53 protein-coding genes and 1 pseudogene (2 of these 54 only partly in view) are annotated in these 54,852 nt (G+C 70.6%); 24 read left to right on the forward strand and 30 right to left on the reverse strand.

Annotated elements, in window-relative coordinates:
- The 3 genes from DEW08_RS08605 to upp all read left to right on the forward strand — a co-directional run.
- Positions 1 to 41: the 3' portion of a phosphoribosylanthranilate isomerase gene (locus DEW08_RS08605; RefSeq protein ID WP_109326236.1), read on the forward strand. The gene continues 604 nt to the left of window position 1, outside the view; the window shows 41 of its 645 coding nt (coding positions 605–645); its start codon lies beyond the left edge, outside the window; the stop codon is at positions 39 to 41.
- Positions 42 to 280: 239 nt separating this feature from the next.
- Positions 281 to 1,195, forward strand: a complete 915-nt coding sequence (locus tag DEW08_RS08610) for a diguanylate cyclase (protein ID WP_109326237.1) — start codon at positions 281 to 283, stop codon at positions 1,193 to 1,195.
- A gap of 114 nt (positions 1,196 to 1,309) precedes the next feature.
- The gene (upp, locus tag DEW08_RS08615) at positions 1,310 to 1,960 is read left to right on the forward strand and encodes a uracil phosphoribosyltransferase (RefSeq protein ID WP_109326238.1); all 651 of its coding nucleotides are present in this window, start codon (positions 1,310 to 1,312) and stop codon (positions 1,958 to 1,960) included.
- A gap of 62 nt (positions 1,961 to 2,022) precedes the next feature.
- On the opposite strand, the gene DEW08_RS08620 is transcribed toward upp, so the two are convergent.
- Entirely contained in the window at positions 2,023 to 2,442 is a 420-nt protein-coding gene (locus DEW08_RS08620) for a globin family protein (protein ID WP_109326244.1), read from the reverse strand.
- A 235-nt stretch (positions 2,443 to 2,677) separates the two neighbouring features.
- On the opposite strand from DEW08_RS08620, the gene DEW08_RS08625 reads away from it, so the two are divergent.
- Positions 2,678 to 3,535 (forward strand): pirin family protein, encoded by an 858-nt coding sequence (locus tag DEW08_RS08625; RefSeq protein WP_109326245.1) that lies wholly within the window; start codon positions 2,678 to 2,680, stop codon positions 3,533 to 3,535.
- A 266-nt stretch (positions 3,536 to 3,801) separates the two neighbouring features.
- Positions 3,802 to 4,215, forward strand: a complete 414-nt coding sequence (locus DEW08_RS08630; protein WP_245986506.1) for an invasion associated locus B family protein — start codon at positions 3,802 to 3,804, stop codon at positions 4,213 to 4,215.
- 89 nt (positions 4,216 to 4,304) lie between these two features.
- On the opposite strand, the gene cobT (DEW08_RS08635) is transcribed toward DEW08_RS08630, so the two are convergent.
- From cobT (DEW08_RS08635) to DEW08_RS08650, 4 genes are all read right to left on the reverse strand, one after another.
- The gene (gene cobT / locus DEW08_RS08635) at positions 4,305 to 6,176 is read right to left on the reverse strand and encodes a cobaltochelatase subunit CobT (protein ID WP_109326248.1); all 1,872 of its coding nucleotides are present in this window, start codon (positions 6,174 to 6,176) and stop codon (positions 4,305 to 4,307) included.
- 172 nt (positions 6,177 to 6,348) lie between these two features.
- Positions 6,349 to 6,546 carry a GxxExxY protein gene (locus DEW08_RS32175; RefSeq protein WP_245986508.1) on the reverse strand — a complete coding sequence of 66 codons (198 nt, stop codon included), beginning with the start codon at positions 6,544 to 6,546 and terminating at the stop codon, positions 6,349 to 6,351.
- Between the two features lie 75 nt (positions 6,547 to 6,621).
- Entirely contained in the window at positions 6,622 to 7,626 is a 1,005-nt protein-coding gene (cobS, locus tag DEW08_RS08645) for a cobaltochelatase subunit CobS (protein WP_109326249.1), read from the reverse strand.
- 69 nt (positions 7,627 to 7,695) lie between these two features.
- Complete coding sequence (locus DEW08_RS08650) at positions 7,696 to 8,280, reverse strand: J domain-containing protein (protein ID WP_109326250.1); 585 nt, start codon at positions 8,278 to 8,280, stop codon at positions 7,696 to 7,698.
- Between the two features lie 152 nt (positions 8,281 to 8,432).
- Here DEW08_RS08650 and DEW08_RS08655 point away from each other — a divergent pair, with 152 nt between their 5' ends.
- Positions 8,433 to 8,705: a BolA family protein gene (locus DEW08_RS08655; protein WP_109326251.1), complete on the forward strand. Its 273-nt coding sequence runs from the start codon at positions 8,433 to 8,435 to the stop codon at positions 8,703 to 8,705.
- 207 nt (positions 8,706 to 8,912) lie between these two features.
- The gene (locus DEW08_RS08660; RefSeq protein ID WP_109326252.1) at positions 8,913 to 9,416 is read left to right on the forward strand and encodes a ribbon-helix-helix domain-containing protein; all 504 of its coding nucleotides are present in this window, start codon (positions 8,913 to 8,915) and stop codon (positions 9,414 to 9,416) included.
- A gap of 44 nt (positions 9,417 to 9,460) precedes the next feature.
- On the opposite strand, the gene DEW08_RS08665 is transcribed toward DEW08_RS08660, so the two are convergent.
- The 4 genes from DEW08_RS08665 to DEW08_RS08680 all read right to left on the reverse strand — a co-directional run bounded on the left by DEW08_RS08665 (position 9,461) and on the right by DEW08_RS08680 (position 12,561).
- A complete protein-coding gene (locus tag DEW08_RS08665) occupies positions 9,461 to 10,057 on the reverse strand; it encodes a DUF2889 domain-containing protein (protein WP_109329666.1) in 597 nt (198 codons plus the stop codon).
- A 137-nt stretch (positions 10,058 to 10,194) separates the two neighbouring features.
- A complete protein-coding gene (locus DEW08_RS08670) occupies positions 10,195 to 10,653 on the reverse strand; it encodes a CBS domain-containing protein (RefSeq protein WP_109326253.1) in 459 nt (152 codons plus the stop codon).
- A 133-nt stretch (positions 10,654 to 10,786) separates the two neighbouring features.
- Complete coding sequence (gene aroB, locus DEW08_RS08675; RefSeq protein WP_109326254.1) at positions 10,787 to 11,908, reverse strand: 3-dehydroquinate synthase; 1,122 nt, start codon at positions 11,906 to 11,908, stop codon at positions 10,787 to 10,789.
- A complete protein-coding gene (locus DEW08_RS08680) occupies positions 11,908 to 12,561 on the reverse strand; it encodes a shikimate kinase (RefSeq protein ID WP_245986509.1) in 654 nt (217 codons plus the stop codon). Before DEW08_RS08680 ends, aroB begins: the two co-directional genes overlap by 1 nt.
- Before the next feature lie 257 nt (positions 12,562 to 12,818).
- On the opposite strand from DEW08_RS08680, the gene DEW08_RS31115 reads away from it, so the two are divergent.
- From DEW08_RS31115 to aceB, 4 genes are all read left to right on the forward strand, one after another.
- Complete coding sequence (locus DEW08_RS31115; protein ID WP_168220325.1) at positions 12,819 to 12,959, forward strand: hypothetical protein; 141 nt, start codon at positions 12,819 to 12,821, stop codon at positions 12,957 to 12,959.
- The gene (locus DEW08_RS08685; protein ID WP_109326257.1) at positions 12,940 to 14,841 is read left to right on the forward strand and encodes a hypothetical protein; all 1,902 of its coding nucleotides are present in this window, start codon (positions 12,940 to 12,942) and stop codon (positions 14,839 to 14,841) included. The genes DEW08_RS31115 and DEW08_RS08685 overlap by 20 nt, the downstream gene beginning before the upstream one ends.
- A 4-nt stretch (positions 14,842 to 14,845) precedes the next feature.
- Positions 14,846 to 15,928, forward strand: a complete 1,083-nt coding sequence (locus DEW08_RS08690; RefSeq protein ID WP_109326258.1) for a site-specific tyrosine recombinase XerD — start codon at positions 14,846 to 14,848, stop codon at positions 15,926 to 15,928.
- A gap of 149 nt (positions 15,929 to 16,077) precedes the next feature.
- Entirely contained in the window at positions 16,078 to 17,682 is a 1,605-nt protein-coding gene (aceB, locus tag DEW08_RS08695; RefSeq protein WP_109326259.1) for a malate synthase A, read from the forward strand.
- Between the two features lie 73 nt (positions 17,683 to 17,755).
- Here the strand turns inward: aceB and DEW08_RS08700 are convergent, their stop codons facing one another.
- Positions 17,756 to 18,505, reverse strand: coding sequence for a class I SAM-dependent methyltransferase (locus tag DEW08_RS08700; RefSeq protein WP_109326262.1), 750 nt, complete (start codon positions 18,503 to 18,505; stop codon positions 17,756 to 17,758).
- A 119-nt stretch (positions 18,506 to 18,624) separates the two neighbouring features.
- Between DEW08_RS08700 and DEW08_RS08705 the strand changes: the two genes are divergently transcribed.
- Complete coding sequence (locus DEW08_RS08705) at positions 18,625 to 19,581, forward strand: acetyl-CoA carboxylase carboxyltransferase subunit alpha (protein ID WP_109329668.1); 957 nt, start codon at positions 18,625 to 18,627, stop codon at positions 19,579 to 19,581.
- A gap of 25 nt (positions 19,582 to 19,606) precedes the next feature.
- Positions 19,607 to 20,131 carry an MAPEG family protein gene (locus DEW08_RS08710; protein ID WP_109326263.1) on the forward strand — a complete coding sequence of 175 codons (525 nt, stop codon included), beginning with the start codon at positions 19,607 to 19,609 and terminating at the stop codon, positions 20,129 to 20,131.
- Here the strand turns inward: DEW08_RS08710 and DEW08_RS08715 are convergent.
- Positions 20,085 to 21,074, reverse strand: a complete 990-nt coding sequence (locus DEW08_RS08715; RefSeq protein WP_109326264.1) for a glycosyltransferase family 2 protein — start codon at positions 21,072 to 21,074, stop codon at positions 20,085 to 20,087. The genes DEW08_RS08710 and DEW08_RS08715 overlap by 47 nt on opposite strands.
- Entirely contained in the window at positions 21,074 to 22,489 is a 1,416-nt protein-coding gene (locus DEW08_RS08720; protein WP_245986511.1) for an O-antigen polymerase, read from the reverse strand. Before DEW08_RS08720 ends, DEW08_RS08715 begins: the two co-directional genes overlap by 1 nt.
- Positions 22,490 to 22,794: 305 nt before the next feature.
- Between DEW08_RS08720 and DEW08_RS08725 the strand changes: the two genes are divergently transcribed.
- Both DEW08_RS08725 and DEW08_RS08730 read left to right on the forward strand, forming a co-directional pair.
- Positions 22,795 to 24,741 (forward strand): right-handed parallel beta-helix repeat-containing protein, encoded by a 1,947-nt coding sequence (locus DEW08_RS08725; protein ID WP_109326266.1) that lies wholly within the window; start codon positions 22,795 to 22,797, stop codon positions 24,739 to 24,741.
- Between the two features lie 466 nt (positions 24,742 to 25,207).
- Positions 25,208 to 26,896 carry a methyl-accepting chemotaxis protein gene (locus DEW08_RS08730; RefSeq protein ID WP_245986513.1) on the forward strand — a complete coding sequence of 563 codons (1,689 nt, stop codon included), beginning with the start codon at positions 25,208 to 25,210 and terminating at the stop codon, positions 26,894 to 26,896.
- Between the two features lie 37 nt (positions 26,897 to 26,933).
- Here the strand turns inward: DEW08_RS08730 and DEW08_RS08735 are convergent, their stop codons facing one another.
- The 9 genes from DEW08_RS08735 to DEW08_RS08770 all read right to left on the reverse strand — a co-directional run bounded on the left by DEW08_RS08735 (position 26,934) and on the right by DEW08_RS08770 (position 38,063).
- Positions 26,934 to 28,094 (reverse strand): glycosyltransferase family 4 protein, encoded by a 1,161-nt coding sequence (locus DEW08_RS08735; protein WP_245986515.1) that lies wholly within the window; start codon positions 28,092 to 28,094, stop codon positions 26,934 to 26,936.
- Entirely contained in the window at positions 28,094 to 29,299 is a 1,206-nt protein-coding gene (locus DEW08_RS08740; RefSeq protein ID WP_109326267.1) for a glycosyltransferase family 4 protein, read from the reverse strand. Before DEW08_RS08740 ends, DEW08_RS08735 begins: the two co-directional genes overlap by 1 nt.
- Positions 29,296 to 30,561 (reverse strand): glycosyltransferase family 4 protein, encoded by a 1,266-nt coding sequence (locus tag DEW08_RS08745; RefSeq protein WP_109326268.1) that lies wholly within the window; start codon positions 30,559 to 30,561, stop codon positions 29,296 to 29,298. The genes DEW08_RS08740 and DEW08_RS08745 overlap by 4 nt, the downstream gene beginning before the upstream one ends.
- A gap of 5 nt (positions 30,562 to 30,566) precedes the next feature.
- A complete protein-coding gene (locus tag DEW08_RS08750; protein ID WP_109329674.1) occupies positions 30,567 to 31,541 on the reverse strand; it encodes a GDP-L-fucose synthase family protein in 975 nt (324 codons plus the stop codon).
- A 28-nt stretch (positions 31,542 to 31,569) separates the two neighbouring features.
- Positions 31,570 to 32,568, reverse strand: a complete 999-nt coding sequence (locus DEW08_RS08755; RefSeq protein WP_109326269.1) for an NAD-dependent epimerase/dehydratase family protein — start codon at positions 32,566 to 32,568, stop codon at positions 31,570 to 31,572.
- 47 nt (positions 32,569 to 32,615) lie between these two features.
- Positions 32,616 to 33,383: a UDP binding domain-containing protein gene (locus tag DEW08_RS32180; RefSeq protein WP_245986517.1), complete on the reverse strand. Its 768-nt coding sequence runs from the start codon at positions 33,381 to 33,383 to the stop codon at positions 32,616 to 32,618.
- Positions 33,380 to 33,970, reverse strand: coding sequence for an NAD(P)-binding domain-containing protein (locus DEW08_RS32185; protein WP_245986518.1), 591 nt, complete (start codon positions 33,968 to 33,970; stop codon positions 33,380 to 33,382). The genes DEW08_RS32180 and DEW08_RS32185 overlap by 4 nt, the downstream gene beginning before the upstream one ends.
- Positions 33,971 to 34,210: 240 nt before the next feature.
- Positions 34,211 to 35,653, reverse strand: coding sequence for an oligosaccharide flippase family protein (locus DEW08_RS08765; RefSeq protein ID WP_109326277.1), 1,443 nt, complete (start codon positions 35,651 to 35,653; stop codon positions 34,211 to 34,213).
- A gap of 154 nt (positions 35,654 to 35,807) precedes the next feature.
- A complete protein-coding gene (locus DEW08_RS08770) occupies positions 35,808 to 38,063 on the reverse strand; it encodes a GumC family protein (protein WP_109326279.1) in 2,256 nt (751 codons plus the stop codon).
- A 220-nt stretch (positions 38,064 to 38,283) separates the two neighbouring features.
- On the opposite strand from DEW08_RS08770, the gene DEW08_RS08775 reads away from it, so the two are divergent.
- Together DEW08_RS08775 and DEW08_RS08780 are read left to right on the forward strand one after the other, a co-directional pair.
- Positions 38,284 to 38,955: a Crp/Fnr family transcriptional regulator gene (locus tag DEW08_RS08775; RefSeq protein WP_109326281.1), complete on the forward strand. Its 672-nt coding sequence runs from the start codon at positions 38,284 to 38,286 to the stop codon at positions 38,953 to 38,955.
- A 109-nt stretch (positions 38,956 to 39,064) separates the two neighbouring features.
- The gene (locus DEW08_RS08780) at positions 39,065 to 39,268 is read left to right on the forward strand and encodes a YgaP family membrane protein (protein ID WP_109326282.1); all 204 of its coding nucleotides are present in this window, start codon (positions 39,065 to 39,067) and stop codon (positions 39,266 to 39,268) included.
- Positions 39,269 to 39,365: 97 nt separating this feature from the next.
- On the opposite strand, the gene DEW08_RS08785 is transcribed toward DEW08_RS08780, so the two are convergent.
- The gene (locus tag DEW08_RS08785; protein WP_281262052.1) at positions 39,366 to 39,962 is read right to left on the reverse strand and encodes an ActR/PrrA/RegA family redox response regulator transcription factor; all 597 of its coding nucleotides are present in this window, start codon (positions 39,960 to 39,962) and stop codon (positions 39,366 to 39,368) included.
- Positions 39,950 to 41,305, reverse strand: coding sequence for an ActS/PrrB/RegB family redox-sensitive histidine kinase (locus DEW08_RS08790; RefSeq protein ID WP_109326283.1), 1,356 nt, complete (start codon positions 41,303 to 41,305; stop codon positions 39,950 to 39,952). The genes DEW08_RS08785 and DEW08_RS08790 overlap by 13 nt, the downstream gene beginning before the upstream one ends.
- A gap of 92 nt (positions 41,306 to 41,397) precedes the next feature.
- Here DEW08_RS08790 and DEW08_RS08795 point away from each other — a divergent pair.
- The 5 genes and pseudogenes from DEW08_RS08795 to DEW08_RS08815 all read left to right on the forward strand — a co-directional run bounded on the left by DEW08_RS08795 (position 41,398) and on the right by DEW08_RS08815 (position 45,759).
- Positions 41,398 to 42,170 (forward strand): annotated as a pseudogene (locus DEW08_RS08795) (ABC transporter ATP-binding protein).
- Positions 42,157 to 43,002 (forward strand): ABC transporter permease, encoded by an 846-nt coding sequence (locus tag DEW08_RS08800; protein ID WP_109326284.1) that lies wholly within the window; start codon positions 42,157 to 42,159, stop codon positions 43,000 to 43,002. The pseudogene DEW08_RS08795 and the gene DEW08_RS08800 overlap by 14 nt, the downstream one beginning before the upstream one ends.
- 111 nt (positions 43,003 to 43,113) lie before the next feature.
- Entirely contained in the window at positions 43,114 to 44,241 is a 1,128-nt protein-coding gene (locus DEW08_RS08805; RefSeq protein ID WP_109326305.1) for a UDP-3-O-(3-hydroxymyristoyl)glucosamine N-acyltransferase, read from the forward strand.
- Positions 44,238 to 44,546, forward strand: a complete 309-nt coding sequence (locus DEW08_RS08810; protein WP_109326308.1) for a phosphopantetheine-binding protein — start codon at positions 44,238 to 44,240, stop codon at positions 44,544 to 44,546. Before DEW08_RS08805 ends, DEW08_RS08810 begins: the two co-directional genes overlap by 4 nt.
- A 1-nt stretch (position 44,547) precedes the next feature.
- A complete protein-coding gene (locus DEW08_RS08815) occupies positions 44,548 to 45,759 on the forward strand; it encodes a beta-ketoacyl-[acyl-carrier-protein] synthase family protein (protein WP_109326309.1) in 1,212 nt (403 codons plus the stop codon).
- 2 nt (positions 45,760 to 45,761) lie between these two features.
- Here DEW08_RS08815 and DEW08_RS08820 read toward each other — a convergent pair whose 3' ends face one another.
- Genes DEW08_RS08820 through cobS (DEW08_RS08830) form a run of 3 tightly spaced genes read right to left on the reverse strand, consistent with a single transcriptional unit; the run spans position 45,762 to position 47,721 of the window.
- A complete protein-coding gene (locus DEW08_RS08820; RefSeq protein WP_109326310.1) occupies positions 45,762 to 46,271 on the reverse strand; it encodes a pyridoxamine 5'-phosphate oxidase family protein in 510 nt (169 codons plus the stop codon).
- Between the two features lie 36 nt (positions 46,272 to 46,307).
- Entirely contained in the window at positions 46,308 to 46,940 is a 633-nt protein-coding gene (locus DEW08_RS08825) for a histidine phosphatase family protein (RefSeq protein ID WP_109326311.1), read from the reverse strand.
- Positions 46,941 to 46,980: 40 nt separating this feature from the next.
- Complete coding sequence (gene cobS / locus DEW08_RS08830) at positions 46,981 to 47,721, reverse strand: adenosylcobinamide-GDP ribazoletransferase (RefSeq protein WP_109326315.1); 741 nt, start codon at positions 47,719 to 47,721, stop codon at positions 46,981 to 46,983.
- A 437-nt stretch (positions 47,722 to 48,158) separates the two neighbouring features.
- On the opposite strand from cobS (DEW08_RS08830), the gene DEW08_RS33420 reads away from it, so the two are divergent.
- Both DEW08_RS33420 and cobT (DEW08_RS08845) read left to right on the forward strand, forming a co-directional pair.
- Positions 48,159 to 48,866: a HigA family addiction module antitoxin gene (locus tag DEW08_RS33420; protein WP_342760760.1), complete on the forward strand. Its 708-nt coding sequence runs from the start codon at positions 48,159 to 48,161 to the stop codon at positions 48,864 to 48,866.
- 150 nt (positions 48,867 to 49,016) lie between these two features.
- Positions 49,017 to 50,045, forward strand: coding sequence for a nicotinate-nucleotide--dimethylbenzimidazole phosphoribosyltransferase (cobT, locus tag DEW08_RS08845; protein ID WP_109326317.1), 1,029 nt, complete (start codon positions 49,017 to 49,019; stop codon positions 50,043 to 50,045).
- Positions 50,046 to 50,078: 33 nt separating this feature from the next.
- On the opposite strand, the gene DEW08_RS32190 is transcribed toward cobT (DEW08_RS08845), so the two are convergent.
- The 4 genes from DEW08_RS32190 to dapE all read right to left on the reverse strand — a co-directional run.
- Positions 50,079 to 52,220, reverse strand: a complete 2,142-nt coding sequence (locus DEW08_RS32190) for a PAS domain-containing protein (protein ID WP_342760768.1) — start codon at positions 52,218 to 52,220, stop codon at positions 50,079 to 50,081.
- 89 nt (positions 52,221 to 52,309) lie between these two features.
- Complete coding sequence (locus DEW08_RS32195) at positions 52,310 to 53,362, reverse strand: hypothetical protein (protein WP_245986520.1); 1,053 nt, start codon at positions 53,360 to 53,362, stop codon at positions 52,310 to 52,312.
- A 263-nt stretch (positions 53,363 to 53,625) separates the two neighbouring features.
- Positions 53,626 to 54,195: a hypothetical protein gene (locus DEW08_RS08855; protein ID WP_109326319.1), complete on the reverse strand. Its 570-nt coding sequence runs from the start codon at positions 54,193 to 54,195 to the stop codon at positions 53,626 to 53,628.
- Positions 54,196 to 54,200: 5 nt separating this feature from the next.
- Positions 54,201 to 54,852, reverse strand: partial view of a succinyl-diaminopimelate desuccinylase gene (dapE, locus tag DEW08_RS08860; protein ID WP_109326320.1) — the 3' portion only. The gene runs 527 nt beyond the window's last position; 652 of the gene's 1,179 nt are visible here — the last part of the coding sequence; the start codon falls outside the window, past its right edge — the gene reads right to left on this strand; its stop codon occupies positions 54,201 to 54,203.

The following is a 54,852-nucleotide window of genomic DNA, read 5'->3' on the forward strand; positions in this document are numbered from 1 at the left end:
AACTCGTCCGCCGCTTCCTGCAAGCCGCCGCCGGGCTGTGAGGACCGCCCGTGCCGCCGGGCGGTCCGGTGGCGCGACGCTTTGCCCGATCTGGAACCGGGACTGGACCATCCACATCTCTCGTTAACCGTCCTGGCCTGATGATGGCCGGCATGGCGCCGATCCGTCCGTCCATGCCGAGATCCCCGTCGGAACACCGGAGCTGCCCGGGGTTTTAGGCAAATGGTCGGCCTTTTCTTGGTTGCATGGCGCTGACGCCGTTGTCGCTTAGGGTGACCGCATGAGCGAACCGACCGACAGCCTCTCCCCCGCCGACGCTCTGGGGATCGTGCTGGACGAGCATCTGCGCTGGATCGGCCAATGGCACCGCGCCGCCCTCTACCGCGGCGGGCGCGGCGGCGAGCGGGTGTCCGCTCCGGCCTCCTTCGCCGCCTGGTGCGCCGCGGCCAGCCGCGACGACCTCGTCCATCAGCCGGCGGTGCAGAAGCTGGTGGCGCTGCACGAGCAGATGCACCGGCAGGCCAAGCTCGTCCTGCTGAAGGCGGCCGCCGGCGAGCCGCCGACCGAGGCGGAATACGAGTCGGTGGTCGGCCGCTTCGACGAGTTCGTCGTGCATCTGCGTCGGATGGAGCGCGCCTTCGGGGCGGCGGCCTCCGGCCTCGATTCGCTGACTGGTCTGCGTACCCGGCGCGGCATGCAGGAGGCGCTGGAGCGCGAGCACAACCGCTTCCGGCGCTCCGGCCAGACCTTCTGCCTCGCGCTGTGCGACATCGACCGTTTCAAGTCGATCAACGACACCTACGGCCATGACATCGGCGACCGGGTGCTGGCCGCCACCGCGGCGGTGATCAGCCGGAGCATCCGCAGCTTCGACGAGGCCTTCCGCATGGGCGGCGAGGAGTTCCTGCTCTGCCTGAAGGAGACCGGCGCCGACGAGGGGTTCCAGGTGATCGAGCGGCTGCGCGTCGACCTGATGGAGTCGCCGGTCGCCCTGCCTGACGGACGGATGGTGCCGGTGACCGCCAGCTTCGGGCTGGTGGAGGCGATCGCCGACCAGTCGGTGGACGAGATGATCGTCTGCGCCGACCGCGCGCTCTACCAGGCCAAGAACAGCGGGCGCAACCGCGTCATCCGCTATCGGCCCGACCGCCCTGCCGCACGCGGCGCGCGCAGGAGCGGCGCCGAGGTCGCCTGATCCGGCCGGGCGGTGCCGCCGGAGTTCGGCCCGCGCTGTCGGTGCGGCTTGGCCCCGGACGGCAGGCCGGCTAGGATCGGAAAATTTCCCCGAAAGCCGCTGTGACCGGACTCCATGCATACCCTGTCTGAGTTCCCGAACCTGTTCATCCTCGACCACCCGCTGATCCAGCACAAGCTGACGCTGATGCGGTCCAAGGAGCGCTCCACCGGCGGGTTCCGCACCCTGCTGCACGAGATCTCGCTGCTGATGGGGTACGAGATCACGCGCGACCTGCCGATGACCACGGAGCGCATCGAAACGCCGCTGCAGGCGATGGACGCCCCGGTGATCGCCGGCAAGAAGCTGGCCATCGTGCCGGTGCTGCGTGCCGGCCTGGGCATGGCGCAGGGGCTGCACGACCTCGTGCCTTCGGCGCGCGAGGGGCATATCGGCCTCTACCGCGACCATGAGACCAAGCAGCCGCACGAGTATCTGGTGAAGCTGCCGCCGGCGGAAGGCCGGCTGTTCATCGTGGTCGACCCGATGCTGGCGACCGGCAATTCCGCCGTCCATGCCTGCGACGTGCTGAACCGCCACGGCGTCGCCGACGAGAACATCCGCTTCATGGCGCTGGTCGCCGCCCCGGAAGGGGTGCGGGTCTTCCACGCCGCCCATCCGAACGTCAAGGTCTTCACCGCCTCGCTCGACAGCCACCTGAACGAGGACGCCTACATCGTCCCCGGCCTGGGCGATGCCGGCGACCGCATGTTCGGGACCAAGTAAGGACCGGTGCATCGGGACCGGTGGCGGCGCCCGTCCCCCGGCGGGGAGGGGTGCCGTGCCGGTCAGGCCGGGGCCGTCTCGGCGGCGGCCTGCTTCATCACGTCGGCGACCATGCCGTACATGGCGGTCCAGGCCGCGCGCAGGTCCGGCGTGAAGGCCGGGCCGAAGGCGGTCGCCAGCGTGTCGAGAAGGGCGGTGGCGACGGTGTCGTAATGGGCGTCGGTGACGCCGTAGGCCTTGTGCCGGACGCCGAGCGCGCGGACCGTGTCGAGGATGGCGTCCGGCCGCTTCAGGTTCTGCACGGCGATCCCGATGGTCGCCATCAGCTTCTGCCCCTGCTCGGCGATGTCGCCCTTGAAGAGCGGGCGCAGCGACGGGTCAAGCTCGAAGAGCCGGTTGTAGAACAGCGCCGCCGCCTTGTCCTTGATGGCGGCCACCTGCTTGAAGCTGTCCTGTACCAGGACGATCTGCTCCGGCGTCATGTTGTCCCTTTCCCTGTTCCGGCGGGCCCGGACCGTACCACGACCCTGGGGCGTCCTTGCCGAAGCACTCGGAGAGCTTCAACCGGATTCGGTACCCAGAAAGTTTCCCCTGCGGACTGTTGCTCCCGGTGGAACGGACTGAGGCGGGAGGCTGGCCTTCACCGGACATGCTCGAACGATTACCTGTGGGCCTGTTCGTCGACCATTCCGTTCCTCGTTCATTGGGAGTTCCGCCATGACCAGCCCCACCACCGCCACGATCCGCCCCGTGCTTGCCGCCGTCGAGGGCATGGCGGCCTCCGACGGGGCCGGCGTGCAGATGACCCGCATGCTGGGCACGCCGCGGCTGCGGATGCTCGACCCCTTCCTGATGCTCGACCTGTTCGGGTCGGACGAGCCGCAGGACTATCTGGCCGGCTTCCCCGATCACCCGCACCGCGGCTTCGAGACCGTGACCTACATGCTGGCCGGCCGCATGCGTCATCGTGACAACCACGGCCATGAGGGGGTGATCGAGACCGGCGGCGTGCAGTGGATGACCGCCGGCCGCGGCCTGATCCATTCCGAGATGCCGGAACAGACCGAGGGGCTGATGCGGGGCTTCCAGCTCTGGATCAACCTGCCGGCCAGCCTGAAGATGAGCGAGCCGCGCTACCAGGAGTTCCCGGCCGACCGCATCCCGGTGGAGCGGCGGGCGGACGGCACGACCGTCACGGTGATCGCCGGGGCGACCGCCGCGGGGACCGCCGGGCCGATCCGGTCCGACTCGACCGAGGCGCTCTATTTCGACGTCGCGCTGCCCGCCGGTGCCACCTTCACCGAGCCGGTGCCGGCCGGACACACCGCCTTCCTCGTCCTGTTCGAGGGAGCGGCGACGGTGGGGGAGGGGACCGAGGTGCTGACCGGGCCGCGCGTCGTCGTGCTGGGCGAGGGCGGGCAGGTGCGGGCGACGGCGGGGCCGGAGGGCGCGCGCTTCCTCCTGCTTGCCGGGCGCCCGATCGGCGAGCCGGTGGCCTGGGGCGGCCCCTTCGTCATGAACACGCGCGAGGAGGTGATGCAGGCCTTCCGCGACTATGAGGCCGGCCGCTTCTGACGCCCCGGCCCGGACGGACCGGGGGTTGTTGCTGCAACGCAACAGCCCCCGGTTCGTTTGACAACACATCGCTTGCGCAGGCCCCAACCGGGGGTATCATGCCGCCATCCGGGGTAGGACCCGAAACCAAGGGGCGAGGGGCCGAGGCGATGCGCGTGTTTCGTCTGCTAGGACGTCGTTTTCAGGGGTGCCTTGTCGCGGCGGCAGCCGTCCTCGGCCTCCAGCAGCCGGCCGGCGCGGTCGACTTTTCCAAGATGGGCACCGAGATGGGTCCCGAAGGCGCCTGGACCAGCCAGTGCGACATCGACCGCATGACCGACAGCAAGGTCTGCCGCCTGATGCACTACCGCCTGTTCGACGACGGCAAGGACGTCGGCTTCATCGCGCTCAGCGTCATTCCCACCGGCAACGATTATCACCTGTTCCTGACGACCAGCCAGGGCATGGTGGAGAGCTGCGCCATCCGCGTCGACCGCCAGCCGCGCATCGAGTCGCACATCGCCACGCTGAACATGTGCATGTTCCCGAACTTCATGTCCGGCCGCGTGGTGGACCAGTTCCGCAACGGCGCCTCGATCCTGGTGCGCGTCAACTTCCTGCGCGCCGGCAAGCGCGACATCGATTTCTCGCTGAACGGCTTCTCGCGGAACTTCGAGGAGATGCAGCGCAGCCTGCAGTAAGGCCGGCGCTTCGGTCCGCGGTCGCCGGATGACGGAACAGGCCCGACGGGTGATGCCCCTCGGGCCTTTTCCATGTCTCCGGGCGCCGCTCAGCGCCAGATTCCGCGGCCCCGGCCGCGGCGGTCGTCCTCGTCGAACAGCTCGGCGAGCTTGTTCATCATGGTGCCGCCGAGCTGTTCGGCATCCACGATGGTGACGGCGCGGCGGTAGTAGCGGGTCACGTCGTGGCCGATGCCGATCGCCACCAGCTCGACCGGCGAGCGGGTCTCGATCATCTCGATCACCTGGCGCAGATGGCGCTCCAGATAGTTGCCGGCATTGACCGACAGGGTCGAGTCGTCCACCGGGGCGCCGTCGGAGATCACCATCAGGATGCGGCGCTGCTCCGGCCGGGCGATCAGCCGGTTGTGCGCCCACATCAGCGCCTCGCCGTCGATGTTCTCCTTCAGGATGCCTTCGCGCAGCATCAGGCCCAGGTTCTTGCGCGCCCGCCGCCAGGGCGTGTCGGCCGCCTTGTAGATGATGTGGCGCAGGTCGTTCAGGCGGCCGGGGTTCGCCGGCTTGCCGGCGGAGACCCAGCTCTCGCGGGCCTGGCCGCCCTTCCAGGCGCGCGTGGTGAAGCCCAGCACCTCCACCTTCACCGCGCAGCGCTCCAGCGTGCGGGCGAGGATGTCGGCGCTCATCGCGGCGATGGAGATCGGCCGGCCGCGCATGGAGCCGGAATTGTCGATCAGCAGCGAGACGACGGTGTCGCGGAAGTCGGTCTCCTTCTCCTTCTTGAAGGAGAGCGGCAGGACCGGGTTGACCACCACGCGGGCGAGCCGGGCGGCGTCGAGAATCCCTTCGTCGAGGTCGAAGTTCCACGAGCGCTGTTGCTTGGCCAGCAGGCGGCGCTGCAGCCGGTTGGCGAGCTTGGAGATCACGCCCTGGAGGTGCTGCAGCTGCTGGTCCAGCATGTGGCGCAGCCGGGACAGCTCGTCCGGGTCGCACAGGTCGGCAGCGTCCACCACCTCGTCGAACTGGGTGGTGAAGGGCTTGTAGGCGTTGGGATCGACGTCGTTGCGCCGGGAATTCTCCGGCCGCCAGGGCTGGCCGGGACCGGCGGGCTGCTCCGCCCCCTCGCCCTCGCCCATCTCCTGGTCGCCTTCCTCGCCGCCGCCTTCCTCGGCGCCCTCGCCCTTCTCGGGCGAGTCGTCCATCTCGGAGGAGGACATCGAGTCGGCGTCGCTCTCGGCATCGTCGGAGCCGCGGGTCTGGCCGCTGTCGGGCTGGTTCTCGTCCTGCTCGGACTGGTCCTCGCGGTCGTCCTCCTCCTCCTGCTCCGGCTCCTGCCCGACCTCCATGTCGAGGTCGGCCAGCAGGCGGCGCACCGCGCGGGCGTAGGCGTCCTGGTCGTCGACGAACTGGTCGAGGCCCTTGAGGTCGCGGCCGAGCTTCTCGTCGATCCAGGGGCGCCACAGCTCCACCGCATGGGCGGCGGAGGGCGGCGGCGGCGCGCCGGTCAGCGCCTCGCGCGCGATCAGCCGCAGCACCTCGGGCAGCGGGACCTGCTCGCGCTCCTCCATGCGGTCGAAGCCCTGGCGGTGGTAGCGCTCGTCGAGCGCAGCCGCGAGGTTGGCGGAGACGCCGGCCATGTGGCGGGCGCCCAGCGCCTCGCAGCGCGCCTGCTCCATGGCCTCGTAGGCGGCGCGGGCGGTGTCGCCGAGCGGCATGCGGTGGGCGTGGATGGCGTTGTCGTGGAAGCGCAGCCGCAGCGACACGGCATCCGCGGCGCCGCGCAGCTTGGCGACGTCCTGCGGGTTGAGGTCGCGCGCCGGCAGCGGCACCCGCACCCGCGCGCCGGACAGGCCGGGCGGATCGGAGGAAAAGCCCACCTGCACATCGCTCCGGCCGGAGAGTGCACGCACCGTGGCGGCGGTGGACCGCTTGAAAGCCTCGACGGGGTTTTCGCGTTCGGACATGGGAGCTTCGGCAGGTTGACGATGGAAGGGAGACTACAGTGTCTTCACGGATCACACGGACTGACGCACGGACGGCATGGATTTCTCCTTCGACAGGACGCGCCGGATGTCGTGGCCGGCCCGCCGAAACTGAAAATCAGACCGACCTGCAGGCCGCTTGCGCGCAGGTGGTTCAGCACCTGCTTGACGTGCGGCTGGACGAGGGAACCTCCAACCCGACATCCTGGCCACGTTCACGGAGGTCATGGACCAGAGCCTTCTGATAGACCGGTCCCACGATGCCCTGGCCGAGCGTGTTGTAGACCTCGTAAGCGGTCCCGATGGCGCGCTCCGTCAGAGTTTTGATTTCCGGTCCGAGAAACACCCTCATCCGCAAAATCCGTGGATCCGTCCGGCAAAACCGTGAAGACCAGGAGCCTTCACGGTTTTTCGGACTTGCGTGCGGCTACACCAGGTTCGCCTGCACCCCGGTTTCCGGCAGTTCGACGCCGAAGCAGCGCTGGTAGTACTCGGCGACCGCCGGCCGCTCCACCTCGTCGCACTTGTTCAGGAAGGTGATCCGGAACGCGAAGGCGACGTCGTTGAAGATGCGGGCGTTCTCTGCCCAGGTGATGACCGTGCGCGGGCTCATCACGGTGGAGATGTCGCCGTTGATGAAGCCGCTGCGGGTCAGCTCGGCCAGCCGCACCATCGCGGCCACCGTCTCGCGTCCCTTGGGGGTGTCGTAGTCCTTCACCTTGGCGGCGACGATCTTCACCTCGGCGTCCAGCGGCAGGTAGTTCAGGGTGGCCACGATGTTCCAGCGGTCCATCTGGCCCTGGTTGATCTGCTGCGTGCCGTGGTATAGGCCGGTGGTGTCGCCTAGGCCGACCGTGTTGGCGGTGGCGAACAGGCGGAAGGCCGGGTGCGGGCGGATGACGCGGTTCTGGTCGAGCAGGGTCAGCTTGCCCTCGACCTCCAGCACGCGCTGGATCACGAACATCACGTCGGGGCGGCCGGCGTCGTACTCGTCGAACACCAGGGCGCAGGCATGCTGCAGCGCCCAGGGCAGGATGCCCTCGCGGTACTCGGTCACCTGCAGCCCGTCGCGGAGCACGATCGCGTCCTTGCCCATCAGGTCGATGCGGCTGATGTGGCTGTCCAGGTTGATGCGGATGCAGGGCCAGTTGAGGCGGGCGGCCACCTGCTCGATATGGGTGGACTTGCCGGTGCCGTGATAGCCCTGGACCATGACGCGGCGGTTGAAGGCGAAGCCCGCGAGGATGGCCAGCGTGGTGTCGCGGTCGAAGCGGTAGGCCTCGTCCACGTCCGGCACATAATCGGTGCGCTGGCTGAAGGCGGGCACCGTCATGTCGCTGTCGATGCCGAAAGTCTCGCGCACCGACACCGTCGTATCGGGCACATGGTCGAACAGGGCCGAGCTGGCCTGCGAAGCTCCGGGAGAGGGCATGGGAGGTCTTATCGTTCCAGCGGGTGACTGACGTCCGGCGGGCGCGCGGGCGGCACCTGCCGGGAGGATTTATACACCATAACAGGCTTTCAGCGTGTTGTAGGCCTGATTGATGATTTTCAGCTTTTCTTCGGCGTCCCTGTCGCCGCCGTTCGCGTCGGGATGGTGGATCTTCACCAGTTCGCGGTAGCGCGCCTTGATGCGGGCGAAGTCGACCGGCGGGGCCAGGTCGAGAATCAGCAGAGCCTCCTCCTCGGCGCTGCGGGCGGACTGGCGGCGCTGGGACTTCTCCTGCTCCTTGTCCTTGCCGGCCTCGCGCCCGAACTCGAAGCTGAAGCCCTGGGCGGCACGGTCGCGCAGGAACTTCTCCTGCGTCGCCCAGTAGCCGAGCGGCCAGCTCGGCCGCTGCCAGGTCGTGTCGCGCCGCAGGTCGGCCTCGATCTGTTCGGGCGACATGCCGGCGTAATAGTCCCAGGCGCGGTTGTACTCGCGCACATGGTCCAGGCAGAACCACCAGTACTCGTTCAGGCTGTTGCGGTTCTTGGGCGCGCGGTACTCGCCGCCGCCGGCGCAGCCCGGGTGGTCGCACGCGCGCGTCGCGGTGCGGGGGCTGGGATCCGAAGCGAATGCGTAGCGGGCACGGCTCTTGGTCATCCTCGGATTATGGGAAGCGGCGGCTGCCGTGGCAAGCGCGGGCGCCGTGGTCCTCCGTTGCCCCGGCGGGGGGCGGGAAACGCCCGCCGCGGCTTGACATTTGGCCGTCGAGGCACCCTCCTGGCGCGAGACATAGAAGAGGCGAGACCCCCATGAGCTACGCAACCCGAATCCGCACCAAGCTGGCCGAGGCCCTGGCGCCCGAGCGCCTGGAGGTCGTCGACGAATCGGCCCGCCATGCCGGCCATGCCGGGTCCCGCCCCGAGGGCGAGACGCACTTCCACGTCACCATCGTCTCGGCGGCCTTCGCCGGCCGGTCGCGCGTCGAGCGGCAGCGGATGGTGTACAGCCTGCTCGCCGATGAACTGCGGGAGCGTGTTCATGCGCTCGGCCTGACGACGCTCGCCCCCGGCGAGGGCGGCTGAACAGTTCGGCGGCCGGTCGCGGCCGGAATTACATACATAAGCATGCTACCCACGGTCGATTTTATTGGATCGGAAACGTGGAATAGGCGCGGGCGCAGTTGCATTTCTCGCTTCATTGAGTAAAGTGCGGGTTATGCAACCATTTATCGCGCCGTGGCAGGCTTTTGTTTCGCTCGCCTGCCAGCGGCTTCGTGGAAGGGGCTGCGGATGGCGAAGCGTGGGCCGAAGAAGCGGGTGACACCTCCTCCCACCGGGGTGGAGCCGCTGAGAAGCCAGAACATCATGATCGGCGGGCATCGGACCAGCATGCGGCTGGAGCCGTCCATGTGGGACGCGCTGGAGGACATCGCCCGCCGGGAAGGGATTTCGGTCAACAAGCTCTGCACCCGCATCAAGGAGCGCATCGGCGAGCAGGCCCGCCGCCGGGGCCTGACGGAGGATCAGACCGACGTGACCCTGACCTCGGCGGTGCGGGTGTTCATCGCCGCCTACTACCGCAGGGCTTGCACCGAGGAAGGACATCTGCGCGCCGGCCACGGCGGCAGCGATCCCTTCGTCGGCACGCCGTTCGAGCTGCTGCCGCAGTCGGAGGAGACCGAGGGTCCCGCGGCGGGTCCCGCGGCGGGCGCCGCCGCGGGGGGAGCCTTCCCGGCCACCGGTCCCCAGCACCTTGCCGCGCCGCGCCATCCCACGCAGCGGCTCGACGCCTGATCGCGGTAACCGGCCGCCCGGCGCTCTGACGGAGCGGCGGGCGGCTATTCCGCGGCGGCGCCGGCGGGTTCGTCGCCGGTGTAGTAGTCCGGCCAGTGCTTGCGGACGACGTCGCCGTCGCTGGCGAAGATATGGCACATGTTCAGGAGCACGGGACGCTCCCCGCCCGAGGGCTTGCGCCCTTCGGCCTTCGCCTTCTCCTCCTGGGCCCGGGCCAGGACCGGATAGATGGTCTGGAAGGCGGTGGTGGCCAGCGGCCCCAGAAGCTCCACCAGATGCGTGCAGCCCTTGGTGCCGCCCAGCAGCTCCTTGACCGCCCGCGTCCAGCCCGGACCGATGGGCAGCCCGACCAGCTTCTGGAAATTCGGCGTGATCGAGCCGCAGGTGCGGTAGGGGCTGTTGTCGGTGACCGCCACGATCTCCTTCACGGTCAGCCGGTCGTCCACCGTCAGCCGCAGCCACATCTCGTGCACGGGGTCGCCCGGCTCCAGCGTGCCGCGGTCGGCGACCTGGAAGGGATAGCTCTTGGTGTCGGTGAGGTGTCCCTCGATATCCCACAGACCGTCTGCGCGGCGGAAGCCCTCGCAGACCACCCGGCGGGTGTGGATGGGCTCGCGGTCGGCCGGCGGGGGCAGGGGCATCGGGATCTCGGTCGCACTGGTTGCCAGGATCAGCAACTATCGGCGGGGCATGCCAGAGGGTCAAGCAGCCCCGCCGCAATGCAGCGTTACCTATAGGTCAACCCAGCCGCCCCGGATCGAGGGGCCGGCTGCGCCGGTCACAGCGTGGCGCCGACCGAATAGTGGCTTCCGAAGATGAAGGCCTCGCGGTCGCGCAGCTCCTCCTCCAGATGGGCACGCACCACCGCCGAGAGGTCGCGGATGGAGACGATGCCCACCACCTCGTCCCTGTCGACCACCGGCAGATGGCGGTAATTGTGGCGGTCCATCAGCTCCATGGCGGAGAAGGCGGTGGCGGAGGGTTCCAGCGTGTCGGGCCCGCGGGTCATCACCTCGCCGAGGCGGGTGGCGGCGGGATCGCGTCCGGCGGCGACCACGCGGGCGGTCAGGTCGCGCTCGGTGAAGATGCCGGTCAGCCGGCGCCCCTCGGTCACGAGCACGGCGCCGATGCGCTTTTCCGCCATCAGGATGGCGGCGTCGCGGACGGTCGCGTCCGGCGGGAGGGTGGTCAGGTCCTGCTGCTTGACGACGTCGGGGATCAGCTTGCGGGTCGGCATTGGTCCTCCTTATCCATCGGTGCGGTGGAATGACGAAGGGGGGCGCGGCGCCTGTCGTTTAGTTGCGCAGGGCGCCGCCGCATTGCAATGCCGGGGCGGTGAACAATCCGCGTTATGAAACTTATTTAACCGATCAGCCGGCGAGCGACTCCGCCAGCACCTCGCGCACCGCCGCCGCATCGACGTCGCGCAGGGTGAAGGCCTGGCCGAGGCCGCGGACGAGGACGAAGGTGATGCGGCCGTCCTGCACCTTCTTGTCCTTGGCCATGGCGCGGACCAGCCAGTCGACGTCCCATGCCACGCCGGCCACGTCGGCGATCCGCACCGGCAGCCCGACCGCCTTCAGATGGGCGCGGGCGCGGGCGGCATCCTCCGCCGGGCAGAGGCCGAGCCGGACCGACAGGTCGAAGGCCAGCACCATGCCGATCGCCACCGCCTCGCCATGCAGCAGGGTCTGGCCGAAGCCGGTCGCCGCCTCCAGCGCGTGGCCGAAGGTGTGGCCGAGGTTGAGCAGGGCGCGGTCGCCGCTCTCCCGCTCGTCGACGCCGACGATGTCGGCCTTGGCGCGGCAGCTCACCGTCACGGCGTGGCGCCGGGCGGCGCTGTCGCCGTCCACCACGCGGGCGCCGTTCTCCTCCAGCCAGGAGAAGAAGTCGGGCAGCCGGATCAGGCCGTACTTCGCCACCTCGGCATAGCCGGCCAGAACCTCGCGCCTGGGCAGGGTATCCAGCGTGGCGGTGTCGGCGATCACCAGCTTCGGCTGGTGGAAGGCGCCGATCAGGTTCTTGCCGTGGCGGCTGTTGATGCCCGTCTTGCCGCCGACCGAGCTGTCCACCTGGGAGAGCAGGGTGGTCGGCACCTGGATGAAGTCGATGCCGCGCAGCGCGCTGGCCGCGGCGAAGCCGGTGATGTCGCCGATCACCCCGCCGCCGAGCGCCAGCAGCATGGTCGACCGCTCGATCCCGCGGCCGAGGATGCCGTCCATCAGGTCGGTGAAATGGGCGAAGTCCTTGGTCTTCTCCCCCGCCGGCAGCACGATGGCCGGGCTGGGCGCGATTCCCGCAGCGGACAGCGCACGCTCCAGTGTCGGCAGGTGGAGCGGGGCGACGTTCTCGTCGGTGACGACGATCGGGGCCTTGCCGCGGGTCAGGGCGGCGATGCGCGGTCCGGCCTCCGCCAGCACGCCGTCGCCGACCAGGATGTCGTAGCTGCGCGGGCCGAGGTCGAGGCGGACGATGTCGGGCGTGGCGGTCATCAGGGCTTCTCGGGCGAGGAGGTGGCGGTGTGGGGGGCGGAGCCGTGGGCGCCGTGATGGTGGCGCGACCGGTGGGGCAGGGCGACGCCGAAATGCGCCTCCAGCGCGTCGATCACCAGTTCCACCGTTGTGTCGGGCGGCCGTTCGTCGCTGATCACCGTCAGGTCGGCCTCGGCGTAGACGGGGTAGCGCAGTTCCATCAGCCGGGCGAGGATCTCGCGCGGGTCGCCCTGGTTCAGGATGGGGCGGTGGGTGCGCCGGGCCGTCCGCGCCACCAGCACGTCGAGCTCCGCCTTCAGCCATACCGACACGCCATGATCGCGGATGGCGGCGCGGGTCTCGGGATCCATGAAGGCGCCGCCGCCGGTCGCCAGCACATGCACCGGCTCGTCGCGCAGCAGGCGGGCGATGATGCGGCGTTCCACCGAGCGGAAGACCGTCTCGCCGTCGCGGGCGAAAATCTCGGCGATGGTGCAGCCGGCCGCCGCCTCGATCTCGGTGTCGGCGTCGCGGAAGGGCAGATGCAGCCGCGCGGCGAGCCGCCGGCCGATGGCGCTTTTCCCGGCCCCCATCAGTCCGACCAGGACCACGGAGCGGGGGATGATCGGCCGGGCGGAGGGTCCGGTCTCCGGCGGCGTGGCGGTGGCAGTCATCGATGCAAGCGGTCCTTCAAACCCCAGATCCTTCCCGAAACCTCAAGGCGGCGCCGCAGGCTTTGCCTTGGCCGGCGGGGCACGGGTTGCGTCCCCTGCCGTCCTGCGGCTAAAGTGGCGGCGCCCGCGATGGCGGCTGCCGGGCAACAGTCCGATGCTTTAGCAGAAAAGCGCACCCTTGTCCCAAGCCGCGGGGACGCCGGGTGTGTTAGGTCCCTCGCCCGCCCGATCCCGTACACAGAACACGTCTTGATGCCATGAGCCGGTTCCTCTCCGTCCTCGTCATTCTGCTGTTGCTCGTCATCGGCGGCGGTATGGCGTTCCTTGCCTCCTGGGACATGCCGGCTCCATCCAAGACGGTGGAGAAGGTCCTGCCGGATGAGCGCTTCCCGCGCTGACCGCGACCCCGCCGACCCGGCGCCCCTCCGTCCGGTTCTGGCCGTCCTTGCGCTGCCGCTGCTGGCCGGCGGTCTTGCGGTCGCCGTCCTGACGGACGGGCGGCCTGCCTTCGCGCAGGCGGCCGGCGGCCCGATCCGCCTCGTGCCGGCGCCGGCCACCCCGGCTCCCGACGCGTCCCCGATACCGGAGGTACCCGTCGCCGGGCCGCCGGCGGCACAGGACGCGCGTCCGCTGCCGTCGTCCGGCGTCCCTGGGGAAAGTGCCGCGGACGAGGCCAATCCCATCGTGAAGCGCCCGGCCGCCGTCCGGGCGGAGCCGCTGGGCGCGCCCGACCCCGACGGGGCCGGTCCGCTGACCGGCGCCCAGGGGATGGGGGACCAGCCCTGGCAGGGCGTCGCGCGGTCGGCCGTGCTCGATCTCGTCGCCGACCTGCCGGTTGCCACCCCCTCGCCCGCGGTCAAGACGCTGCAACGCCGCCTGCTGCTGAGCGCCGGTTCGCCCGCTGCGAAGCCGGAGGATCCGGCGCCGCCCCACGGCTTCGGCGCCCTGCGCGTCGCCAAGCTCGCCGCCATGGGCGATCCCCGCGGTGCCGCCGGGCTGGCCGCCCTGCTGCCGCAGGCGCTGGCCGACGAAGCGACGGCGCGTGCGCTGACGGATGCCGAGCTGCTGTCGGATGCCATCGACTGTCCGCGGGCGATCGAGCGGGGGAAGGCCTTCCAGGCGGCCTACTGGGTCAAGCTGGAGCTTCTGTGCCGGGCCCGCGGCGCCGACCGTGCCGCGGCCGGCGACCTGCTGCCGCGCCTGCGCGAGGTGGCGGAGCCGACCGACCCCTTCCTGCCCGTCGCCGAATCGCTGGCCGGCGGGGCGCCGCCCGCCGTGCGGACGCTGGCGGAGGCCGACGCGCTGACGCTGGCGGCCCTGCGGACCCTGCGCGTCGCCCTGCCGGCGGACAGCCTGTCGCTGACGGACCCCGCCCGCCTCGCCGCCGTCGCGGCCAGCGAGGCGACGGAGCCGGCCGTGCGCGCCACGGCGGGGGAACGGGCCGCCGCCTCCCTCTTCCTCGACGCCCGCGCCCTGACCGATATCTACCGGACCGTGCAGCCCAAGGGGGACGAGCTGCTGCGCATGGCCGACGTCGCCGCGCGCGACCGCTCCGCCCGCAGCCGGGCGCTGCTGCATCAGGCGATGCTCGGCACGATGGACGGCGGCCGCCGGGTGGCGCTCGCCCGGCTGGCGGTGGAGCTGGTGGAGCCGCCCCTGCTGTCCGGCCCGGTCGGCAACGCCGCCACCGCCCTGCTCGACACCGTATCGCCGACGCCCGATGCCGCCGCCCTGGCGCCGTCCGCGGCGCGGCTCTACTACGCGCTGGGCCGCGGCGACGTGGCGCGGCGCTGGCACGAGCTTGCCCTGCGCACCGGCCGCAGCGCCGACGTGGCTTGGCTGTGGCCGATGGGGGCCGTGCTGGGGCTGATGCGGCCGGACAGCCTCGCCGGCTGGCTGGACGAGGCGCTGCGCGGCGCCGACGACCCGGCGCGCGGACGGGTCGCAGGCCAGCTCGCCCTGCTGCAGGCGACCGGATTCCCGGTGCCGGAGGAGGCCTGGGTCAAGGCGACCGGCGCGGCGCCGCCGGCGGCACCCGACCGGCCGCCCACCGCCGACCCCGTGCTGTGGCAGCGCCTGACCGAGGCGTCGGCCGCCGGGCGGGTGGGGGAGACGGTGCTGGCCTCGCTCCTGCTGTTGGGAGAGGGCGGGCCGGCCGCCGCGGCGCCGCTGGTGACGGCACGGGTGGTCGCCGCCCTGCGCGGCATCGGGCTGGAGGCGGACGCCCGCGCGATCGCCCGCGAGGCCGCCGCCGTGCTGGCCGTACCTCCGGGAGCATGACGGCATGGGCGATCCGAAGATCGCGGCCGACCTGAAGAAGGCCGTGCCCGGCAAGGCCGAGGCGAAGCGCCGCGGCCGTCCGTGCAAGCCGCGCCCCGCGGCGGGGTCTCCCCATCTCGACGCCTTCCTCGACATGCTGACGGCGGAGCGGGGGGCGGCGCTGAACACGCGGCTCGCCTACGAGCGCGACCTGACCGACCTCGGCCTGTGGCTCGCCCAGCGCGGGCTGCCGCTGGAGCGGGCGGGGACGGAGGATCTGCGCGCCTATCTCGCCTTCCAGGGCAAGGCCGGCTTCCAGGACAAGGCCGACGGGCCGGGCAGGGCGGACGGGCAGGCCGCCCCGTCGCCCCGCACCGTCGCCCGCCGCCTGTCGGCGATGCGCCAGTTCTACCGCTTCCTGGTGTCGGAAGGTCGGCGCGCCGACGATCCGTCCTCGGCCCTCGACAGCCCCAAGCAGGGGCGCCCGCTGCCGAAGATCCTGACCGAGGCGGAGGTCGGCGCGATGATCGCCACCGCCCAGGCGCGCGGCGGGCCGGAAGGACTGCGGCTGGTGGCGCTGCTGGAGGTGCTCTACGCCACCGGCCTGCGCGTGTCGGAGCTGGTCGGGCTGCCGATGACCGCCATCCTGCGGGACGGGCGCGGCCTGATCGTCCGCGGCAAGGGCGGCAAGGAGCGGATGGTCCCGCTGTCCGAGCCGGCGACCGCGGCGCTCTTCGCCTATCTGCCGCACCGCAGCCATTTCCTGGTGCCGGGGCAGGAGGCGGCGCAGACGCCCTTCCTGTTCCCCTCGCGCAGCTCGTCCGACGGGCACCTGACGCGCCAGCGCTTCGCCCAGCTCCTCAAGGCGCTGGCGATCGAGTCGAACATCGACCCGGAGAAGGTCAGCCCGCACGTCCTGCGCCATGCCTTCGCCACCCATCTGCTCGACCATGGGGCAGACCTGCGCTCGGTCCAGAAGATGCTGGGCCATGCCGACATCGCCACCACCCAGATCTACACGCATGTGGTGTCGGAGCGGCTGCGGGCGGTGATGCACGACCATCACCCGCTGGCCCGCCGCGCGCCGGCGCGCTCGAAGGCGGAGTGACGCGCGCCTGCGCCTTTCGGCAGGCCTCCCTGTCCGGCATGCGACGTTAGGCCCTCCCTCCGCCGCGTTGGGGCGGTCCCGGAGGTTGTGCTATACGCTTGGGTCAACGACAGCACCGCGATCACGCGCGGCAGCAGGGGAGCGAGCGTATGGCCACCACAATCTCCGGTCTTGAAATCCTGGGTCCGATCAAGCCCGGCTACGAGGAGATCCTGACGCCGGAGGCGATGGCCTTCCTGGCGGAGCTGGAGGGCCGGTTCGGAGGCGAGCGCGAGCGGCTGCTCGGCGTCCGCGTCCAGCGCCAGGCGCTGCTCGACAGAGGCGAGAAGCCGGACTTCCTGCCGGAGACCGCGGCCATCCGGGCCGCCGACTGGACCATTGCGCCGCTGCCGCTGGACCTGCGCGACCGCCGGGTGGAGATCACCGGGCCGGTCGACCGCAAGATGGTGATCAACGCGCTGAACTCCGGCGCCAAGGTCTTCATGGCGGACTTCGAGGACGCCAACTGCCCCTCCTGGACCAACCAGATGGACGGGCAGATCAACCTGCGCGACGCGGTGCGCGGCACCATCACCTATGAGGAGCCGGCCAGCGGCAAGAAGTACCGGCTGAGCGACACGACCGCCGTTCTGAAGGTCCGCCCGCGCGGCTGGCACCTGGAGGAGAAGCACGTCCTGATGGAGGGGCGGCCGATCTCCGGCGGCCTGTTCGACTTCGGCCTCTACTTCTTCCACAATGCCAAGGCTCTGCTCGACAAGGGCTCGGGTCCCTACTTCTACCTGCCGAAGATGGAGAGCCACTTCGAGGCGCGGCTGTGGAACGAGGTGTTCACGGTGGCCGAGGAGTATGTCGGCCTGCCGCACGGCGTCATCCGGGCGACGGTGCTGATCGAGACGATCCTCGCCGCCTTCGAGATGGACGAGATCCTCTACGAGCTGCGCGACCATTCCGCCGGGCTGAACTGCGGCCGCTGGGACTACATCTTCAGCTTCATCAAGAAGTTCCGCAAGGACCCCGCCGCCGTGATGCCCGACCGGTCGGAGGTCACCATGGCGACGCATTTCCTGTCCTCCTACAGCCAGCTCGCCATCCGCACCTGCCACCGGCGCAACGCCCCGGCCATCGGCGGCATGGCGGCCTTCATCCCGGTCAAGAACGATCCGGCCGCCAACGAGGTCGCCTTCTCCCGCGTGCGGGCCGACAAGGAGCGCGAGGCCTCGAACGGCCATGACGGCACCTGGGTGGCGCATCCCGGCCTGGTGCCGGTGGCGATGGAGGTGTTCGACGCCTACATGCCCGGCCCCAACCAGATCGAGCGCAAGCGCACCGACGTGACGGTGACCGCCACCGACCTGCTGGCCGTGCCGCAGGGGCCGAAGACGGAGAAGGGGCTGCGCAACAACGTCGCGGTCGGCATCGGCTATATCGAGGCGTGGCTGCGCGGGCTCGGCTGCGTGCCGCTGTTCAACCTGATGGAGGATGCCGCCACGGCGGAGATCAGCCGCGCCCAGGTCTGGCAGTGGGTCCATACCGGCTCCGCCCTCGATGACGGCCAGCCGGTGACGATGGAACTGGTCGACCGGGTGATCGCGGAGGAGCTGGAGGGCTGGCGTGCCCGCGTCGGCGAGGCGGCCTACGCCGGCGGTCGCTATGCCGAGGCGGCGGCGCTGTTCCGCGACCTCGTCGGCCGTGAGGACTTCGTGGAGTTCCTGACCCTGCCCGCCTATGACCGGATCGTCGGGGAGGGGGCGTAGGCGCTCCCCGCCGCTGTCGCGCCTTCCCGAGGGGCCCGAACCCGAAGAGGCGGCGGTGAGGCGGGTTCGGCGGTCAGAACACCCGCCCCAGCCTCACCGTCAGCGGCCAGCGCACCGTCCGTTCCGCCTGCGGGTCGCCCCACAGCGGGGCCAGCGCCTCGGCCGCCGGCTCCAGCGGGTTGCGGCCGGTTGCCTGGATCGCCCGCTTCACCCCCGACCAGGTGCCGAGATAGCCGAGGAAGCGCGGCAGCGACCAGCGCGCCTCCATCGCCAGCGGCGGCACCGGCAGCGGGTCGAAGGGGAAGGGCAGGTCGCGGTAGCCGTTCACCACATGCCAGCGGTCGGCCGGCCAGTGGCTGCGCAGCGTGACGTCGTGCAACTCCCGCAGCAGCGAGTCGATGGCCGGGTCGCCGAACTGGTTGAGCCCATAGCTGACCAGCGCCACGGCCCCGCCCGGCCGGGCGGCTCGCCGCACCTCGGCGTAGAAGCGGTCGAGGTCGAACCAGTGGGCCGCCTGGGCGGCGACGATCAGGTCGCAGGAGCGGTCCTCCAGCCCGCCGGCCTCCGCCGGGGCGGCGGCATAGCGAATGTTGGGGTACGGTTCTGCCTCGGCGATCTGCCCGGCGCTGGCGTCGGTGGCGACCACCCGGGCGAAGTGACGCGCCAGCGCGACGGAGAGCTGTCCGTTGCCGCAGCCGACATCCCAGGCGAGGCCGCGGGAGGGGGCCGCCCCGGCCAGGAATGCCGGCAGCGCATCGGGATAATCCGGCCGCCAGGCGCGGTACTCGCCGGCATGTCCGGAAAAATGATCCTTGAAGCTCATGGTGAAGAAGGATACCTCCCGCACGGGCGGCGCGCCAGACCACCGCGATAAGCTGTGGCTTGCCCTGCCCGCCCGTGCTACGAACCCCGGTTCCCGCGTCGATCCCACCCGTGTCCGGCATGCAAACCTTCCTGGAATTCGAAAAGCCGATCGCCGAGCTTGAAGGCAAGATCGAGGAATTGCGCCATCTGACCAACGCCGGCGATCTGAACATCGCCGACGAGGTGTCGAAGCTGCAGACCAAGGTCGACAAGCTCCTCCGGCAGACCTACGCCAAGCTCACCCCCGCACAGAAGGTGCAGGTTGCGCGCCATCCCAACCGGCCGCACTGCCTGGACTACGTGAACGGGCTGATCGAGGACTTCACCCCGCTCGCCGGTGACCGCTTCTTCGCGGAAGACCGGGCGGTCATCGGCGGGCTCGGCCGGTTCCGCGGCCGGTCCGTCGTCGTGATCGGGCAGGAGAAGGGCCACGACACCGAGTCGCGCGTGCGCCACAACTTCGGCATGGCCAAGCCCGAGGGCTACCGCAAGGCCCAGCGCCTGATGGACCTGGCCGACCGGTTCGCCCTGCCGGTGATCTCGCTGGTCGACACCGCCGGCGCCTTCCCCGGCGTCCAGGCGGAGGAGCGCGGCCAGGCCGAGGCCATCGCCAAGAGCATCGAGCGCTGCCTGCGGCTGACCGTGCCGATGGTCGCCTCGGTGATCGGCGAGGGCGGCTCGGGCGGCGCCATCGCCATCGCGACGGCCGATCGCGTCCTGATGCTGGAGCACGCCATCTACTCCGTCATCTCGCCGGAGGGCTGCGCCTCGATCCTGTGGCGCAGCGCCGACATGGCGGGAGAGGCGGCCATCGCGCTCCGCCTGATCAGCCAGGACCTGAAGGAACTCGGCGTCATCGACCGCGTTGTCAGCGAGCCGATCGGCGGTGCGCACCGCGACCCGGAGATGACCGTCAAGGCGCTCGGCGACTGCATCGAGGAGTCGCTGCGCGAGCTGGACGGCCTCGACGGCGCCGCCCTGCGGGCCAAGCGCCGGGAGAAGTTCCTGGAGATGGGCCAGAAGGGGCTCGGCTGACGACCTGACGGAAGGAGAGGGATGCATGGCTGCCCGACGATCGACACTGGTGCGTTGGGCGGCCCTGCTGAATCTCGGGGCGGCCGCGGTGACGCTGGCCGCCTTTTTCATTCTCGCTTCCCTGGTCGCCGCGCCGGCCGGCATCGCCGACCCGGCGGCGCGGCTGGCCTTCTGGGCGCGGCTGGTCCTGTGGCCGGCGCTGGTGCTGGCGGCGATGGTCTTCGGGGTGATCGTCGCCCGCGGCCGGTCGCAGGCCTTCAACCCGATCGACGATGCGGAAACGCGCTTCCACCGCATCAGCCAGCGGGTGCTGAGCAACAGCGTCGAGCAGACGCTGATCTTCCTGCCGGCGCTGGCCGCCCTGGTGGTTCTGCTTCCCCTGCCGGATCTGGGGGCGGCGCGGGTGGCGACCGGGCTGTTCGTGCTCGGCCGCCTGCTGTTCTGGGCGGGCTACCTGGTCCACCCCTTCGCCCGCGCCCCCGGCATGGCGATGACGCTGTGCGTCAATCTTGCCGTACTGCTGTGGGCCCTGCTGCTGTCACTGGGGTAGAGGCGGTGCGCGGCGGGGGCTTGGTCGCCGGAGCGGCGCTGGCGACGAGGTCGAGCCAGCGGCGGTAGATCTCCGGCGGCAGCGGCTTGCGGTACTTGCGGCCGAGCCGGATGATCTCCGGCAGGGCCATCAGGATCTTCAGGTCGGTGGTGCGCGGCCCCTGGCGCAGGTTCTTCCAGCTGTTGCCGGCCCACACCCGCAGCAGCCGGCGCGGCATCATCCCTGCCGGGCAGCGGGCCAGTTCGCGGATCAGGTCGTTGCGGTGGTTGTAGAAGCGCTCCAGCCCCGGCTTGCGGCCCTTCATGCACTTGTCGTGGTAGATCATGATGTGGGGCAGGGCGATGATCCTCATCCCGGCGCCCATCAGCCGCAGGCAGCGGTCCTTCTCCTCGCCCTGGCGATAGAATTCTGGGATGTACAGGCCGATCCTGTCCACCGCGCTGCGCCGCAGGACATGGCCGCCGCCGGCATACCAGGGAACCTCGAAGGGCTCCTTGTTGCGCGGGTAGTAGATCATGCCGTCCGGCGTCTCGATGTTGCAGGTGGCGATGGCGACGTCGGGGTTGGCCTCCAGGAACTCCACGCAGCGGGCCAGCCCGTCGTCCCCCTCGAACCAGCTGTCGTCGTCCACCGACACGATGTAGTCGCCGGTGGTGTTCACGAAGCCCAGGTTGCGTGCCAGGATCAGCCCGGCATTGTGCGGCTGGCGGATGTAGCGGATCTGCGGGAAGCGGTCCGGCCCGAACTCCGTCCGCATCATCTGGTCGGTGCCGTCGGTCGAGCCGTCGTCCACCACCAGGATCTCCATCGGCGCCAGCGTCTGGGTCAGCAGGCGGTTGATGGCGGTGCGCAATTCCGGCGCCCGGTTGTAGGCGGCGATGACCGCACTGACGGTCGGCGTCCGCTTGGGCGTGGGAGAGGCGTTTTCGGGAGTAGGCGACATCACGGGCTCCGAACGATGTTTCGAGGGACCAGCTTCTGCGGGGCGACTCTCCGCGGGGCGCCGGGGCGCAGCGGGTCGTCTTCCAAAATTCCCCAGGCATGAAGAGCTCTGGTCAGCCCGATCCACAGCAGGATGGGCAGAAGCGAGAAGAAGCTGAACTTGACGATGGTGATGTTGCCGTCGCGGAACCACTGCAGCGACAGCGGCAGGAAGGCGCAGTAGAACAGCACGCCGTAGCGGTTCACGAACCCCTTGGTCCAGAACCAGCGGTGCAGCTTGCCCAGGATCAGGCCGACGACCGCCATGGTGACGATCAGCCCGAGCCACCCGCCGCTCATCCAGCCGTCGCCGGGCAGCGAGGTGGTGAGGTTGGCGAAATTGCCGAAGTCGTGGAGCTGCACCCACTTGATCGGCGCGCCGACCGGCTTGCCCGGCCACAGCACGCGGGGGATCGGCTCGGTGAAGAGCTGCAGGTACTGCGTGAAGTAGGTGTAGGTCGCCGACTGGCCCGGCACCACCCACAGGATGAAGGCGAGGAAGTCGAAGTTGGCCAGATCCTGGTTGGCCAGGGCGTCGATCATCCGGCCGCCGTCGTGGCTGGTCATCCGGAAGATGCTGGAGAAGGGCGCGTCGCCGGTGATCACGTCCTTCAGCGCGCCGCGGTTGTTGCCGAGCGTCGTGAAGATCGCCAGGACCGGCAGGCCGACGGCGACGTGCCACAGGCGGAACCAGCGGGTCCGCGTCCGGTACAGCATCAGCAGCACCAGCCCCAGGATGCCCATGATGATCGCCCAGCGCCCCCAGCCGAGATAGGCGCGGAAGCCGACGAAGGCGATGAAGGGGATGAAGGACAGCGGATGGAAGCGGCTGACCCAGATGATGCCCAGCGTCAGCGGCAGGCCCATCGAGTGGGCCTCGGCGATGTAGCCGGTGGTGTTGGTGTAGACCGGCTGACCCGTCATCGGGTCGCGTTCCATCTGGATGTCGCCGGTGCCGCTGAAGGCGTCGGCTCCCTGGCGCTGGATCGCCGAGTAGATGGCCAGCGGGGCGAGAAGCGCCGTGGTGATCAGGAAGGCGACGATGTCCGTGCGGTCGAAGCTGAAGGTCCGGGCTTTCGACAGGTCCGGCCTGACATGTCCCGCCGAGGCGCAGGCCAGCGAGAAGGCGATCAGCGCCACCGAACTGACGATCAGCGTGAAGACGAACTGCTGAGCGTCCGGCCAGTAGCCCATGAACAGCCAGGCATTGTCGAACCCGGCGCCATGGACCAGGATCGGCCGCATCACGAACACCAGGGAATGGAAGACCAGGTACAGCGTCAGCGGGTGGAACATCGAGGCGGTGCCGGTGCTGACGAACGCCACCGTCACCAGGATGACCACCAGGGTCTGCGCGATCAGCGCCATTTCGATCATGGCCGTATTCGTGCCTCGTCGGGTTGCGGCGACCCGGCCCGAACCGGTCGTCCGGCGGGCTCAGGCACTGCGCACCCTACACGCGGCGCGCGAGGGCCGCGGGGGTGCAGACGGCGTGCGCCGTTCGGGTGAGCGGGGCGGTCCCCCAAAGACGGCGGGGGCGTTACCGGAAGCAGTCCCGCCAGGAGCGCGGATGGTTCCGCACCCCGCCATCGGTGTGAAGGGCGCATCCGAAGCACCCCTTCCGCGGTTTTGAACCCGGCCGGGGCAATGCCGGTTTCGCTTCCGTGCTGAACGGAGGCGACATGGTCCGAGCGTATCTTTGCGTCCTGGCGGTGCTGCTGGCTGTCCTGGTCCTCCAGGCCCCGGCGGCGCTGGCGGCGGGGGAGAGCCATGTGTCGCCGCAGGGCGACGACCGCTGGTCGGGCCGCCTGCCGCAGCCGAACGCGGAGCGCAGCGACGGCCCCTTCGCCACGCTGGCCCGCGCGGTGGAGGCGGCGCGGCGCGGCGGGCCGAAGACCATCCTGCTGCGCGGCGGGGTCCATCGCCTGTCCGCCCCGGTCGTCCTGACGGCGGAGGACCAGGACCTGCGCATCGCCGCATATCCCGGCGAAAACCCGGTGCTGTCGGGCGGCGAGCCGGTCGGCGGCTTCACGGCGGAGCCCGGCGGCGTCTTCTCCGCCCCGCTGCCGCGCGAGCCGGGGCTGGACGTCGCGGTGGACGGGAGGCGGATGCGGGCGGCGCAGAGCGGCGCCTATGATCCGGCCGATCCGGTCCGCAGCGGCTGGATCGTCGCCCAGGCGGTGAAGGGGGGCGATGCGCGGCGGCTGCGGGTGGCTCCGGGAACGCTGCAGCCGGGATGGGCGGCCCCGGCCTTGCGGGTGCAGGCGCTGGACCGCGAGCGGCGGGGCGACGATCTCCTCGGCCTGTCGGCGATCCAGGCGAATGGCGTGGTGGTGTTCGACCGCGAGGGCCGGCAGCCCTTCCGCGACGGCTCCACCCTCCGGCTACTCGGCCATCCGGATTTCCTGAAGCATCCCGGCCAGTTCGCCTGGCGGGCGCGTGACAAGAGGCTGCTGCTGCGGCCAGAGGATGTGGAGAGCTTCCGGACCGGCGGCAGCGCGGTGGTGGCGCGGCTCAGCCCGCTGATCCGGGTGGAGGGTGCGCGCTGGATCACCATCGAGGGGCTTGGCTTCTCCGATGTGCCCCATGACGGGACGGCGGTCCTGCTGACCGGCGCCCGCGACGTCACCCTGCGCGGCAACCGCTTCTCGCTGGTCGGTACCGCGGTGACGCTGGAGAGCACCAGCGACAGCGAGATCTCGCGCAACCGGATGGAGCATCTCGGCACCAACGGGGTGGAGCTGCGGCCGGGCAGCAACGACAACCGCATCATCGCCAACAGCCTGGAGAGCATCGGCGAGGTGCGGCTGTCGGGTGCCGGCATAGCCATGGCCGGGGTGGAGCGGACGCTGGTCGCCCACAACGACATCCGGCAGGCGGCGCGCAACGCCATCGCGCTGAAGAACTGGAACAACGCCACCCGCTATCAGGACAACGTCATCGAGTACAACCGCATCCGCGACACGGCGCGGGAGACGGCGGACGCCGGGGCCATCGAGCTCCTCGGGCGCAGCGACCTGGATACCCGCACCCTCATCCGCTTCAACGACATCCGCGATACCGGCGGGCTCGCCACCGATGCCTCCGGCGCCTGGCTGGAACGCTACAAGGGCTACGGCATCTATCTCGACGAGCTGACCAACGGGGTCGCGATGGAGGGCAACCTTCTGCAGAACACCGGCATGGCCGCCGTCTGCATCCGTGGCGGCGACGGCAACCGGGTGACCAACAGCATCGTCGTCCTGACGGGGCCGCGCGACCGTTTCCTGCGTCTGGAGTGGGTGCCCAGGGCGGGGGTCGCGGGCTTCCTGCGCGGCAACGTCGCGGCGCGCAGCATCGTCCACGAGCGGGTGCCGGTCGACCAGATCGTCACCAGCCTGACCGGCGGCGAGCTTGCGCTGGAGCAGATCCTCATCGACCAGCGCAACAGCCGGGCGGCTCCGGCGCCATCGCCCGGCGAGGGCAGGCGGCGCGGCGGGCGGACCGTCCAGGGTGCGACGGCCGCGCCCAACCCGTACTTCATCGATCCTGCCCGCGACGATTTCCGGCTGCGCCCGGACTCCGCCGCCAGGCGCATCGGCTTCGTCGACCTGCCCTGGGACCGCATCGGCCCGGAGGGCGTGCGCTGAGCGGATGCGGTCTGCGACATTGGATGCGGCAAGAACAGACAAATTGCTGCGAGTCGTGACGCATCGCAGTGCGACAAACTGCCCGACCTCGGGCATTGACTAAAATTAATTACGTGACGAAACTAAGCTTTAACGGATAAGCATAGATGTTCGCGGCAGAGAGTTTCCGCAGAGGACTATGCCATATGTCCAGTATTATTACTGGATCGATGCATAAAATTTCGCGCACGTAGCAATTTTGTTTCAGACTTATAATTTGCGAAGTCAGGCGACCCCGATCCATGGATCGGGGCCGACCGGCGGCCTCATGCCTTGGGCAGGGCCAAGCCGGGTGGCACCAGGAATCGAAGAGCAAACGCAAGCAGAGAACACGGGAGTCGTGGGGGATGAGGGGGCGCCGCGCCGGGACTGGGCCGGGAACCTGCATCCTTCCTTCCGCCGCCGTGCCGAAAGAAGGGGAACTGTCATGAAGCTGCATCAGGTGCGGATCAGAACACGTCTTTGGGGGCTGGTTCTGATGATCGGTCTCGGCATCGCCGCCATCGCGGTGTTCGCCGCCTATACGATCCGCCAGGAACTGGTCGACGGGCGCGAGCTGATGCTCCGCTCGGTGGTCGATACCGCCTACGGGGTGGTCGAGCGGTACCATGACGACGTCGCCGCCGGCCGCCTGACCCGCGAGGAGGCGACCGAGGAGATGCGCAAGTCGATCAACAAGATCCGCTTCTACGGCCGCGAATACGTCTTCCTGTTCGGCATGGACGGTGTCGGGCTGGTCCATCCGGCGCGGCCCGACCTGGTCGGCAAGAACTCCTGGGACATCAAGGATTCCAACGGCGTCTACATCATCCGCAGCTTTGCCGAGCAGCTCCGCCAGGGCGACTATGCCCGGCTGCACTATTACTATCCCAAGAAGGCCGATACGGAGCCGCTGCCGAAGCTCGGCATGGCCCGCATCTTCAAGCCCTGGGACGTGATGATCAACGCGTCGGTGTTCATGGACGACATCGACCAGGAGTTCAACGCGGTGATCGCCAAGTTCTTCGGCGGCGCCATCCTGCTTCTGCTGGCCTGTTCCGCCGCGGCGGTGCTGATCGGCCGCAGCATCGAGAAGCCGATCGCCGCGCTCAGCGCGAAGATGAGCGCGCTCAGCGCCGGCGACCTGTCCGATCCCATCGCGGAGGCCGACCGCGGCGACGAGATCGGCGTGATGGGCAAGGCCGTTCGCGTCTTCAAGGAGAATGCCGAGGCCAAGCTGCGGCTCGAAGCCCAGCAGGCGGAGGCCGAGCGGCAGGCCAGGGAGGAGAAGCAGCGCGTCATGCACCAGCTCGCCAGCAGCTTCGAGCAGTCGGTCGGCGGCCTGATCCGCACGCTCGGCACCGAGTCGCTGCGGATGCAGGAGCAGGCGCGCGCCATGGCCGACGCCGCCAACCGCACCGACCAGCTCGCCACCGCCGTGGCCGGGGCGACGGAGGAGACCTCCTCCAACGTGCAGACCGTGGCGTCCGCCTCGGAGGAGCTGTCGACCTCGGTCGGCGAGATCGGCTCGCAGATCAACAGCGCCCGCAACACGGCGACCGAAGCGGTCACCCTGGCCCAACGTGCCGACACCAAGATCGGCGGGCTCGCCCAGGCGGTCGAGAAGATCGGCGCCGTGGTGGAGCTGATCAACTCCATCGCCGGCCAGACCAACCTGCTCGCGCTGAACGCCACCATCGAGGCGGCGCGCGCCGGGGAGGCCGGCAAGGGCTTCGCCGTCGTGGCAAGCGAGGTGAAGGCGCTCGCCACCCAGACCGCCCGCGCCACCGACGAGATCGCCGGTCAGGTCGCCGGCATCCAGACCGCGACCGGCGAGGCGGTGCAGGAGATCCAGGCGGTTGCCAAGGTGATCGAGCGGGTGAACGACATCGCGGTGGCGGTGGCCGCGGCGATCGAGGAGCAGGGGGCGGCGACCCGCGAGATCGCCCGCAACATCCAGCAGGCGGCGCTCGGCACCCAGGACGTGTCGCGCAACATCGCCGGGGTCACCGAGGCGGCCGACCAGAGCGGCCGGGCTGCCGACGACCTGCTGACCCGCGTGCAGACGGTGGCGGAGCAGACCGGCACGCTGAGCAGCGAGGTCGACCGCTTCCTCGCCGTCGTCCGCGCGGCCTGAGGACCGGGAGCGTCAGCCCGACTCGTCGGCCCGCCCGTCAGCCGACCGCGCGCCGTTTCGGACGGAGCGCGGCGGCCGGGGTGGGCAGCGGGCCGGCGATGCGGTCGAGCACCGCTTCGAAGCCGGCCTCCGCCGCCTCGTGGGCGACGCGGGCGCGGGTCAGCGCCTGCTCCGCCGCCATCGCCAGGGCGTCGCGGTCGGTCGCCCAGCGCGTCAGCACCGGCAGCGCCGCCTTGACGAAGTCCGACCCTTGCGGGACGAGGCCGCCGCGCGGGATGTCGCTGCCGATGCAGCCGCGGTCATAGGCCAGCACCGGCACGCCGGCGGCCATCGCCTCGAACAGCACCAGCGGCTGCGCCTCGTTCCGGTAGCGGGTCGGGAAGACGAAGACGTCGATGTCGCGGTAGAAGGCCTCCTTGTCCGCACCGCCCACCGGACCGCGATAGTCCACCGTGCCGTCGAAGGCGATCAGGCCGCCGGCGATCTGGGCATTGTCCCCCTGCTTCAGGCCGGGGCCGGCCAGCACCAGCTTCGCGTCGATCCCCTCCACCTGCAGGGCGCGCAGCAGGGTGAAGACGGTGTCCAGCCCCTTGTCGTCGCACAGGTTCGACAGGTGGCCGATGCGCAGCGGCCCGTCGACGGACGGGCGGGGCTGCGCGGCCGGCGGGGTGAAGATGGCGTTGGACATGGTCATGCAGGTCCGCGCCGCCGGATAGGTCTTCTGGAAGCGCATCTGCATGGCCGGGCAGAGCATCACATGGGTGCAGTCCGGCCCCGCCACCTGGGTCAGCAGGCGCATCCGCCAGGTCGGCCGGGTGATGGTGGCGAAGGAATGATGGTGCAGCACCCGCTCGTAGCCGAACAGCCGGGCGGTGCCGGCGATGGCGGCGGTATAGAGCGTGCCCCAGCCGGCATCGACCGGCATGTAGAGCCGGCGGTCCCGCTGCGCCTCCCCGCCGGACAGCCGTCCGGAGGCGATGCGGCCCATGGTGGACAGGACCTTCATCGCCTTCAGGACGTGGTAGCGCAGTCCGCCGCCGTTCCAGCCCGGCGACAGGTCCGCCACCTCGACGATGCTGGTCCCGCGCTCGCGCAGGCGGTCCAGCACGAGGGCGGTCACCCGGCTCATGCCGTCCGTCGGGGGCGGCAGCCGGCCGGAGACCAGGACGTGCGGCGGCAGGGTTCGGCGTTCCATCATCACCCCTCGCTTCCCCGCAGCACCGCGCCGCCGGCGGCATCGCCGGCCGGCACCGGGCGGGCACCCAGCGACGCCAGCGCCTTCTCCACCGCCTCGGCGAAGAAATCGGCATCGGCCAGCGCCTGGAACGGCCGTCCGTTGAGGCTGAGCCGGCGCCACTCCGCCTCGTCCCCCGCCACCGACAGCATATGGCGGGCGAGCCCCTCGGGATTGTCCGGCTCCACGATGTGGCCGTTCAGCCCGCTGCGGATCAGCACGTCGCGGGCGCCGCACTGGTCGGACAGGATGGTCGGCACGCCCATCGCCAGCGCCTCGTTCACCACCAGCCCGAACTGCTCCTCGACGGACGGCAGCAGCAGGCAGAGGGTGGAGCCCAGCGTCTGCGCGATGCCGTCCGCCTGCAGGAAGCCGCGGAAGATGATCTTGCCGTCCAGCCCGCGCTTGGTCACCTCGGCCCGCAGCTCGGCCTCCAGCGGGCCGGAGCCGCAGAGGTGCAGCGGCCGCGCCGTCTCGCCGGCCAGCTTCCGGTAGGTGTCGTAGGCCTCCACCGCGCGGAAGAGGTTCTTCTTCGGCACGAAGCGGGCGATGATCGTGAAGTGGCGCTCGGCGAAGGGCACGCCGCCCGGCGCCGGCTCCATTCCCGACAGGCGGCGGATGCGGTCGAGCGACAGCGTGTCGTAGCCGATGAACAGCCGGTCCTTGGGCAGGCCGAGCAGGCGGAAATAGTCCACCGTCCGGTTGCTGCCGCCGATCGCCGCCTGGTAGGGCGCGTAGAAGACGCTCTTCACCATCTCGCGCCACAGGACGCGCGGCTTGTCGTCGAACTTCGAGGCGTTCATGTTGATCACCTTGCGGCCGAGCAGCCGCATGGTGATCGCCAGCCCGAAGACGTCCGGATCCTCGTAATGGCAGAGGAAGACGTAGCGCGCATTGACGGACCGGCAGGCGCGCAGCAGCGCCCGGTAGACGGTCAGGCTGGAGAAGTCCGACTTCGATTTGCCGGGGAACAGGGTGATCTTGCGGAAATTCTGGCCGGACCCGGTCGAGTCCCAGGCGTAGGTGTGCGACTTCGATCCCACTTCCAGCCCGACCACGTCATAGAGGTGGCCAAGCCGCCGGCCGACCGCCTCCAGCCGGTCCATGTGGTAGGGCCCGAACATCTCCCAACTGAAGACGAGCGTCGGCTTGGCGTTCGCATCCGTCATCCACGGTCTCCGACAAGCAGTTTGGCGTAACGGTCGAGCGCGACCTGCCGACTGGCGTTCTCCTCGACCCAGGTCCGGCCACGGCGGCCCATCGCGATGCGGCGGTCGGGATCGTTCAGCAGCGACGCCACCGCCTCGGCCATCGCGCGCGGCTCGTCCGGCGGGGTGGTGAGGAAGGCGCCGATCTGCCCTTCCAGCACGGAGAGCGCCGAGCCGGGCAGGCAGGTGGCGACGAAGGGGCGGCCCGACGACAGGATGGTGACCGCCTTGCCGGGCATGGCGAAGGCGGCCCCCTCCGGCCGCTGCGGGACGAGATGCACGTCGCCCTCGGCCATCGCCTCGTTCAGCTTCTCCTTGGGCGCCAGCGGGCTGAACTGCACGTTGGCGAGGCCCATCTCGCGGGTCTTGGCCTTCAGCTCCTCCTCGATGCCGCCCTGGCCGCGCAGCAGCACGCGGGCCTCGGGCGCCAGCCCGCGCAGGTGGGCGGCCATGTCCAGAACCTGGTCCAGCCCCTGCTTGCGCGCGAAGGCGCCGCTGTAGAGGACGGTCGGCGGCTGGCCGTCCGGGCGGGGCAGGGGATGCACGGCGTCGGCGTCGACATGCGGCGGGATCACCGTGATGGGGCGGGTGACCCCCAGCTCGCGCAGCACCTCGCGCATCGGCTCCGACAGCACCACGATGCCGTCGGCACGGTTCAGCGCCGTGCGCTCGATGGCGCGGATGGCCTTGAGCGCCGCACCGCCGCCCATGCCGAGCGCTCCCGCCAGTCCCGACTGGATGTCGTGGACGATGGCGATGTGGCGCCCGCCGGGAGCCCGGAAGCGGTCGGCCATCGCGACGCTGAAGATGGAGGGGCAGAGCGACAGGACGGCGGCATGCCGGCTCACCCGGCCGCGCATCAGCGCGGCGGCGAAGCCCGCATGCAGCACCCCTTCATGGATCAGCCGCGCCTTCATCCCGCCGCCGGCCGGCGGGATGGTCGGCAGCCGCTCGATCGTCACGCCGGCGACGACGGTGCGGTCCTGGTTGCCGTCGGCGTAGCCGTCATAGACCTTGGCCCCGGGATAGTTGGGGCGGGCGGTCAGCACGGTCGTCTCCGTCCCCGCCGCCGCGAAGGCGGTGGCGAGGTCGGTCATCATCGGGGCGCTTCCCGCCGGTTCCGGCCAGTAGCTCTGCGCCACCAGCAGGACGCGCGGCGGCAGGGCGGACGGCCGTGCGGCGGGTCCGTCCGGCCGCCGCACGGCGAAGCTGTCGTCCGGCATCACCGTTACTCCGCCGCCTGCGTCGACCGGGCGGGCGTCTCCGGCGCCGTCCTGGCGCCGTTCGCCAGGAACCACTCGTAGGAGCGGCGCACCCCCTCCTCCAGCGAGACCTTCGGCCGCCAGCCGGTGGCGAACAGACGCGACACGTCCATCAGCTTGCGCGGGTGGCCGTCGGGCTTGCTCAGGTCGTGGGTCAGCGCCCCCTCGTAGCCGACCGTCCCGCGGATCAGGTTGGCGAGGTCGGCGATGGCGATGTCCTCGCCGGGACCGACGTTGATGATGTCCTCGCCGTCATAGCTGTCCATCAGGTGCAGGCAGGCGTCGGCGAGGTCGTCGATGTAGAGGAACTCGCGCCGCGGCGTGCCGGTGCCCCACAGGGTGACCGACGGCTGACCGTCGATCCTGGCATCGTGGAAGCGCCGGATCAGGCCGGGCAGGACGTGCGAGTTCTCCGGCTCGTAATGGTCGCCGGGGCCGTAGAGGTTCGACGGCATCGCGCTGATGGCGTTGAAGCCGTACTGGCGCCGGTAGGCCTGGCACATGGTGATGCCGGCGATCTTGGCGATCGCGTAGGGCTTGTTCGACGGCTCCATGGCGCCGGTCAGCAGGGCCTCCTCCTTCACCGGCTGTTCGGCGAACTTCGGATAGAGGCATGAGGAGCCGAGGAACAGGAGCTTCTTCACTCCGCTGCGCCAGGCGGCGTCGATGACGTTCGTCTGGATCAGCAGGTTGTCGCGGATGAAGTCGGCGCTGAAGCGCTCGTTCGCCAGGATGCCGCCGACCTTGGCGGCGGCAAGGAAGACGTACTCGATCTTCTCGCGGTCGAAGAAGCTCCTGACCGCCGCCTGGTCGGTGAGGTCGAGCTGCGAGCGGTCGCGCAGGACGAGGTCGGTGCAGCCCGCCTCCGCCAGCCTGCGCAGGATGGCCGACCCGGCAAGGCCCCGGTGGCCGGCGACGAAGATACGGCTGTTGCGGTCCATGGGCTCCATCTCCCTTTTCCTCGCTGCCTTACTCTGCCGCCTGGCCGACCGGGCCGGCCGCGACCGACCGGGTGCGGGCGGCGTACCAGTCGACGACGCCCGGCAGGCCCTGGGCCAGCGGGATGCGCGGGGTGAAGCCCAGCGCGGTCAGGCGGCTGATGTCGGGGCAGCGGCGGTCGGTGCCGCCGGGAGCCGGCGGGCCTGCCAACACCTCGGCCTCGCGGCCGAGGCAGGCGACCGTCTGCCGGGCCAGCTCGGCGATCGAGACCTCCTCCGGGTTGCCGACATGGTAGATGCCGAGATGCTCGCCCCGCTCCACCACCGTCACGATGCCGTCGATGGCGTCGTCGATGTGGACGAAGGCGCGGGTCTGGCTGCCGTCGCCCTGGATGGGGAAGGGCACGAGGCCGGTCGGCGCCAGGTCGACGGCGGCGACGGCGCGGCGCACGAACTCCGGCACCACATGCTCCCAGCCCATGTCGGGGCCGTAGACGTTGTGCGGACGGAAGATCGCGACGCGGTCGAAGCCGGTGCGGCCCCAGTTGACCGCCAGCAGCTCGGAGATCAGCTTGGAGCCGCCGTAGCTGTAGCGGGCGTTCAGCACGTCCGGCACGACCAGCGGGACGTCCTCCGGGGTCGGGATCGCCGGCGGGGTCTGGTAGGCCTCGGAGGAGGAGGCGACGACGAGGTTGCCGACGCCGTTGGCGCGGCAGGCGTCCAGCACGTTCAGCATGCCGCGCACGCCGACGTCCAGCACCACCTCGGGCTTCTCGTAGAAGTGCTTGGTGCCGTTGACGGCGGCGAGGTGGAGGACGCTGTCGACCCCCTTCACGGCCTTCGACACGGCGTCGGCGTCGCGGATGTCGCCCTGGACGAACTCCACGGCCTCCAGCACGTCATGCAGACGGCCGGTGTGGCCGCGCGAGTTGTCGTCGAGCACGCGCACCTTGTGGCCGTCGCGCACCAGGCGACGCACCAGGGCCGCGCCGATGAACCCGCTGCCGCCCGTGACGAGATAGTGAGTCATAATCTCCAAACCCTTCTTGTTCCTGGAACTTTTCCCGCCGAACCCGGTCAGGCGACATGCGCGAAGCGCGCCGCCCCGTGGCTGCCCAGCGCCACGTAGGCGGTGCCGTCCGGCAGGTCCACGTCGCGGCTGTTGAAGTTGTTCCAGAAGTCGTAGATCACGCCCGGCCGGTCCATGCGGTCCGCCAGATCGGGCAGCGGCATGGAGGTGAAGACCGGGTGGTTGTTCAGGATGACCGCCAGATTGGCGCCCGACACGGCCTCCGCCATGCTCGGCGCCGGCTCCAGCCCGAAGGAGCGGATGTCCTCCGGCGTGACGACGGCGTCGAAGCCGCGCCAGCGGGCGTTGGGGAAGCGGGTGCGCAGCTCGTCGAAGACCGGCTTGGCCATGGTGCCGCGCAGGTCGTCGGTCGCCGGCCGCCCCTTGAAGGCCAGACCCATCAGGCTGATGGTCGGCTGCCTGGGGAAGCCCTGCATGGAGTTGGCGAGGCGTCCGAGGAACTCCGCCACCTCGATCGGCTGGGTTTCGTTGATGCGGCGGCCGGCGGCGGTGATCGGCATGTCGACGCCGAAGGCGCTCGCCGCCTCGATCAGGATGTGCGGGTCCTTCTCCAGGCAGGGGCCGCCCACCGGGCCCGGCAGCGGCAGGTTGGTGCGCGGGTAGCCGAGCTTGCCGGCGCGCGCGACCTCGACGGCCGAGATCTCCATGGCGTTGCACAGCCGTGCGATCTCGTTGGAGAAGGCGAAGGTGACGTCGCGGTAGGTGTTGTCGACCAGCTTGATCAGTTCCGCCGTCTCCAGCGTCGAGACCTTCACGGTGGTCGGGTGAGGAAGCCGAAGATCTGGGCGGCGCGGGTGGCCACCTCCATGCTCTCGGCCCCGATGATCTGGGGAAGCTGGTTCAGCTCGATCAGCGCCTGGCCTTCCAGGGTGCGCTCCGGGCAGAAGGCGATGTCGAAGCGCTTGCCGGTGGCGCGCAGGATCGGCGCCACGATGTTGCGGGTGGTGCCGAGCTTGACCGTCGAGCGCAGGATGACGAGGTCGCCGTCATTCAGGCAGGCGGCCACCTGGCGGGTCGCGGCCTCGATCATGTCGGTGCGCACATGGCCGTCCTTGGCGAGCGGCGTGCCGACCGTGATGATGTAGACGCTCGACGTCTCGCAGCCCTCATGGCTGTCGGAGAAGGTGAAGCGCCCCCGCGCCGTCACATGGCGCAGCTTCTCGGTGAGGCCGGGTTCGTGGAAGTGGGGGATGCCCTTGCCCAGCTTGTCCAGCACGTCGCGCCGGATCTCGACACCGTGCACCTGGAAGCCGGCGTCCGCCATGGCGACCGCGAGCGTCAGCCCGACATAGCCAAGGCCGAGGACGCAGACGTTGCGGTCGGTGAAAGTCTTGGGAAGCATAGTCGTTCGATCCTGCCTCTGTTGGTCAGCCGTCGATCAACGAGCGCATAGTCCAGAGAAATGACCCGCCTCGCCTGCGATGGACCGACTCCGAACGCCGGTTGTATGCGAAGGTTCCGGGTCTCGTTAGTGACGGGAAAGGGGAGCGGAGGTATTCATTCGAGGGGTCCGACTCTCCTTGATCCCCGTCTGGTGATACTTCGGAAATGGTGCGCTGCATCATTCGGGTGAGGATGGCCGTCATGCCGTCACCCCTTTCAGCCGGCGCAGGCGGGCCGGCCGGATCAGGCCGGTCAGCACGGCCATCGCCCCATAGATCCCGACGATGACGATGCCGCCGCCGAGAACGGTGAGCAGGGCGTGGGGCTGCGCATCCTCCGGGATCGCCCGCTCCAGCGCGCCCCAGCCGCCCATGGCGACCAGCGCGCAGAGCAGGGCCCGCCCGGCGATGCCGCCATAGAGCCGCCCGACCGCCTTGCGGTGGTGCCAGGCCATGCCGGCGGTGGAGGCGACGACCGACGCCACCGTCGCGACGGCCGCGCCCTCGATCCCGTAGCGCGGGATCAGGACGACGTTCAGCGCCGCATTGACCGCGCCGCCGCCGAGGATGGCGGCCATGTAGGCGGTCTGCCGGTGCCACAGCATCAGCGGGTTGCCCAGCACCATGTTCAGGTAGGTCAGCGCCGTCGCCACCATCAGCAGCCGCAGCGCGTCGGTGGCCGGGGCGTAGTCCGGACCGAACAGCAGCGCCACGATGGCCGGGGCGAGCGCCAGCCCGCCGGCGGCCACCAGGAAGCCGGCCGACAGCATGGCGGTGGCGAAATCCTCCATCCGCCGCCGCACCAGGCCGCTGTCGCCATAGGCGGCGGCGAGCTGCGGCAGGAAGGCGTTCATGACGATGTGGCCGGCCGTGCAGGACAGCACATAGACCCGCACGGCCGAGCTGTACCAGCCGACCTCGCCCTCGCTGCGCAGGAAGCCCAGCATCACGAGGTCGAGGTGCGAGAAGACCGCCCAGGCGAAGGCGCTGACCGCCATCGGGGCGGCCGGGCGCAGGATGGCGCCCCAGGCCTTCAGGTCCACCCGCGGGCGCAGCCGGCCGAAGTCGCGGTGGAAGCGCGCCAGCATCAGCGCGGCATTGATGACCAGAGAGCCGGCGGTGATGCCGGCGGCGATCGGCGCATCCTCCGGCCCGCGCACCAGCAGAAGGACCAGCACCATGCTGCCGAGCGAGGTGCCGATCTCGCGCGAGGCGATGACGCCCATCCGCTCCGTCGCCTGATAGACGAAGTCGAGCACCAGCGCGTTGCCGAGGAGCTGGACCGCCTGGACCAGCAGCACCGTCCTGACCAGGGCCGACTTGTCGAGGGTCAGCACGAAGGCGGCATAGGCGGTGCCGACGACGACCGCCAGCAGGACGCGCAGGGTCAGCACATGTTCGGCCAGCACCGTCACCTGGGCGCGGTCGCGGGCGATCTCGCGCACCGCGTAGGTGGACAGGCCGAGATTGACGAACAGCGCCGCCCAGGCCATCAGCGAGGTGCCGAAGCCCAGCACGCCGAAGCTCTCCGGTCCCAGTACGCGCGCCGTCCATGCGGCGGTCACCAGGGCGCCCAGCAGCGTGGCGGCCTTGGCGACCGCGAGCGCGCGGATGTTGAGGAGAAGGCGGCGTCCGGCGGTCATGCGATCCTGCGGTCGGCTGGAAGGGCGGTCGGCTGAAAGATTGGCGGGCCTCCCCCCGTCCCCGATGGGCCTGGGGCCGACGGGGGCGGGGAGGAGACCGGCTGGCGGGGTGGTTGGCGGTACGGCTGGCGCCGGCTGTCAGGTGGCCCGGCTGTCAGTTGGCGTAGTAGCGCCGGTAGCCGTGGTAGCGGCCGCTGTCCGGGAACTCGTACTGGGCGTGGCGGCGCAGATCGACCTGGCTGAACAGGAAGCCCACGACCTCGCCACCGGCCTCGACGACCTCCTTCAGGCCGGTCAGGGCGGTCTCGCGCCGGGTGTCGCCCCAGCGGACGATGAAGACCGTCTGGTCGGCCATCGCAGCCAGCAGCTTGCTCTCGGACACCGCCAGCACCGGCGGCGAGTCGAGGATCACGCGGTCGTATTCCATCGACAGGCGGCTGATGAGCTGGTGCATGCGGTTGGAGCCCAGCATGTCCTGCGGCAGCGCGTTGCCGCGGCCGGTGGCGATGAAGTGCAGGCCGGTGCGCGGGTCGGTCTGGATGACGTCGCCGATCGCCGCCTCGCCGGTCAGCACCTCGAACAGGCCGCGGTCGTTGCGCAGGTTCAGCATGCCGTGCAGGCTTTTGCGCCGCATGTCGCAGTCGATCAGGATCGTGCGCTGGCCGGAGTTGGCGCAGATGCGGGCGAAGGCCGCGGCCACCGAGCTCTTGCCCTCGCCGGGGACGGAGGAGCTGAACAGCGTGACCTTCTGCCGGCCGTCCGGATTGGCGAGCAGCAGCGAGGTGCGCAGGCTCTGGATCGACTCCGCGAAGGTCGACAGCGGCTTGTCCACCACGTAGGAGGCGGGGGAGCCGGCCAGCCGCGGGATGCGCGGCACGAGGCCCAGGCTGCGCACGCCGGTCGCCGTCTCGAACTGGTGGGGGCTGCGGAAGCCCGTTTCCGACCGTTCGCGCAGCATCGCCAGCAGGACGCCCAGCGTGCCCGAGGTGATCAGGGCCAGCAGGATGATCAGCTTGCGGTTCGGCTGGGACGGGTTGAGGGGGATCGCCGCCTCGGACACCACGCGGGCATCGGGCTGCTGGATGTCGGTCTGGGCCGCGATCTCCTGGAAGCGGGTCAGCAGGGCCTCGTACATGGTCTGCGAGGTCTCGGCGTCACGCTCCAGCGTCCGCAGGCCGACGGTGGACTTCTGCAGCTCGTCCTGCTTGGCCTGCATCTGGTCCAGGCTGGTCTTCAGCCCGGCCTCGCGCGATTTCGCCAGCTCCACCTCGTTGGCGAGGTTGGAGACGATCTTGCCGACGTCCGTCTTGATCTGCCCCTGCAGGTCGCGCAGCTCGCTCTGCAGCGACTGCAGCATCGGGTGCTTGTTGCCGTAGCGGTTGGCCGCGTCGGCGATCTTGCGCTGCAGCTCCACCTCCTGCTGGCGGAGCGCCTGGATCAGCGGCGAGCCCAGCACGTCGCCCAGCGCCGACACGCCGCGCGGCGAGTTGGCGAGCGCCGTGACCTCGCGGTACTTCGCCTCGGCCTCCTGCCGCTTGGTGCGCGCCAGGATGTAGTTGGTGTTCAGCTCGGCGAGCTGCTGCGAGATGATGGTGTTCTCGCCGTTGGTGGCGGTCAGGCCGTTCTGGGCGCGGTACTTCTCGAGCGCGTCGCCGGTCGTCTTGGCCTCGCTGCGCAGCTCGGTGATCCGCTCCTCGAGCCAGCGCGTGGCGCGCTGCGAGGCCTTCAGCTTCTCGTCGAGCTGGTCGACCAGATACAGCTCCGCGATCGTGTTGGCGATCAGCGACGCCTTGCGCGGGTCCTCGCTGTCGTAGTCCACCGCGATGACGTAGGAGCGGCCCTGCGGACGGACCGACAGGTTGTCGAGGAAGGTGTTGACGACCGAGGTCCGCTGGTTGCGCGCGACCTCGTCGGCCGACAGGGTGAACTCCTCGCTGCGGCCGCGCAGGGCGTCCATCCAGCTCTTCGGAATCCAGTTCTTCGGGTTCAGCGCCGCCATCAGGCCGCCCGTTTCCGGGCGCAGGGCGCCGTTGAACTCCGGATCGTTCATCAGGCCGAGCTTGTCGACCACCTTCTCGGCGAAGGCGGGCGATTTCAGGATCGCCACCTCGCTCTGCAGCACGCCGATATCGGGATTGAGCTCCGACACCACCTCCTGGAAGGCCATGACGGTGTTCTTGCGGTGCTCCACCATGATCAGGGTTTCGGCGGTGTAGAGCGGGGTCATCCGCATCGCGGCCACGGTGGCGATACCGGTGCCCAGCACGATCACGGTGCCGATCAGCAGCTTGTGCCGCAGAAGCATGCCGGTGGTGCGTCGCACCGCGTTGGCCGCGGTGACGGAGAGGTCGTAGGAGACCGGTCCGATGTTCCGCCGCGTGGGCTGTTCCTGCACGTCCTGGGTGGCCAAAGGGATCCTCCTCGCATGCCGATCGGCGACCCGGGCACAATTCACCCCCGGAACGCCATTGCCGGAGGCGCATTTTCGATGAGAGACCCCCTCCGGGCACCCGGTGCATGCGGCGAGGAGCGGGTGCGCAGTGGGTAGCCCAGTGACTCTGCTGCGCTGCACTATGGACCTGGGGCCGCCACCGTTCGATAATGGCTACACTCGAAGGGAGAAGGGTCATATGACGCTGCCGGACACCGCCTGGACCGACGCCTTTCCGGCCCTGTCGCGCCTGGAGGCCGATGCGCGCGCCCTGGTCGCCTCGGCCGGCGCGCGGGTGGCGGTGCCGCGCGGCACGGTGCTGTTCCGCCCCGGCGACCAGTGCCACACCTTCCTGATGGTGCTGGGCGGGTCGGTCCGCGTGCAGATGACGTCGGAGACCGGGCGGGAGATCGTGCTCTACCGTGTCGGCCGGGGGGAGACCTGCATCGTCACCACCGCCTGCCTGCTGTCCAGCACCGACTATGGCGCGGAGGCGATGGCGGAGAGCGACATCGACGCCATGACGCTGGCGGCGGCCCCCTTCCACGGGCTGCTCGCCTGCTCGGCGGTCTTCCGCAACTTCGTCTTCGCCTCCTTCGGCACCCGGCTGACCGGCATGATGATGCTGGTGGAGGAGGTCGCCTTCGGCCGCATCGACCTGCGGCTGGCCCGCTTCCTCGCCGACCACCGCGACGCGGCGGGCGGGCTGGACATCACCCATCAGGCGCTGGCGGTCGAACTCGGCACCGCCCGCGAGGTGGTCAGCCGCCAGTTGAAGGAGTTCGAGCGGCGGGGGCTGGTCGAACTGTCGCGCGGGCGTGTCGGCGTGCCGGACCCGGCGGCGCTGCTGGCGCTGGCCGAGGGGGACTGACGGGCGCTTCCGCTTTCGCCCGCGCAGTGTGATTCCGTCACCGACGCGACGGGCGGAGCGGGCAGACTGCCGGCCATCGTCGTCCATACCCCAATCCGGAGGCAACGCCATGTTCTGCCAGAATCTCGGGCCCGTCGACCGTGCGCTGCGCGCCATCGTCGGCCTGGTCCTGATCTCCCTGATCTTCGTCGGTCCGCAGACCCTCTGGGGCCTCGTCGGCCTCGTCCCGCTGCTGACGGCGGTGATCGGCTCCTGCCCGGCCTACACGCTTCTGGGGATCCGGACCTGCCGCACCGACGGCCGCACGGTCTGACCTGCGGGATTCGCCGGCGGCAAGAGCAGGCAAAGAAAAGGCGGGGCGGCTGAAAGAAAAAGCCGCCCCGCCATTTTTTTCGGAAAGTCGCCGCGCGTCAGCCGCGCGGCGCGTGCTTGTTCAGGATGCGCTGCAGCGTGCGGCGGTGCATCTTCAGCCGGCGGGCCGTTTCGGAGACGTTGCGGTCGCACTGCTCGAACACGCGCTGGATGTGCTCCCAGCGGACGCGGTCGGCCGACATCGGGTTGTCGGGCGGCTGGGGCAGGGGGCGCCCATCGGCCAGCAGGGCGGCTTCCACCGCGTCGGCGTCGGCCGGCTTGGGCAGGTAATCCACCGCTCCCGCCTTCACCGCGGCGACCGCGGTGGCGATGTTGCCGTAGCCGGTCAGCATGACGATCCGCGCGTCCGGCCGGGCGTCGCGCAGCGACTTCACCACGTCGAGCCCGCTGCCGTCGGCCAGCCGCAGGTCCACCACCGCGAAGGCGGGGGCCGATTCCTGCGCCACCTCGATCCCGAGCTGGACGCTGTCCACGGCCACCACGTTGAATCCGCGCTTTTCCATGGCCCGGGCCAGACGGATCCGGAACGGGGCATCGTCGTCCACAACCAGAAGACTGCGGGTCACGTCACCTGAAAAGGTCAGCTTGACGGCGTCTCCCGTCGGGATCTCGTCCGTGGTCTTTAGCGTGTCCACAGCTCGTCCTCTACTTGGTCGTTGACGGAAAGCCAGCGTACGACAACTCGGGCACCGCCGCCACGATTATTGCTGTACGTTACGCTGGCACCTGTTTTCTCTAGCAAGGTCTGTGCGATGAAGATGCCGAGCCCCATGTGCCCCGTCCGGTCGGCCCGGGAGGACAGGTAGGGTTCGCCGATGCGGCCCAGCAGGTGCGGGGCATAGCCGGGGCCGTCGTCCATCACCGTGATGGTGGTGGCGCGCTCGTCCCAGGCCACGGCGACGGTGACCTGCCGGTTCGCGAACTGGTGGGCGTTCTGGATGAAGTTGCCGAGCCCGTGGATGATCTCCGGCGCGCGGCGGACCACCGGTTCGGGGATGTCGCCCTTGCCGTGGCGCTCCAGGACGAAGGAGATGTGGCCGAGCCGGTGCGGTGCCGCGGCCGTCTCGATCAGCGCGGTGACGGGCAGCCGCTCGAACGGGTCGCCGCCGTCCGCCTCCGGCTTGCGGGCCAGCTCCGCCAGGATCTCCCGGCAGCGCATCACCTGGCTCTGCAGCAGCCCGACATCCTCGGCATGCGGGCTGTCGGGGCCTAGCTCGCGCCCCAGCTCCTTGGCGACCACCGCGATGGTGCCGAGCGGGGAGCCCAGCTCGTGCGCAGCCGCCGCGGCCAGAGCGCCCAGCGACGACAGCCGCTGCTCGCGGGCGAGCGCCACCTGGGTGGCGGCCAGCGCGTCGGCGAAGCGCCGCGCCTCGTCGGCGACGCGGAAGACGTAGACGGCGATGAAGGTGGCCGAGACGGACAGCGACAGCCACACCCCGAAGGCGTAGAGCGGGGCCATGGCCGGCACCGGCTCCTGCCAGGGCAGGGGGAAGTGCCACAGCGCCAGGATGGTCAGGCAGATCAGGTTCAGCCCGGTCAGCAGCACCACGCTGTAGCGCGACAGGATGGCCGCCCCGACCGTCATCGGGGCCAGCAGCAGGATGGCGAAGGGGTTGCTCAGGCCGCCGGTCAGGTACAGCAGCAGCGTGAGCTGCAGCATGTCGTAGCCGAGGTAGAGCGCCGCGTCGCGGTCGGCCAGCCGCATCCGGCCGCCATGCTGCGCCATCGCCACCAGGTTCAGCAGCACGGATGCGCCGATCGCCGACAGCACCGGCCCGATCGGCAGCGGGAACAGCAGCATGAAATGAACGAAGGCGACGGTGGCGAACTGGCCGACGATGGCGATCCAGCGGATCACGATAAGCGTGCGCAGCGTGATGCGCCCGTCGAGGTTGGTCCAGCGCGCGGGCATCGAGCCTCCGCCTGCGGAGGGCAGGAGGTTGTGCCGGAAGATTTCGGCGGCAGCGGCGATCGTCATGGCACGCGCGTCCCCTTCCCATCCGCCTGCAAGGCGGCTTTGCGTTCCGACCGGGCTGGCGCTTGCGGCGGGACCGGCCATATTCTCCGACTATGACTCAGCATGCTATCAGGGCCGATCGCCTCACGAAGCGCTTCGGGACCGGCCGGACCGGCGAGGTCACGGCCGTCGACGCCATCTCCTTCACCGTGGAGCGGGGAAGCGTGACGGGGTTGCTCGGCGGGAACGGGGCCGGAAAGACCACGACCATCTCCATGCTGCTGGGGCTGCTGCTGCCCACGGCCGGCACGGTGGAGGTGCTCGGCGTCGACATGGCGCGCCATCGGCATGCCGTGCTCCCCCGCATGAACTTCTCCTCCCCCTATGTCGAGCTGCCCATCGTTTGACGGTGCGGGAAAATCTTACCGTCTACGGGCACCTCTACGGTTTGACCTGCGTCAAAAAGCGCGTCGAAGAGTTGGCTGAGCAGCTTGACCTGACGCGATTCCTGAATCGGCCCTCCGGCGGGCTGTCCGCCGGCCAGAAAACGCGGGTGGCACTCGCCAAATCCCTGCTCAACCGGCCGGAGGTGTTGCTGCTCGACGAGCCGACGGCCTCGCTGGACCCCGATACCGCGGACTGGATCCGCACCTACCTGGAGCGCTACCGCGCGGAGACGGGGGCCACGATCCTGCTCGCCTCCCATAACATGCTGGAGGTGGAGCGGCTGTGCGACAGCGTGCTGATGATGCGCCAGGGGCGGATCGTCGACCGGGGCGCGCCGCCGGCCCTGCTCGCCCGCTACGGCCGCGGCACGCTGGAGGAGGTCTTCCTGGACATCGCCCGCTTCACCGGCAAGGGGGAGGTCGCCGATGCCGCCGAATGACGCGCTGGCCCCCCACGCCTTTGCCCGGCCGGCCGCCGGCTTCTCGGCCCGGCGGGTCGGGGCGATGGTCCTGCGCTACTGGTATCTGCTGCGCGGGTCCTGGCCGCGCATCCTGGAGTTGGCCTACTGGCCGACCATGCAGATGGTGCTGTGGGGCTACATCAACCAGTTCATGGCCTCCTCCAGCGCCTGGGTGGCGCAGGGGGCGGGGGTGCTGGTCAGCGCGGTCCTGCTGTGGGACGTGCTGTTCCGCGGCCAGCTCGGCGTCTCCATCTCCTTCCTGGAGGAGATGTGGTCGCGCAACCTGGGCCACCTGTTCGTCAGCCCGCTGCGGCCGGGGGAATGGCTGGTCTCCATGATGGCGATGAGCCTGATCCGCACCGTGCTGGGCGTGGTGCCGGCGGCGCTGCTGGCGATCCCCTTCTTCGGCTATTCGGTCTTCGACCTCGGCCTGCCGCTGGGGCTGTTCTTCGCCAACCTGATCCTGCTGGGCTGGTCGCTGGCGCTGGTGATCATCGCGCTGATCCTGCGCTACGGCATGGGGGCGGAGGGGCTGGCCTGGATCGTCGTCTTCATGCTGGCTCCGGTCAGCGCCGTCTACTACCCGGTTTCGGTCCTGCCCGGCTGGCTGCAGCAGGTCGCCTGGATCCTGCCCTCCTCCCACGTCTTCGAGGGCATGCGCGCCGTCCTGTTCGGCGGGGCGATGCGCTGGGACCATCTGGCCTGGGCGGTGGGGCTGAACGTCGTCTACATGGCCGTGGCGGTCGGCATCTTCCTCTATGCCTTCCGGCAGGCCCGCGTCCGCGGCGCCCTGCTGCAGACGGGGGAGTGAGCGTTGCCGGGGGCCATCTCTCGCCCGGCTCGCCACCCCCCTCGCCACCCCGATGTCCGGCGTGCTAGGGTCCCGGCCCTGCGTTGAAGCCTTCCATCCGGGTGTCTCCCCATGAAGCTGTCCGAGATCGCCGCCGCCCTCGACGCCCAGGTCGAGGGGGATGCCTCCATCGAGATCCGCCGCGCCGCCCATCCCTCCGAAGCGGAAGGGCCGGAGGATCTGGCGCTGGCCATGGACAAGGATCTGCTGGCCCTGCTGCCGGGCTGCAAGGCCGTCGCCGCCGTCGTCTCCGAAGGGGCCGAGCTGCCGGAGGGGATCCGGGGCGCCATCCGGGGCATCATCGTGGTGAAGCGGCCCCGCTATGCCATGGCCGGGCTGCTCGACCTGTTCGAGCGGCCGGTCCATGCCGAGCCTGGCGTCCATCCGCAGGCCTTCGTCGATCCCACCGCCCGGGTCGGGGCCAACGTCTCCATCGCGCCCTTCGCCTATGTCGGGCCGCAGGCGGTGATCGGCGACAACGCCATTATCCTGCCGCACGTCACGGTCGGTGCCGGGGCGGTGATCGGCGAAGGCTGCCTGCTGCACCCCGGCGCCCGGATCGGCGAGCGGGTGGTGATGGGCGCGCGCTGCATCATCCATCCCAACGCCGCCGTCGGCAACGACGGCTTCAGCTTCGTGACCCCGGAGCCGGGCAGCGTCGAGTCCGCCAAGGCGACCGGCCGGGTGGTCGGGACCAACGTCCTGATCCGCCGCGTCAACTCCATCGGCACCGTCGTGCTGGGCGACGACGTGGAGATCGGGGCCGGCGCCACCATCGACCGCGGGACGGTCACCGCCACCCGCATCGGCAGCGGCACCAAGATCGACAACCTCGTCCAGATCGGCCACAACGTCCAGGTCGGCACCAACTGCATGCTGTGCGGCCATGTCGGCATCGCCGGCAGCACGGTCATCGGCGACCGGGTGGTGCTGGCCGGCAAGGTCGGCGTCGCCGACCATGTGAAGATCGGCAGCGACGCGGTGGTCGCCGCCAACTCCGGCGTCGGCATGGACATCCCGCCGAAATCGGTCTGGATGGGGTACCCCGCCGTGCCGCGCGCCCGCGCCTTCGAGCAGTACAAGGGCCTCGCCCGGCTGAAGCGGCTGTTCGCGGACGTGGCAGACCTGAAGAGCAGGGTCCGCGCACTGGACGGCAAGGGTACCATCTCCGGCGGAGCCCCGCCGGAGAGCACGGAATGACCGACGCCGCAGCAGCGCATACCCCCTCCGACATCGACGCCGACATCCTCGCCATCCTGTCCGACAAGGGCCGGGTGGCGCGGGACCTGCTGGTGCCCGAGGCGGCTCTGGCCGACCTCGGCATCGCCTCGCTCGACGTGATCGAGGTGGTCTTCGCCCTTGAGGACCGCTTCGACATCGAGATCCCCTTCAACGCCAACGACGCCCGGCAGGAGTTCACGACCGTCGGCGACGTGCTGGCCGCGGTCCGCGCGGCGGTGGCCTCCAAGTCGGCTGCGAACCCCGCCACCAATCCCGCCGCCTGACATGCGCCGCGTCGTCGTCACCGGGCTCGGCGTCGTCTCCCCCATCGGGCTCGACCGTCCGTCCTTCGAGGAGGGGCTGTTCGCCGGGCGCTGCGGCATCGGCCCGCTGGGCCTGGTGCCGACCGACCGGCTGGCGATCCGCCTGGCCGGCGAGGCCAGGGGCTTCGTCCCGGCCCGCCATTTCGACGAGCGGCGCCTCGGCCTGCTCGACCGGGTCAGCCAGTTCGCCGTGGTCGCCGCCCGCGAGGCGGTGGCGGCGAGCGGCCTCGCCTTCGACGAGGCGCTGGGCAGCCGCACCGCCACCATCCTCGGGACCGGGGTCGGCGGCATCGGCACGCTCGACGACAGCTACCGGAAGCTCTACGGGGAGGGTGCGGCGCGGCTGCATCCCTTCACCATCCCGCGGCTGATGGTCAGCGCCCCGGTCTCCCACGTCTCCATGGAGTTCGGGCTGACCGGCCCGGCCTTCACCGCCGCCAGCGCCTGCGCCTCGGCCGCGCACGCCATCGCGCTGGCCTTCCAGATGGTCCGCGGCGGGGCGGCCGAGGTGGCGGTCACCGGCGGGGCGGAGGCCGGCCTGACCGTCGGCGCGCTGAAGGGCTGGGAGGCCATGCGCATCGTCAGCCCGGACGGCTGCCGGCCCTTCTGCCGCACCCGCAACGGCATGGTGCTGGGCGAGGGGGCGGCCGTGCTGGTGCTGGAGACGCTGGAGCGGGCCGAGGCGCGCGGGGCGGCGATCCTGGCGGAGGTCGCCGGGGCCGGCATGAGCGCCGACGCCCGGGACATCACCTGCCCGGACATGGAGGGCGCCGCCCGCGCCATGCGGGGGGCGCTGACCGACGCCGGGCTGGACGCCGAATCGGTCGGCTACGTCAATGCCCACGGCACCGGGACCGCGGCCAACGACGCCACGGAGGCGCGGGCCATCCATGCGGTGTTCCGCGACCATGCCCGCCACCTGACGGTGTCGGCGACCAAGTCGATGACCGGCCATGCCCTGGGGGCGGCGGGTGCGCTGGAGGCGGCGGCGACCGTGCTGGCCCTGCACCGGCGGACGGTGCCCCCGACGGTCGGGGTGGTGGAGCCCGATCCCGCCTGCGGCCTGGATATCGTTCCGGGAGAGGCGCGCCCGGCTCCCGCCCTGCGCGCCGCCCTGTCGAACTCCTTCGCCTTCGGAGGGCTCAACGCCGTCCTGGCCTTCAGGAGGGTGTGAGCTTACTGGAAGGCGATCTTGACGTTCTCGCCGGGGTCGGGAGCCTCGCCGGTCAGCTTGGCCTTCACATAGCCGTAGGCGTAGACCATCGCGCTCGACGGGCTGTCCCAGTACTCGGCATGGTCGACGGTGATCTTCAGGAGGGCGATCTCCGGATCGTCCGGCCCCTTGGGGAACCAGGTGCTGAGGATGTCCCGCCACAGGAAGCGGATCTTGTCCGGATCGCGCACCGTCTCGCCGATGCCGGAGATGGAGACGTAGTTCTCGTTGCCCGGGTCGGCGTAGGCGAGGTTGACGCGCTTGTGGGTCGCCAGCTCATGCACCTTCGGCGAGTCGATCTGGGTGAAGAACCACAGGGTGCCGTCCTCGAACCCGGCATGCGGCAGGGTCGCCATGGGCCGGGAGTTCAGAAGCCCGTTGTCGTCCAGCGTCGTCATCATGGCGACGCGGATCCCTTTGATCAGTCCCCACAGCTTCTCGGCCGCGTCGCGGTCATTCGGCGTTCGGATCATGGTCTGCCTCTCGTTCGGTAGCCCAACCGTTTCCGCTCAACGCCCACCCGGTGCAAAGGTTCCGGCCAGCAGGTTCACTCCCCCGACGGCCCAGGCCCCCGCGGCCTGCCCGTCCGCCGGGAAAAAGTCGATCCGCGTCAGCGACCAGGGGTCGATGCGCAGCCGCAGCGCGGCGTCCGGTGTCAGGTCGAGCGCCAGGGCCAGCGCCGCCCGGATCGATCCGCCATGCATCACCGCCACGAGGTCGGCGCCGGGATGTCCGCCGGTCAGGCGGGTCAGCGCGGCGGCCACCCGCTCCATCACCGCGGCGAAGCTCTCGCCGCGCGGCGGCGCCTCGGTCGCCGGCGAGGACCAGAAGCGCTTCGCCCCTTCGGGATGCCAGACCGCCACGCTGTCGTGCGACAGCCCCTCCCACACGCCGAAATCCTGCTCGGCGAGGCCGGGCTCGACCAGCGGGGCGACTCCGGGGCGCAGCGCCTCGGCCGTCTGGCGGGTGCGGCGGAGAGGGGTCGCCACCCAGACCGCCGCGTCGGGCAGGATCCGCGCCAGCGCCCGCGCCGTGGCGAGGTCGCCGGTGTCGGCCGAGGGGTCGCTGCGGCCATAGATCAGCCCGCCGGGGTTCGGCACCGGCGCATGGCGGATCAGCCACCAGCGCGTGACGGTGCTCATCGCCGGCCCCTCGTCGCCCCGACAGGCACCGCCCGTGCCGTCATCTGAGAGCCACCAGGGTCAGCAGCACGGCGACCTCGCCAAGCTGCTGGGCGGCGCCGTAGACGTCGCCGGTCTGACCGCCGATCTGCCGGATCGCCGAGCGGCCGACCAGCAGCGCCGCCGTCCCGGCCGCGACCGCCGCCGCCAACCCGGCCCAGCCCGCCGCCCCCACCGCCGGGAGAAGGCCGAGCAGAAGCGCCAGGGCCACCGTCCGCACCGGCGGCCGGCCCTGGGCGGCGCCCAGCCCGTCGCGGCGGGCGGGCGGCATCAGCCGCGCCATCGGCGCCAGCCCGGCCCGCGACAGCGCCCCGGCGGCGATCAGGGCGGCGGCGACCGCCCCCGGCTCGGCCAGCGCCGCGATGGCGGCGGCGCGGAGCGACAGCGACAGCAGCAGCGCCAGCACGCCATAGCTGCCGACCCGGCTGTCGCGCATGATCTCCAGCTTGCGCGCCGTGCTGCGCCCGCCGCCGAAGCCGTCGGCGACATCGGCCGCCCCGTCCTCGTGCAGGCCGCCGGTCAGCCAGACCATGGCCGCCAGCGCCAGCAGCGCGGCGACCGGCGGCGGCAGGGACAGCAGCCCGGCCAGCGCATAGGCCGCCCCGCCGGCCAGCCCGACCAGCGCCCCGACCGCCGGGAACCACGCGATCGCCCGCGCCGCCGCCCCGTCCGCCAGCGGCCCGCGCAGCGGCAGCGGGATGCGGGTCAGGAACACCAGCGCCAGCGCCGCGTCCTGCGCCACGCTGGGGCGGCGGTCGCCGGGGTGCCGGAGGCGGCGTCCGGCGTGGGGGAGGAGTCTGCGGTCATGACGTCCGACCTACGCCTTGGCGGCGGCCGGCGCAACGGGTTCCTGCAGGAGGCCCGCGGCGGACCGGATGGGGCGGGCCGGATCGGGCATATTGTGCAGCGCGTTTCCGGCGCACAATGCGTCGCAGGCCGGCTTCTTCCTTTTCCGGCAAGAGCTTGCCGTCATCCATACGCATACGGTCGTTGTGCGGGGGCTGCACGACGGCGCAGGGCACAGGGCGGCCGGTGATGGTGGGAGTATAGCGGGTCCGGCGAAACGGAACAAGAACGGCCGAAGCGGAGCCGCCTCACGCCGTCACGCCTCGTGCGGAGTGCCTTGAAATTCGTATCGTCAGACGATACGTTGCGCTTTAACGCATTGGTGGGTTCGTCGTGATCGCGAGCATCAAGGGGAAGCTGGTCGAGGCCATCTGGAACGGAGCGGGGGTCAAGGGGTTTCCCGCCGATCTGGTCAGGCCGGCACAGCGCAAACTGGCGATGATCGCCGCCGCCGTCGAACTGACCGCGCTCCGGCAGCCGCCGGGGAACCGGCTGGAAGCGCTGAAGGGCGATCGTCTCGGGCAGCATTCGATCCGGACAACGACCAATGGCGCATCTGTTTCGTCTGGCGCGACGGTGCGGCCCACGAGGTCGAAATCGTCGACTATCATTGAGGGATCGCGGATGCGGCTTCGGGGATGGCGTGACCGGGGTGTTCGACACCCGCCGCCGCGGCCGGCAGTCTCTTCGTCCCGGACAGCAATGCCCGGGCCTCATGGAAAGGCCCGGGCCTCATTGAAAGGCCTCGTCATGATCGGTCCCAATCCGCCGGTCCATCCCGGTGAAATCCTGCGGGAGGAGTTCCTGGTTCCGCTGAACCTGACCGCCTATGCCGTGGCGCGGGACTGCCATGTGCCTCGTACCCGGATCGAACGCCTGTCGCGCTGCGAGGGGCCGGTGACGGCGGATACCGCGCTTCGGCTCGGCCGCTATTTCGGGACCGGGCCGGAATTCTGGATGAACCTGCAGTCCCTCTATGATCTGGCGATGGCGGCGCAGGCGGCGACGGACATCGGCGCCATCGCGCCGCGGGCGGCCTGAGCCATCTCCCGTTCCACCGGACCTCGCGCCGACCACGACGCGCTTTGACTTGCCCGGCTGTTGGGTGCAAGGTCGCGCCGCATTTCGCCAAACCGACCGGGCGGCGGCGTCCGACCGGTCAACCAGGACTTCAGCCGGGACTTCCCAATCATGAGCAACCCCCAGCCCGCCGTCACCTTCGAGGAAATCCGTGCGCTCGTGCGCAACCTGCCGGGTCCGGACATGGATGCCGGCACGGCCGCCCTGCAGCGCGAACGGCAGCTCACCAAGCCGGCGGGGTCGCTCGGCCGGCTGGAGGAGATCGCGCAGTGGGTGTCGACCTGGCAGGGGCAGCACCCGCCGGACGTGCGCCGGCCGCGCGTCGCCGTCTTCGCCGGCAACCACGGCATCGCCGCCCACGGCGTGTCGGCCTTCCCGGCCAGCGTCACCGTCCAGATGGTCGCCAACTTCCAGAACGGCGGCGCCGCGGTGAACCAGCTCTGCGAGGTGGCGGACGCCGATCTGCGGGTCTATGAACTGGACCTCGACAATCCCACCGCCGACTTCACCCAGGGCCCGGCCATGGGCGAGGAGGAGTGCTGCCGCGCCATGGCCTACGGCATGATGGCGGTGGAGATGGGCGTCCAGCTCCTGGCGCTCGGCGAGATGGGAATCGGCAATTCCACCGCCGGCGCGGCGATCTGCGCGGCGCTCTACGGCGGCGACGCGCGCGACTGGGTCGGCCGCGGCACCGGCATCGACGACGCGGGGCTGGCCCGCAAGGTCGCGGTGGTCGAGGCCGGGCTGAAGGCCAATCCGCAGGCCAAGGACGATCCGTTCGAGGCGCTGCGCTGCTTCGGCGGCTATGAGCTGGCGGCCATCGCCGGCGCCGTCCTGGCGGCGCGCATGGCCCGCGTCCCGGTCCTGCTGGACGGCTATGCCTGTACCGCCGCCGCCGCCGTGCTGCACAAGGCCGACCGCCGGGCGCTCGACCACTGCATGGTGTCCCACCGCTCGGTCGAGCCCGGCCACACCCGCCTGATGGCGGAGATCGGCAAGGAGCCGCTGCTCGACCTCGGCCTGCGGCTGGGCGAGGGCTCCGGCGCCACGCTGGCGATCAACATCGTCAAGTCGGCGGTCGCCTGCCACGCCGGCATGGCCACCTTCGCCCAGGCCGGGGTGAGCGACCGCGAGGGCTGACCGGCCCCGGCCCGGTCTCGCCGGCCGGCGTTCTCACCCGCCGGCCGCGAGGCGCCGGATCAGCTCGTGCAGGGTTTCCGGCGTGACCGGCTTGACCAGCAGGTGCGAGCCGATGCGGCCGACCTCCAGCGCGCGTTCGGGCTTGGTGTCGCCGGTCAGCACGATGGCCGGGACGGGGAAGTTGCAGTAGCTGCGGATGTCGCGCACCACGTCGGTGCCGGTCGCCGGGCCGTCCAGCGTGTAGTCGGCGATGATCAGGTCGGGACGGCGCCGGCTGCCGGCGATCGCCCCCATGGCATCCGGCGCGGTTTCGGCCGTCAGCACCTCCCACCCCCATTCGTCGAGCAGGATGCCGAGTGCGGTCAGGATGGTGGTGTCGTCGTCGATGACGACGGCCAGCGGCCGGTCCGCCGTGCCGCCGGCGATCAGCAGGGGCGGGCGCTGCGGCGCCTCGACGGCGCTGCCGGCGCGCGGGACGGCGATCGAGAAGACCGAGCCCCGGCCCGGCCGGGAGCGCACCCCCAGCTCGTGCCCCAGCAGCCGGGCGAGGCGCTGGACGATCGACAGGCCGAGCCCCAGCCCCTCCGCCGCGGTGGGCGGCCGGTCGCCGAGCTGGACGAATTCCTCGAAGATGGCGGCCTGCTTGTCCTCCGGGATGCCGCAGCCGGTATCCCACACCTCGATGCGGAGCTGGCCGCCGCGATGCCGGCAGCCGATCAGGACCTCTCCCCGGTCGGTGTATTTCAGCGCGTTCTCCAGCAGGTTGCCGAGGATGCGGCCGAGCAGCAGCGTGTCGCTGCGCACCCAGGCCTGCGAACCGACCAGCCGCAGCCGCAGCCCCTTGGCCGCCATCCGCGGCTCGTAGTCGGCCTGCAACCGCTGCAGCAGGGCGATCAGCGGGAACTCGGTCACCTTCGGCTCCACCGCGCCCGAGTCGAGACGGGAGATGTCGAGCAGCGTGTCGATCAGCGACTTCATGCCCTCCAGCGCCTGCTGCATGGTGGCGACCAGCGCCTGGGCCGGATGGTCGCGCAGCCGCTCGTGCAGGGCGTGGGCGAACAGGAAGAGGGTCTGGACCGGCTGGCGCAGGTCGTGGCTGGCGGCGGCGAAGAACTTGGCCTTGGCCGCGATGGCCAGCCGCGACTCCTCCAGCGCCAGCCGCAGCGTGGCCTCCATCGCCTTGCTCTCGGTGATGTCCTGCAGCATCAGGTTGATGGCGCCCAGCGTGCCGTCGGGATGGCGCAGCGGGTGCAGGCTGACCAGCCAGTGCCGCTCCGGCCCGGTCCCGTCGGGCAGCCGGGCGACCGCCTCCTGGTCCTGCACGGGGAGCCCGGTCTCCATCATGCGGCGGCACAGCGGCTCCAGCACCGCCGCCAGCGGGGCGGGCAGCGCCTCCCCCAGCTTGCGGCCGAGATAGGCGTGGGGCGGCAGGGTGCCGAGGGCGGCGAAGCGCTGGTTGATGTGGCGCAGCCGCAGGTCGGGATCGACGACGCACAGGCCGGTGGGGGCGGTGGCGTAGAGCGTCTCCAGCACCGCCTCGGTCCGGCGGCGGCCCGACACCTCCAGCTCCAGCGCGGTCTTGGCGGCGCGCAGCGCCTCCTGCGCCTCCAGGTAGGGGGTGATGTCGCGCAGGATGCCGATCATGCGCGCCGGCCGGCCCTGCTGGCCGGCGATGCTGCGGCCGAGGCAGATCAGCCAGCGCCGGCTGCCGTCCGGCTGGTCGAGGCGGCAGCGGAAGTCCAGGTCCGCCTCCTCCCGCATGGCATGGGCGACGGTCTCCAGCGCCGTTTCGCGGTCGCAGGGGGTGGTGAAGTGGCGGGCCAGCGCCAGGGGGTCGAGCACCTGCGGCTGGTCCACGGCGGAGTCGGGCAGCGGGGGAAGCCCGGTGATCGCGCGCGACCAGACGATCCGGCCGCTCTCCAGATCCCAGTCCCAGGTGGTGATGCCGGCGGCCTCCTGCGCCAGGCGCAGGCGGCTCTCGCTGTCGCGCAGCGCCGCCTCGGCCTGGCGCAGGTCGGTGACGTCCAGCGCCAGGCCGTCCCACACCACCGCCCCGTCGGGCAGCGACATCGGCGCCGCGACGCAGCGCAGCCAGCGCCGGCTGCCGTCGGACATCACGACCTCCTGCTCGAAGCAGACCGGCGACTGGCTTTCGCCGAAGCTGCCCACCGGCATCTCCGGCAGGTCGCGGATCTCGCCCGACAGGCCGCCGGCCCGGAAGTCGTAGCGGGAGGTGCCGTCGGGGAACTCGGTGCGGCGGTAGATCAGCCCCGGGATGTGGGCGGCGATCTCGGCCAGCCGCCGCTCCGCCGCCAGCGCCGGGCGAAGGGCGGCCCGCGCCCGGATGCGGCCCGAGACCGCCCAGCCGGCGGCCAGCGAGACCAGCAGGGCGATGCCGGCCGCCAGCGTCGCGAGCGTGGCCGGGGCGGCGCCGGGCGGCGTCTCCATGAAGCGGTCGGACAGGGGGTGCTCGGCCGCCGCCAGGACGACCCTCCAGCCATGGGGCGCCAGCTCGGCCCGGGCGGCATGGACGGTGCGGTCGCCGGGCAGGCCGGCGGTGAAGACGCCGTGTTCGTCGGCCACCCCAGGAGGGCGGCCGGGGCGGGCATGCCGACCTCCATCTCCGGCCCGGAGAAGATGCCGCGGCGGGCGACGATGCGGTCGCGCTGGTCGATGACCAGCAGTCCGCCGGGGGCCCGGTCGGCGGAGCCGCGCATCTGCGCCTGCAGCAGTTCGGCGAAGCGGCTGGCCGGCACCAGCGCGATCAGGACATAGCGGGCGACCCCGCTGCGCACCACCGGCACCCGCACCGCGACCAGCGGCTGGCCGAAGCGGTAGCGGTCGGCGAGGACCGGCGACAGGTCCGGCCGGCCGGCCTGGAGGACGCGCCAGATGTCCGACGGCAGGTGGAGGGGCGGCATCTCCTCGCCGCCGGTCACGCGGGTGTTGACGATCTGCCGGCTGTCGTCGGCCAGGATGATCCCCAGCCAGCCCAGCCCGTTGCCGAGCGCCCGCTCGGCCTGGGCGCGGAAGGCGGCATGGTCGGCGGTGTCGAGCGCGGCGGCGCTGGCGAGCGTGGTCAGGGCGGCGATGTCGCGTCCGACCGCGGCGGCGGCCTGTGCCGCGACCTCCCGTGCGGCCGATCGAAGTTCCAGTCCGGCATGAAGGTCGGCGCCCCGGTCGAGAAAGACCAGGAAGGTGCCGAGGCAGACGACCATCGGGGTGAGGACCGCCGCAATCAGTCCGAAGAGATGGCGCAGCTCGACCACGACCTTGCCCCCACCCGCGGAATTGTGCCTGCCGATAAGGAATATCATCGTATGCGAATGTTAGAAGAATTCGAATAAGGAGAGCAATCGGAAAACCGGCATATGATGATTATTGCCATTTCGAAACATAGTAGTGAGTTGTGACGCGCCTTATCAAAGGGTTGAGGGCCGTTTTGTTAGGAGCCTTGACTCTTTTCGCTGCGGCGCCGCGTTTGCACTGCAAAATATCCGGAGCGTCGGCGTGCGAGTTCTAACCGGCCGATGTTGCCTCAGCCGGTTACTTTACGATGGGAAGCGCGGAAGGGGAGGGGTTACAGCAGGCCGTCGGCGTAGTCGGTGACCAGGGCCGACAGGAACAGGTCGACCAGGACGAGGGCCGCGGCGGCCGGGCCGGAGATGTCGAGGGCCGTGCGCAGGACGAACCACTCGTAGGTCAGCATCGCCATCATCACGCCGAGCACCAGCGCCTCGGCCAGGACCGGCGGCAGCAGGCCGGTGGCGGACAGCACCACGACGGGCAGATAGACCGCCATCTGGACGACCGCCGACCAGTTGTAGGCGCAGACGGCGCCGGGGAAGCGGTCGGCGCGGTCGAGCAGCCCGGCGATGCGGTGGAGCGCCAGGGGGAAGGCCGTCCAGCTCACCACATAGGCGATGGCCTCGACGGTCAGGAGCTGCGGCAGGGGGGTGTCCTGGATCTGCGGCCACAGCCGGATCGCCAGCAGCAGCGCATAGGCCGGCAGGACCACCACCGCGGCGTAGAAGGAGGCGAGCGCCCCCTCCGGCCGGCGGTCGAGCAGATCGAGCCCGCCGCGGTCGAACCGCGCGAGCCGGTAGGCCGCATAGAGCGAGATCAGGATCTGCCGGCTGCTCGGCGGCATGGAGGTTATCCGGCGAGGCGGTCGAAGACGCCGTTCAGGATCCGGCCGTAGATGTCGGTCAGCCGGGCCAGATCCTCGACCGCCACATGCTCGTCGACCTTGTGCATGGTCTGGCCGACCAGCCCGAACTCCACCACCGGGCAGTGGTCCTTGATGAAGCGGGCGTCGGAGGTGCCGCCGGTGGTCGAATATTCCGGCCGGCGGCCGGTCACCGCCTCCGCCGCGTCGGCCACCAGCTCGGTCAGCGGGCCGGGCGGCGTCAGGAAGCTCTCGCCCGAGCACTGGATCTCCAGCTCATAGGCGCCGCCCACCGCGTCGAAGCACCGGCGCAGCCACGACTCGATGCCGGCCGGGGTGTGGGCGTCGTTGAAGCGGATGTTGAAGGTCGCCCGCCCCGCGGCGGGAATGACGTTGTTGGCCGGGTTGCCGACGTCGATGGTGGTCAGCGCCAGGGTGGAGGGCTGGAAGTGGGCGGTGCCCTCGTCCATCGGCGTTTCGGTGATGGCGGCCAGCATGCGCACCAGCCGCGGCAGCGGATTGTCGGCGAGATGCGGGTAGGCGGTGTGGCCCTGCGCGCCGAAGACCGTCAGGTACCCGGTCAGGCTGCCGCGCCGGCCGATCTTGATCATGTCGCCGAGCGCCCCGGGGTTCGTCGGC

This window comes from Azospirillum thermophilum (assembly GCF_003130795.1).
In the GTDB taxonomy this organism is placed as follows: domain Bacteria; phylum Pseudomonadota; class Alphaproteobacteria; order Azospirillales; family Azospirillaceae; genus Azospirillum; species Azospirillum thermophilum.

Excerpts from the sequence above, each read along its gene's own strand:
- DEW08_RS08610 (WP_109326237.1), top strand. The coding sequence starts at position 281 with ATGAGCGAACCGACCGACAGCCTCTCCCCCGCCGACGCTCTGGGGATC.
- upp (WP_109326238.1), top strand. The coding sequence starts at position 1,310 with ATGCATACCCTGTCTGAGTTCCCGAACCTGTTCATCCTCGACCACCCG.
- DEW08_RS08620 (WP_109326244.1), bottom strand. The coding sequence starts at position 2,442 with ATGACGCCGGAGCAGATCGTCCTGGTACAGGACAGCTTCAAGCAGGTG.
- DEW08_RS08625 (WP_109326245.1), top strand. The coding sequence starts at position 2,678 with ATGACCAGCCCCACCACCGCCACGATCCGCCCCGTGCTTGCCGCCGTC.
- DEW08_RS08630 (WP_245986506.1), top strand. The coding sequence starts at position 3,802 with ATGGGTCCCGAAGGCGCCTGGACCAGCCAGTGCGACATCGACCGCATG.
- cobT (WP_109326248.1), bottom strand. The coding sequence starts at position 6,176 with ATGTCCGAACGCGAAAACCCCGTCGAGGCTTTCAAGCGGTCCACCGCC.
- DEW08_RS32175 (WP_245986508.1), bottom strand. The coding sequence starts at position 6,546 with ATGAGGGTGTTTCTCGGACCGGAAATCAAAACTCTGACGGAGCGCGCC.
- cobS (WP_109326249.1), bottom strand. The coding sequence starts at position 7,626 with ATGCCCTCTCCCGGAGCTTCGCAGGCCAGCTCGGCCCTGTTCGACCAT.
- DEW08_RS08650 (WP_109326250.1), bottom strand. The coding sequence starts at position 8,280 with ATGACCAAGAGCCGTGCCCGCTACGCATTCGCTTCGGATCCCAGCCCC.
- DEW08_RS08655 (WP_109326251.1), top strand. The coding sequence starts at position 8,433 with ATGAGCTACGCAACCCGAATCCGCACCAAGCTGGCCGAGGCCCTGGCG.
- DEW08_RS08660 (WP_109326252.1), top strand. The coding sequence starts at position 8,913 with ATGGCGAAGCGTGGGCCGAAGAAGCGGGTGACACCTCCTCCCACCGGG.
- DEW08_RS08665 (WP_109329666.1), bottom strand. The coding sequence starts at position 10,057 with ATGCCCCTGCCCCCGCCGGCCGACCGCGAGCCCATCCACACCCGCCGG.
- DEW08_RS08670 (WP_109326253.1), bottom strand. The coding sequence starts at position 10,653 with ATGCCGACCCGCAAGCTGATCCCCGACGTCGTCAAGCAGCAGGACCTG.
- aroB (WP_109326254.1), bottom strand. The coding sequence starts at position 11,908 with ATGACCGCCACGCCCGACATCGTCCGCCTCGACCTCGGCCCGCGCAGC.
- DEW08_RS08680 (WP_245986509.1), bottom strand. The coding sequence starts at position 12,561 with ATGACTGCCACCGCCACGCCGCCGGAGACCGGACCCTCCGCCCGGCCG.
- DEW08_RS31115 (WP_168220325.1), top strand. The coding sequence starts at position 12,819 with ATGAGCCGGTTCCTCTCCGTCCTCGTCATTCTGCTGTTGCTCGTCATC.
- DEW08_RS08685 (WP_109326257.1), top strand. The coding sequence starts at position 12,940 with ATGAGCGCTTCCCGCGCTGACCGCGACCCCGCCGACCCGGCGCCCCTC.
- DEW08_RS08690 (WP_109326258.1), top strand. The coding sequence starts at position 14,846 with ATGGGCGATCCGAAGATCGCGGCCGACCTGAAGAAGGCCGTGCCCGGC.
- aceB (WP_109326259.1), top strand. The coding sequence starts at position 16,078 with ATGGCCACCACAATCTCCGGTCTTGAAATCCTGGGTCCGATCAAGCCC.
- DEW08_RS08700 (WP_109326262.1), bottom strand. The coding sequence starts at position 18,505 with ATGAGCTTCAAGGATCATTTTTCCGGACATGCCGGCGAGTACCGCGCC.
- DEW08_RS08705 (WP_109329668.1), top strand. The coding sequence starts at position 18,625 with ATGCAAACCTTCCTGGAATTCGAAAAGCCGATCGCCGAGCTTGAAGGC.
- DEW08_RS08710 (WP_109326263.1), top strand. The coding sequence starts at position 19,607 with ATGGCTGCCCGACGATCGACACTGGTGCGTTGGGCGGCCCTGCTGAAT.
- DEW08_RS08715 (WP_109326264.1), bottom strand. The coding sequence starts at position 21,074 with ATGTCGCCTACTCCCGAAAACGCCTCTCCCACGCCCAAGCGGACGCCG.
- DEW08_RS08720 (WP_245986511.1), bottom strand. The coding sequence starts at position 22,489 with ATGATCGAAATGGCGCTGATCGCGCAGACCCTGGTGGTCATCCTGGTG.
- DEW08_RS08725 (WP_109326266.1), top strand. The coding sequence starts at position 22,795 with ATGGTCCGAGCGTATCTTTGCGTCCTGGCGGTGCTGCTGGCTGTCCTG.
- DEW08_RS08730 (WP_245986513.1), top strand. The coding sequence starts at position 25,208 with ATGAAGCTGCATCAGGTGCGGATCAGAACACGTCTTTGGGGGCTGGTT.
- DEW08_RS08735 (WP_245986515.1), bottom strand. The coding sequence starts at position 28,094 with ATGATGGAACGCCGAACCCTGCCGCCGCACGTCCTGGTCTCCGGCCGG.
- DEW08_RS08740 (WP_109326267.1), bottom strand. The coding sequence starts at position 29,299 with ATGACGGATGCGAACGCCAAGCCGACGCTCGTCTTCAGTTGGGAGATG.
- DEW08_RS08745 (WP_109326268.1), bottom strand. The coding sequence starts at position 30,561 with ATGCCGGACGACAGCTTCGCCGTGCGGCGGCCGGACGGACCCGCCGCA.
- DEW08_RS08750 (WP_109329674.1), bottom strand. The coding sequence starts at position 31,541 with ATGGACCGCAACAGCCGTATCTTCGTCGCCGGCCACCGGGGCCTTGCC.
- DEW08_RS08755 (WP_109326269.1), bottom strand. The coding sequence starts at position 32,568 with ATGACTCACTATCTCGTCACGGGCGGCAGCGGGTTCATCGGCGCGGCC.
- DEW08_RS32185 (WP_245986518.1), bottom strand. The coding sequence starts at position 33,970 with ATGCTTCCCAAGACTTTCACCGACCGCAACGTCTGCGTCCTCGGCCTT.
- DEW08_RS08765 (WP_109326277.1), bottom strand. The coding sequence starts at position 35,653 with ATGACCGCCGGACGCCGCCTTCTCCTCAACATCCGCGCGCTCGCGGTC.
- DEW08_RS08775 (WP_109326281.1), top strand. The coding sequence starts at position 38,284 with ATGACGCTGCCGGACACCGCCTGGACCGACGCCTTTCCGGCCCTGTCG.
- DEW08_RS08780 (WP_109326282.1), top strand. The coding sequence starts at position 39,065 with ATGTTCTGCCAGAATCTCGGGCCCGTCGACCGTGCGCTGCGCGCCATC.
- DEW08_RS08790 (WP_109326283.1), bottom strand. The coding sequence starts at position 41,305 with ATGACGATCGCCGCTGCCGCCGAAATCTTCCGGCACAACCTCCTGCCC.
- DEW08_RS08800 (WP_109326284.1), top strand. The coding sequence starts at position 42,157 with ATGCCGCCGAATGACGCGCTGGCCCCCCACGCCTTTGCCCGGCCGGCC.
- DEW08_RS08805 (WP_109326305.1), top strand. The coding sequence starts at position 43,114 with ATGAAGCTGTCCGAGATCGCCGCCGCCCTCGACGCCCAGGTCGAGGGG.
- DEW08_RS08810 (WP_109326308.1), top strand. The coding sequence starts at position 44,238 with ATGACCGACGCCGCAGCAGCGCATACCCCCTCCGACATCGACGCCGAC.
- DEW08_RS08815 (WP_109326309.1), top strand. The coding sequence starts at position 44,548 with ATGCGCCGCGTCGTCGTCACCGGGCTCGGCGTCGTCTCCCCCATCGGG.
- DEW08_RS08820 (WP_109326310.1), bottom strand. The coding sequence starts at position 46,271 with ATGATCCGAACGCCGAATGACCGCGACGCGGCCGAGAAGCTGTGGGGA.
- DEW08_RS08825 (WP_109326311.1), bottom strand. The coding sequence starts at position 46,940 with ATGAGCACCGTCACGCGCTGGTGGCTGATCCGCCATGCGCCGGTGCCG.
- cobT (WP_109326317.1), top strand. The coding sequence starts at position 49,017 with ATGAGCAACCCCCAGCCCGCCGTCACCTTCGAGGAAATCCGTGCGCTC.
- DEW08_RS32190 (WP_342760768.1), bottom strand. The coding sequence starts at position 52,220 with ATGCCGGTGGGCAGCTTCGGCGAAAGCCAGTCGCCGGTCTGCTTCGAG.
- DEW08_RS32195 (WP_245986520.1), bottom strand. The coding sequence starts at position 53,362 with ATGATATTCCTTATCGGCAGGCACAATTCCGCGGGTGGGGGCAAGGTC.
- DEW08_RS08855 (WP_109326319.1), bottom strand. The coding sequence starts at position 54,195 with ATGCCGCCGAGCAGCCGGCAGATCCTGATCTCGCTCTATGCGGCCTAC.